This is a genomic window from Fusibacter paucivorans (assembly GCF_018390735.1).
Lineage (GTDB): Bacteria > Bacillota > Clostridia > Peptostreptococcales > Acidaminobacteraceae > Fusibacter > Fusibacter paucivorans.
Genome location: NZ_JAHBCL010000024.1, coordinates 1 through 57,671, shown reverse-complemented (window position 1 = coordinate 57,671; position 57,671 = coordinate 1). Strand labels below are relative to the sequence as shown.

The window sequence follows — 57,671 nt, the reverse complement described above, 5'->3', positions numbered from 1 at the left end:
TAAATGGATTTTTTCTTCTTTCGTAACCAATGGTTGTACTGGCACCATGGCCAGGATATACCACTGTTTCATCATCAAGTTTCATCAGTTTTGTTTGGATGGCATTAATTAGCGCTTTATAATCACCACCAGGGAAATCCGTTCTGCCAATTGAACCGTAAAATAAGGTATCACCACTGATCAGCAATTTTTCCGCGGGAATATGCAGGCAAATACCACCACGTGTATGCCCTGGTGTATGCAAGATATCAATGCTGATTTTACCAATAGTGAGTTTGTCGCCTTCGCCTATTGTACGATCTGCTGCAAAAGCAACTTTAGGGCCATTCATCGCCGCCGTTAAATTAATGGCAGCATCTTTGAGCATCACTTCATCTTCGTGGTGAATGAGCACTTTAGCACCCGTTAATTTCTTGAGTTTCTCAACACCGCCAATATGATCGCCGTGACCGTGTGTCAATACAATCATCTGACAGGTAATGCCTTCATCCATAAGCTTTTTATAAATTCGCTCTGCTTCGCCGCCCGGATCAACGACCATTGCCGGTTTGTCCGGTTCATTCTCGTCCGCTAATATAAAACAATTCGCACCATATGCCCCTACGACTATTCTTTCTAAGATCATCTTCAATCACTCCTCATTTCTTCAAAACACCTTTCGCGAAACGCATTAGAACAGAGCCACCTCAGTTATTTCTCCTTCGCAAAAGCGTTCATTATAGCACTAAAACTGCTTATGACTGTCAACTAAAATTGTAATCGGCCCATCATTTTGAATATCGACATGCATATATGTTTGAAAGACGCCAGTCTCCACTTTGACGCCCAGCATTCTTGCTTTTTCGACAAATTGCTCGTAAAGATCATTAGCCGCTTCAGGTCTAGCCGCTTTCGTAAAGCTCGGTCGTCTGCCCTTTCTGCAATCACCTAAAAGCGTGAACTGTGAGATGCAGAGCATCTCGCCCTGAATATCCATCAATGACTGATTGAGTTTATCCGCCTCATCTTCAAAGATGCGGAGATTGCATATTTTTTCAACCATGTATGTGACGTCTTTTTCTGTGTCGCCATCTTCGACACCAAGTAATACATTAATGCCCTTGCCGATCGCGCCAACGACTTCGTCATCGACGACGACAGATGATGCCTTTACGCGTTGCACAACCGCTCGCATATAATCCTCCTGCCTTTATGCCGTCACGCGCTTAACTTCAATGACATCTTCGATGCCTTTGATTTTGCGAATCAGACGGTTCAGCTCTTCTATATCAGAAATTTCAATCGATAAGTTGATAATGGCAATACCCTTTTTATCAATTTTCGCATTGAGGCCCGTCACCATCATATTCAAATCGCTGACGATAATCGTGATTTCCGATAGCAGCCCCTTACGATCTGATGCAATGACCTGTACATTCGTCATGTACGAACTCGCCTTATCCGATACCCATTCTACTTCTATAAAACGATTTTTCGCCTCTTCGGTTTTTTCAAAGTTTGGGCAGTCGGCCCGGTGAATGGTAACACCTCTCCCTCGCGTAATATAGCCGATAATTTTATCGCCGGGCACTGGGCTGCAGCATTTTGCAAAACGCACCAGAATATCATCAATGCCCTTTACGACAATCCCCGTGTCACTGCGCTTATTCGTCTGTTTTTTCTGCGTGTGCGGTGGTTCTTCTATTTTTTCTTCAAGTTTTTGCTTGGCATGCTCTTCCTTTTGCTCTTTGAGGTATTTCTCTTTAACTTTTGGTACCACTTGATTGGATAAAATGCCGCCATAGCCGAGTGCATTGTATAAATCATCAAGCGATTTCATACTGAGGCGTCTCAATATCTCATTCAGGTAATCTTCATGGAGAACCTGCTTAACGGGAATCCCTTGTTTGCGAAGTTCACTTTGCAGAATCTCGATGCCCTTTTCGATATTTTCCTCACGGCGTTCTTTCTTAAACCATTGTTTGATCCGCTGTTTTGCCTGTGTTGACTTAACAAATTTCAACCAGTCTCGTGAAGGACCATTGGCATTTTTTGCGGTTAGAATTTCAACGCGCTGGCCATTTTGGAGCTGATAGTTAATGGGCACGATACGCCCGTTGACTTTTGCACCCACACATTTATTGCCAACTTCGGAATGTATCTTGTATGCAAAATCGACAGGCGTGGATCCTACCGGCAAATCAATCACTTGCCCATTTGGCGTAAAAACGAAGACTTCAGTATTGAACAAATCAAATTTCAAAGATTTCATAAATTCATTTGGATCCTTGAGATCACTCTGCCATTCCATCATTTGCCGGAACCACGAAATCTTTTTCTCCATTTCTGCATTGGTAGCTTTAGAACCCTCTTTATACTTCCAGTGTGCTGCGATACCGATTTCGGCAATGCGATGCATATCTTTCGTCCTAATTTGAATTTCAAAGAGTTCACCATTGCCCATAACGGTTGTATGAAGCGATTGATATAAATTCGGCTTCGGCATGGCAATATAATCTTTAAATCTACCTGGAATAGGCTTCCAAAGTGTATGCACAGCCCCTAACGCGCTGTAGCAGTCCTTAATATCATCACAGATAATACGGATCGCCGTCAGATCATATATTTCATCAAATTCTTTATGCTGAAATTTCATTTTTTTATAAATACTATAAAAGTTTTTCGGTCTGCCATATATTTCAAAATTCATATGGAGATCGTCAAGTGCATTTTCGATTTGCTGAATATAATGATTAATAATAGATTCTCGCTCCGTACGTTTTCGATCCACTTTTCTGACCAAATCGCGATATCCTTCCGGATCGAGATATTTAAGACTCATATCTTCCAATTCCCATTTTATCTTAAAAATCCCGAGACGATGGGCAATCGGCGCATAGATTTCAATGGTTTCTTCAGCTTTTTCACGCTGTTTCTCCGGCGGCATGTTATCGAGTGTGCGGATGTTGTGAAGTCGGTCTGCCAATTTAATGAGAATCACCCGTATATCACTGGACATAGCTAGAAACATCTTGCGCAGGTTTTCCACTTGCCGCTCTTGTTTTGTTTCGTAATTGATGACCGCAAGCTTTGTGACGCCATCAACAAGCAGTGCAACTTCACTGCCAAACTTTTTTCGCACATCGTCAAGGGTTACAGTCGTATCCTCCACGGTATCGTGGAGCAGTGAAGCGATGATCGTATCTTCATCCATTTCAAGTTCAGCCAAAATGAGTGAGACATTTTTCGGATGCGAAAAAAATGGCGTGACGCCATCCTTTCTATATTGCCCTTCATGTGCTTTTTCACCAAAGTTGTAAGCCTGCGCCAATCGGTCAAGATCAACATATGGTGCAATTTTACTGACCTTCGCTAAATAACTCTCTAAGTTCATAGAACACCCTGCTTAAGCTTTCCTCTCTGTCCATACGACAAAAGCGCCTTACGCGCTTTTATCAATCTATAAAATCTATATATATTTCATTTTAGCGAGTCTGACTGTGTTTTACAAGCCTTTTTTAATCGTTATAGTGTACCAGCGACTTAACGTTATAGCCATCTAAAAGCGCTCTGCCGCCAAGAAAATCAAGTTCGATAAGAAATGCGAGTCCTGCGACCTCGCCGCCTAACTTCTCAATCAGTTCACAGACGGCTTTGGAAGTACCGCCTGTTGCCAGCAAGTCGTCAACAACCAATACTTTCATGCCTTCTTGAATGGCATCCGCATGAATTTCAAGTGTATCTGTCCCGTATTCGAGTTCATAGGCGTGTTGAATCGTATCATATGGGAGTTTGCCTGGTTTTCGAATGGGAACAAATCCCGTCTTCGTTAAAATGCTCAAGGGAGCACCTGTTAGAAATCCCCTTGCCTCCGGACCTACGACAACATCAAATTCGAGCGTTTCTACCATTGCTGCCATTTCTTTAATCGCCGCCGCATAAGCCTCACCATCTTGAAGCAGTGTTGTGATATCTTTAAAACTGATTCCCTTAACTGGGAAATCTTCAACCACGCGAATTTTTGATTTAAAATCCATTTTATTAGCCTCCGTCATATTCAATATCGTGATAAATCGCGCCACTCATCCATCAAATGGCGGTACAGCGGGATTTGTTCGATATCCACCTTCTGTTCCGGCCGCGGCATCTTATGAAACTTCATAAGTGCGCCTTGACGTTCAACGTTAAAAAGCGCCATTTCTTCAAGCAATTTCAACCCAAGCAAGCATTTAGTCAAATGCATGTTGACGTGCGCCGCAAGCTTCTCAACGGCTATTTCCTCAATAGATCCAATACGTTTATAAATCAGGGCAACATCATCACGATCTGGTATCAGTGCCGCCAGCGTCTGAGCTCTTAAAGCATCCTCCAACACGTATCCCGTCATCAAAGCCGATGTTGCTTCGGAAAGCGGCATAAAGACGACATCGACATAACCTTCACGCTGTTCCAATGCGTTCAGCATATTAAAATGTACCGTATAGTTATATCGGTTTTCAGAAAAGACATAATCTTTAAATCGAATAAGACCTTCCTGATTGTAAATCAACAGCGGCAACGCTTGCCCTGACGAAAATATTATATCAAAATCCTGTATTTTTGTAAATTTGCCGTTAATGGCAATATTTTTTTCTGAAGTTAAATAAGCGGCCTCAGCCTCACTGATTTTTTGAAGCAAATAAGCCGACAGCGGCATTCTGTTTTTCACCATATCCCGTATCATAAATTGAATGGTTTCAACACCCATAAAGCTGTTCTTTTCCAAATAAAGCAACATGTGCACACGATCATTCTTGCGAAAGTAAGCCGTGAGATCACCTTGATTGAAAGCCAGTGCATCGTAAATGCGAATACCGTCATTGACAATGAGTTTTAAATGATTCTGCTGTTTACCAATTCTCGTAAAATCGTCAATAATGAGATTTTTAAATGCAAACTGCGGTCTCGGGTTGCCAACGCCGAAAGGTTTTAGTTGATCAATTTCGTCAAGCAGCTTGTGTGTAACCATTTTAGGCGTCAATTCACCGTTAACGGTTTTTTTTAGTTTTAGCAAGTAGTTTGGCATTGACGTTGCCCCATATGCCATAAGCTCAGTTTTCAGCTTTGGCACATCTTCTGCCTTCAGCGTCAACCCCGCTGCCTGTTCATGTCCGCCAAATTTTAAAAATAAATGTTTAAACTGACTAAGCACTTCAAAAATACTGATGCCTTCAATACTCCTAGCAGAACCTTTTGCAAGATCATCTTCCAAATTGAGAATAACGGTAGGACGACTATATTTTTCCGAGAGTTTAGAGGCAACGATACCGATAATCCCCGTATGCCAATTACGCCCCACGACGATGAGCACGCGCTCACGATCCAAGTCGATGTTCTTTAAGATGTAAGTTTCAGCATCTTCGACGATTTCGCGTTCACGCGCTTGTCGCTCTGCATTTAAAGCACTTAGCTCTTTCGCAATTTTAATTGCTTTGCCAAAATGAGGCGTCGTCAATAGTTCAACGGCAATCTTAGGATTGCCAATACGACCGGATGCATTGATCCGCGGTGCAATAACGAACCCAATATGACCGGCGTTCACTTCTTTCTTCTCTAAGTTTGCCTCTTTAATCAACGCTTTTATGCCCGCATTTTCCGAACGCTCCATTTGCGCGAGGCCAAGCTTTGCAAAAATACGATTTTCATCTGCCAGCGGTACAATATCAGCAATGGTTCCAAGCGCTAAAATATCAATGACTTTTGGATAAAATACTTCAAAATCATCTCCAGCCAACGCTTGTACCAACTTAAAAGCAACACCGCAGCCGGCAAGCATTTTAAACGGATAACCTTCTCGCTTCGGATTGACGACAGCAATGGCACTTGGCAGTGTTTCCTGGCATTCATGATGATCTGTTATGACGAGGTCAAGGCCAATTTCACGTGCATACTCTGCTTCTGAAACCGCAGTAATCCCGCAGTCAACCGTAATCACCAGCGTTCCCCCCGCCGCTTTAATCGAATCGAGGCCAGTAACACTAATACCATAACCTTCATCCTGACGATCTGGAATATAGTATTGCACTTTGATACCAAGCGACCTGAAATAGTGTATCAGAATCGAAATGCTGGTAATGCCGTCCACATCGTAATCACCATACAGCCAAATCTGCTCTTTTCCAGCAACGGCTTTTCGGATACGCGTTACAGCTTGGTCCATATCTGTCAATAAAAAAGGATCATGCAGTGCATCAAGCGAAGGCGAAAAAAAACGGATAGCTTCTTCACGTGTTTTAAGCCCTCGATCTAATAACATTTTTGTAATCAAGGGCTCTGTTTGGAAAATAGTACTATATTTTATTATCGTTTCTTCAGAAACCGCCACGGGCTCCCAAATGCTATTTTGAAAAATCATTTACACTCCATTTTGTGAATTCTTTTCCTGCATTGCCTTCAGCGCTGTTTCACGTTCTTGAAGGGCATCTTCTTTTTCTTTGATGACTTCATCCTTTGATTTGATAACTTCATCCTTTTTCAGACTTTCCAGTTCTTTGTCTTTAAGCTGACCTTCAAGTCCTGTGATGCGCTTGTTAAGCTCTTTGATGGTTTTTTTCGTCTTTAACTTCTTAATACTGTCAAACAAAATAACCATTAGCGCGCCAATCAGTGCAGAAATAATAATTACCAGTGCCAATGATACCTCAATTTGCGTAAATACAAAGCTTACAGTTACCACCGTCGCATTAAACAGTGCAAATAGTGCGATAACAATGGCAAAAATCAAGAATAAAATAATATTCGCTTGCATATGAGCCTCCTCACATTCATTTCTGACAGTTAAATTTTCCCCGTTCATTTCAGAAATCCAAATCAGTCTGTTATGTAATCTCATCGAAATAGTTATTAGCACTTATTTAAAAAGCCATGATCACCCCACATAGGCGATCATGGCTCCATTCAACTAGTTAGTCGCGTATGATCCCTTTCTCGCCTTACGGCTGCGAATAAGTGCCCAAACTGGACTTGCAATAAAGATTGATGAATACGTACCAACGGCAACTCCGGCCATTAACGGCAATGCAAACTCTTTGATTGAGTCAACGCCCAGCACCAATAGTGAGCCAATAACGAGCATTGTCGTGAGTGACGTATTGATGGATCGCGTCAGTGTTTGTCCAATAGACATGTCTGCAATCTCGCCATACTTTTTATTCTTTTCACGTTTTACGTTTTCGCGCAGTCGATCGAATACGACGATGGTATCATTGATGGAGTAACCAACAATGGTTAGGACTGCAGCAATAAATGATGAATTAACTGTAATGCTAAAGATAGCATAAACCGATATCAGTATGAGAACATCATGAAGCAACGCGACAATAGCTGCCAAGCCAAAGACCAGCTCAAATCTGAAAGTGATATAGATGAGCATTAACACGGCAGCGCCGAGGATCGCCATAATCGCTCTGTTTCTGATCTCAGTGCCAATTGCAGGACCGAATTGTTCTGTACTTCTCAGTGCCCCGTCTTCAAGGCCATATTGTGTCTTAATGGTATTAAAGATGGCCATACGGTCTTCATTGTTTATGGAAAGTTTTGTTTTGATGATCACTTCTGTTTTATCTGCACCTGCATGGACTATTTCCGGCGATAGGTTGTACGGTGCTAAAACCTCTTGGAGTTCTGCTACCGATACTGTCTGTCCTAAATCTACCTGCATCATGGTCCCGCCAGTAAAGTCAATCCCGAAATTTAATCCGCGTACCAGCATCATGATTAAACCGATGAGGATGATTGCGCCGGATATTGAAAACCACAGTTTTGAATGTTTGATGATTGTCACATTTTTCATACCGCTTACCCCCTTGATCCATAGAGCTTTTTACGATCTGTAAAGCCCAACGAGAGCTTTAACAGCGTTTTTGTCAAGACGACAGCCGTAAACATACTGGCAATAATACCAATCATCAAGGTAACGGCAAACCCTTTTATTGGACCTTCTCCAAAAGCAAAGAGTACAATAGCGGCAATAAACGTCGTGACATTTGAATCGACAATGGTGCGCATCGCGCGATGAAAACCGCTGTCAATAGATGCTCTAAGCGATTTGCCGACTTTCATTTCTTCCTTGAGCCTTTCGAATATAATGACATTGGCATCAACGGCCATCCCCAGTGAAAGGACGATACCAGCAACACCTGGCAGTGTCAGCGTCGCGCCAAAACCGATCATTGCATAAAGAATAATAAGTGCGTAAGTTAATAAAGCAACAGATGCAATAAAACCAGGAATTTTATAATAAATTAGCATGAACAGAACGACGAGGCATAACCCTACAATCGCAGCACGTACAGATGAATTCAATGAATCAAGGCCAAGTGTTGGGCCGATAACAGATGTTTGAACTTCGGAAAGTGGTACAGGCAGTGCACCGCCCCTAATGAGCGTTGCCAAATTGTTTGCGCGTTCAACATCAAAACTTCCTGTAATAATCGCCTCATCTTGTGAAATAACTTTGCTGACATATGGCGCTGAAATAACGGTATCATCCAAGAAAATAGCAATTTGCCCTTTATTTGAAGCATTGTCAATCGCTTTTACCGTGCCGGCTGTAAATTTATCCGTACCTTCTGATGTGAACTTTAAGCCGACTGACGGCGATCCTGTTTCATCAGTTGTCACAAATGCGTCTTTAATCTCTTCACCTGTCAAAACGGTTTCCGTTTCGAGCATTGATTTGGGCATGCCTTCATAAGCCGGCAAATCACCCGTCACAAGTGCAAACTCCAGTTGTGCCGTCTCACCTATCACGCTAATCGCATCTTGCGCATTTTCGACGCCCGGAAGTTCTATTCGAATGCGGTTACTCCCCTGAATGGTAATCACAGGTTCTGTCAGTCCCAATTCATTAACACGTTTACTGATAACGCTTTTTGTCTGTTCCATAATTTTTGACAAGTCGTCACCCGATGCATCGGTTTCTGCTTGGTACACGACGACAACGCCGCCTTTAATGTCAAGTCCAAGATTCATCGAATCGGAAACAGGTGCAACAGTAAAGCTTCCAACGTTCACACCATATGCGGCCAAATAAGTCAACCCTGCTATCAACGCTACGATGAGTATGAACAGGATTGTGTTCTTTTTGTTCATGTAATTTCCTCCCTACCAGCGATTAGTATTTCTTTGACAGCGCCACATAATCTTCTGACGATGCCTTGATACCTTCTATTTCTTCATCTGTCAATGATCTGACAACTTTTGCGGGCATACCGATGACAAGTGATTTTGAAGGAATGCGTTTGCCAGAAGCAATTAGTGCGCCTGCCCCAATGATGACATCGTCTTCAATGACGGCATTGTCCATGATAATGGCGCCCATACCAATTAATACACGGTTTCCAACTGTACAGCCATGAACAATCGCACGATGCCCAATCGTGACATCATCGCCAATCGTACATGGACAGCCATGATTACAATGAATCGTAACTAAATCTTGGATATTCGTCCGCTTTCCAATTGCAATCGGTGCATCATCGCCTCTAACGACAGTATTATACCAAAAATTCGAATCAACAGCTACAGAAACGTCACCAATTATATCTGCAGTCTCCGCAACAAAGCAGTTTTTATCAATTTTCGGGAATTTTCCGTCAAAACCTCTTATCATAAGACCCTCCTTCAATTAAGTAGACATATCGACAATTTCTGAAACAGTTTCCGCATTTTCAGCTTCATGCAACTTGCTGTAGACATAAATGGAGCATTCAATGCGTTTTTTCTCAAGTTCGCACCCTAAATCATAAGGCACGTAGATATCGTGATTAAAGTTATAGGCATTTGCGTGGCAGCCACCGCTGCAATAAAACTTTGCCCAGCAGTCGCGACATTTTTTCTTATTGTAAACATGAGCATTTTTAAACTCATTACTGAGGCCAAAGTCAATGACGCCCGCCATGACATTGCCCATTAAAAAGTGTTCATTGCCCACAAACTGATGGCATGGATAGATATCCCCTTCTGGTGTTACGGCGATATACTCCGAACCCGCGCCACAGCCTGTAAGGCGTTTAATCACACATGGTCCTTGCGAAAGATCAATGGCAAAGTGAAAAAAGCCAAAAGGTTTTCCGGCAGCATCTCGCTCAATCAACGCCTCAGCAATTTCATCATACTGTGCAAAGAGCATCGGCAAATCTTCATCTCGCAGTGCATATGGAATGTCAGGTGATGTCACCACCGGTTCTACGGAAGTACTCTTAAAACCAAGATCAGCTAGATGAAGGACATCTTTTGCAAAATCCAGATTTTCTCTTGTATAAGTCCCTCTGACATAATAGGCTTTATCACCGCGCTTGTCCACGATTGACTTAAACTTCGGTACAATAACATCGTAGGACCCGCCGCCGGAAATCGTATAGCGCATTTTGTCATTAACGGCTTTGCGCCCGTCAATACTGAGCACGACATTGTCCATATTGGCATTAATATAGTCCGCGATTTCATCATTTAGCAAAACGCCATTTGTGGTAATGGTAAATCGAAAGTGCTTTTTATTCGCTGCTTCCAACGATCGCCCATAGTCGACGAGCTTTTTAACAACTTCAAAATTCATCAGCGGCTCACCGCCAAAGAAGTCAACTTCCAAATTACGACGATTTCCAGAATAGGCAACCAGTAAATCAAGCGCCTTCTTGCCGACTTCAAACGACATCAAACCGCGATCCCCTTCAAAATCACCCTGTGAGGCAAAACAGTAGGCACACCTTAAATTGCAGTCGTGTGCAACATGCAGACAAAGTGCCTTGATAACAGGGCTTCTATTCTGAAATTCAATGCTGTTGATATATTGATCATCCGTGAGCAGCATCTCGGCATCGATAAGCTGATCAATATCTGCCATCGCTTCACGGAGCTGATCTTCCGGGTACTTTTCAACTAATGCTTTGATGGCACTGATTGGACACAGTTTAGGGTAGTAGTCCAATAGATCATAAACGATTTCATCGATGACATGTACCGCACCGCTATTGACATCCAATACAAAATACAGGTCGCCCTGTTTAAATTTGTGTATCATTTATTCCTCCAGTGGGCACTGACGAACGCTCTGATGCGTCGTACGCATAATTATTCGCCAGTGTCACATTTAGCTTTGGGCATTAAGAAAAGCAGCTTCAAGCTGCTTTCATAACTGAAGCTCTTATTTATTTTCACATGCTTGGTTGCCAACCGTACAAGACGTTTTACAAGCCGACTGACAAGATGTTTGACATTCGCCGCATCCACCGTGTGCTGCACTGCTCTTTAACGTACCGCTGTTAAGCGTTTTGATATGCTTCATTTTCAAATCCCCCTTCATAAAGAAAGTTCAATTTTTTTAAAAAATACAAGCCATTATACCATATATCCGCAAAATAGAAAAGCTATTTCGCCAAGAACAAGCAAAGTCCATTTTTATGCTTCGTCAGAATCATCGGCCTCAACGGTTTCAATCTGTTCTGGTTCAGCAGGCATTGGTGCTTCTGACGGAACGTCTACAGAAGAAATTGCCCATTTTTTAAATGACAGTTTCGTTCTCGCAGCACCTATCTCCAATACGACATCATCGTCTTTGACACTGATGATCTTACCAACGATACCACCGATGGTTACGACGATATCACCCTGTCTTAAATTAGCCCTCAAATCGGTTAGCTGCTTATTCTTCTTATTTTGTGGTCTGATAATAAGGAAATACATCAATCCAAAGAAAAATGCCATATACAGCACTAAACTTAAAGTACTTTGCATGTTGTTCACTCCTTTGATCTTTTTTTGCATCGCTTTTTAATATCTAATTTTTATTATAACAGAAACACCCGGTATTGAAAATCACTTTTATTGGACGGTCAAATAGACTAATTGCTATAAGTCCGTCGGCGTCTCGCCGTAGTACTTCTCAAAAAAAGATGCTCTAAAATCTAATAGACGGTCTTCTGTAATCGCTTTCCGCACCTGCTTCATCAAATTGATTAAAAAGTGAAGATTATGGTATGACATCAGTCGCGACGACAAAATTTCGTTTGCTTTATACAAATGTCTCAAATAGGCTTTTGTATAATTTCTGCAAGTATAGCAGTCACATTCCGGGTCTAACGGCGAGAAATCTTCTGTATATTTCGCGTGTTTGATAACGACTTTTCCCTTTGATGTCATCGCCGTACCATTTCTCGCTGTTCGCGTCGGCAAAACACAGTCAAACATATCAATACCGCGAAGTGCACCTTCAATCAAAGCATCCGGACTGCCAACACCCATTAAATATCTCGGTTTGTCTGCTGGTAAAAGCGGTACAGTATAATCGAGGACTTCATACATCATCGGCTTTGGTTCGCCGACACTTAAACCGCCAATGGCGTACCCCGGGAAATCAAGTGCAACGAGTTCAGCTGCGCTCTGACGTCTCAAATCTTCATACATGCCACCTTGGACAATGCCGAATAAGGCTTGTTTTTCAGTATTCTGATGTGCGTTCTTGCATCGCTCTGCCCAGCGCGTCGTCCGCTCCAGTGAGCGTTTTACATAATCATGCTCTGACGGGTAAGGCGCACACTCATCAAATGCCATAATGATATCTGCACCAAGCGCGTTCTCTATTGCCATTACGCGTTCAGGACTTAAAAAGTGACGGCTGCCATCGAGATGTGACTGAAAAGTAACGCCTTCTTCTGTAATTTTACGAAGATCGCCAAGGCTAAAAACTTGAAATCCCCCGCTATCCGTCAAAATCGGACGGTCCCAATTCATAAAACTGTGCAAACCACCTGCTTTTTGAACCAGTTCATGCCCCGGACGCAAATAGAGGTGATACGTATTGGACAAGATGATTTGCGCTTCCATTTCCTTGAGTTCTTCCGGTGTCATTGCTTTTACTGTCGCCTGCGTGCCAACCGGCATAAAAATCGGCGTCTCAATAATGCCGTGAGGCGTGTGCAGTCTACCGAGTCTGGCACCGGACTGCTTGCAGGTTTTTATCAGTTCATACTTAATTGCCATAGAAACTCCCTTCATTATATAATCAGCATGGCATCGCCAAAACTAAAGAAACGGTATGCTTCTTGAACAGCTTCTTCATAGGCTTTTAATATCAATTCTTTTGAAGACAATGCACTGACGAGCATGATCAGCGTCGATTCCGGCAGATGAAAATTGGTGACGAGGCCATCGACGATTTTAAACTGATATCCGGGATAAATAAATATATCCGTCCATCCGCTTTGTGCCGAGACGGAACCGTCCTCTCCCGCAATGGTTTCCAGCGTTCGCGTTGAGGTTGTCCCCACTGTGATGATCCGGCCGCCCTTTGCACGTGCAGTATTGATGATTGTGGCATTTTCAGCACTTAATTCATAGTATTCAGAATGCATTTTATGATCATTCACATCATCGACTTTAACCGGCCGAAAGGTTCCAAGACCAACATGAAGCGTCAAGTAGGCAATCTGAACACCTTTTTCCCTCAACACTGTCAGCAGCTCTTTTGTAAAATGGAGACCCGCTGTCGGCGCCGCTGCTGAGCCATCATATTTAGCATAAACAGTATTATAACGGGTTTTATCTTCAAGCTTTTCGTGAATATACGGCGGCAGCGGCATTGTGCCCAGCTTATCCAGCACTGCTTCGAAGACACCTTCATAGTCAAACTTTACAATTCTGGCACCACCTTCGCCAATTGCCGTTACTTCACATCTCATTTCACCTTCGCCAAATGTGAAAACCGAACCGACCTTCGCCTTTTTACCTGGTTTCACCAGTGTTTCCCATGTGTGATCATCCAGTCTCTTTAAGAGGAGGAACTCCACGACCGCACCTGTTTCCTTTTGACCAAAAATCCGCGCGGGAATGACTTTTGTATTGTTCAGCACTAAACAGTCACCTGCACGGAGATATGACACGACATCCTTAAATGTCTTATGTGAAAAATTGCCCTCTGTGCGATTCACAACCATGAGCCTTGAATTGCTTCGATCCTCGAGCGGTGTCTGTGCAATCAGTGCCTCCGGTAAATTAAATTTAAAATCACTTGTTTTCATTTTTATATCCTGCCACTTCTATTTCAATATTATGAACATTTTATCCATCGTGTTTTCACGATCATTGCACAATATAAACGACTCGTTCCAGTATCGTTATTCTAACATATTCTGCTATTATGATCGTTTCGCTTTCTTTCATCATAATGATTTTTCACGGTACTTTACCAATTGACGACTCTATTGATTTTATAGAACTCTTTGTACTTTTGCAATAGAAAAAGTGCACAAAATCATGTGCACTTCAAAGTCAAGTACGGTCCCTAATCGATTTGATCCAGTATCGTCCCCGTGTAGTAAAAGGTCAATATCTTATCAAATGTCATACCGGACTCCGCCATCACCTTAGCACCCCATTGGCTCATACCAAGTCCATGGCCGTAACCCTTGCCATAGAGCGTCAATCCGTCTGTGTTGCGCTGTGAAGTCTTTTGTGCCGAAGCAATCGTCGAAATACCGCTGCTTTGCTGTGCATAAGCACTGTCATCAACTTTTGAGAGGCCGGCCGAGGTCATTGCATAGAAGCTGTCCTCTGAAATATTCTCAATGCGGGATGACGTTTTCATGGCAATCCCCACAGCTGTCTCCTCAAGCGAAAAATACATGCTCTTTACCGTTGTATAACCAAAAATTTTACGCATATTTTCTTTTAGCAGAACCGCGTTGTCTTTTGAACCCATAAAGGTTATTTTAAGCACTCTGCCGTGATCTGAAACTTCTTCAACACGAACGCCTTGATAGGTCCCAATATTGTATCCAGCTGATTTGAGCCCGCTTTCAATCGTATCGGCATCAAGTGTCACCGTCCAAGTCGCATTAGGCTGTCCTAAAGAGTACGGATCTTTTTTCCCTTTAATGTAAGGCAAATCACCAGACCATATATTGCTAATGTCTTCCGTTTCACCACCACTGTTGGCATGATAATAACAGGAGGCTATCTCCTCTTGATATTTGAGCACAATATTTGACGTTGCATCAACAGCCTTAGTCGCCTCTTCATTCTCCGCAAAATAGCCGCCGTAAACCTGACAGTCCGTTGTTGTACAAACATCAAACCCATCAGCCATATGCGACCCCATATTGATCAGCGTAAAATTTCTTGCGGCAACTGCTTGGGCTTTTAGCGCTTCCAGCGGCCAGCCCTCAGACATTTCTTTTGGCACAACACCATATAGATAATCATCTAACGGTAAGTGGTTGATAACCGCATAATCACTGGTTTTAGTCCGTTTTGCCATGATCGCATGACGATAGACAATATCATCATATTCAATGAGTGGTGCGGCAAAGACAAAATCCTGAAGTGATGTGTTAAAACTCACAAGCGGCATATTGTCCCCACAAACCACCATTTGATAACGGCTTTGTTTCATGACACTCAGCATGTCATTTGGATAATCATCAGTCAATTTATTTAAAGCGGTAATCGCCGCATTCTCATTGACATAACACCCATATGCAATATACCACTGACCGTCATAAACCATCATGATCTCCGGCGCTGATGCCTTCTTTGCTAAAAAGTCATCAAATACAGCGCTCAAATTTGACTCGCTTTGACCGATTCGGACAGTATAAGCACCTTTTACGTTGCCGCCTGCATAATAAGTGGCATTGGTGGTTACCAGCTTTTCATTTTCATAATAGCCGGCCTTATACACTTTTAAGCTTTTATAATTGCTGAGATCGACTAGGGTTGTAATACGATCGCCCTCAGCACTGCCAAAAACAAAGCCTGTATCACTGCTGATCCCAAAAGGATATTGACTGTTGACACCATAAAAGAGACCGACATCAATCATGGTTTCATCTGCATACGCCACATTGCTTGCCGCTGTCATCAAGCACACAAGTATAAGCAATCGCTTTAAAAATCGAAACATGAAACCTCCTATAAATCTTCTATGGAAAGACTTAACTGCTCACTTTCTAAAATGAGCTGATAGCCTAAATGCTGTCTTGCTCGATTGGTAACAACCCTGCCCCTTGGCGTTCGATTGATAAAGCCAATCTGCATCAGGTAGGGTTCATAAACATCTTCGATGGTTGTTGCCTCTTCACCGGTTGCAGCAGCTAACGTCTCAAGTCCGACAGGGCCGCCGTCAAAGTTCGTAATCATATGATCAATAATACGCCTGTCAACAGCATCTAAACCCAATGCATCAACTTCAAGAAGATCCAGCGCCGACTTGGCAATCGCCAGTGTAATAACCCCTTCTCCACGCACTTGTGCATAATCGCGTACTCGTTTCAGTAATCGATTGACAATCCTCGGCGTCCCTCTGCTTCGCATTGCCATTTCAACTGCGGCAGCATCATCAATTTCTATCGCCAAAACAGACGCCGATCGCTTAATAATTTCAGCTAAATCCTCAGAATCGTATAATTCCAGTTTGCAGATAACGCCAAACCGATCTCGTAACGGTGACGTCAGCTGTCCGGCACGTGTCGTTGCTCCAATCAGCGTAAACTTCGGAAGATCCAGTCGAACCGACCGCGCACCCGGCCCCTTGCCAATGACAATATCAATGGCAAAATCCTCCATCGCTGGGTATAAAACTTCTTCAACATGTCGACTCAATCGATGGATTTCATCAATAAAAAGTACGTCGTTCGGTTTCATACTGGTAAGGATCGCCGCCAGATCACCAGGGCGTTCAATCGCCGGACCGGACGTTACTTTAATATCCACGTTCATCTCGTTGGCAATAATACATGAAAGTGTTGTCTTTCCCAATCCAGGCGGCCCGTACAGCAAAACGTGATCAAGCGATTCAGCACGCAATTTTGCTGCTTCCATAAAGATTGTAAGCTTTTCTTTTGTTTTGGCTTGGCCAATATAATCAGCCATTCGACTTGGTCGAATGGACATTTCCTGACGGTCTTCCTCCATTAAGTTCGGCGTAATAAATCGATCCATTTCTGCTCCTTTTTCTGCTGCCTTACCCCTTTACAGGAATCGTTACATCCCCATCATTTTCTTTAGCGCCTCTTTGATCACGCCTTCTGCCGTCATCGATGTCATATCGATTCCCCGAAGCATGTGTTCCGCATCATGCTTCGCATAGCCTAGAGAAATAAGTGCTTCAAGTGCATCGGTATAAACATTTGATATTGCAGGGTCTGTCACATCGGCATCCATCTCCGTCACCGTTTCGCTGCCAAAATGACCGACTTTATCTTTCAGTTCCAAGATAAGGCGTTCTGCTGTTTTTTTGCCGACACCCGGGGCTGCTGTAATGCCTTTGACATCACCTTTCATAATCATAAGCGCCAGCTGACGGTAATCCTGATGCGACAGCATGCCGATGGCAACTTTGGTGCCAATGCCGCTGACTGACGTCAGCTTCTGAAACATTGCTCGTTCATCTTTTGAAGCAAAACCAACAAGCAGCATGGCATCTTCCCGTACAATCAACTGCGTATAACAAATGATCTCCCCATCCATCATCATCAGTTCATTTTGAGACTGCTTTGATGTTAATATTTGATAGCCGACACCACGGTTATCCACAACGATGTGATCGATATCAACGTGAACAAGTTCTCCTTTAATATAATCTATCATTAAAGCTCCTTATACTGTTTCTGTAAACTTGATTTTCCAGTGTGTTACTTGAGGAAGTTGAATCATGATCACCAATCCCAAGATGATTACACCACTGTAATTTTATGAAATCCCAGTTTTTCCGCATAGGCTTTCAAGTCTTGCATTTCATTATCTGTTGGCGGCACAAGTGCTTTTGCCCGATCGGTCACACCATGTGCACGGTATTTAATCAGTTTAAGGGGAATATGCAATAAGTGCTGATCTGCCAGCCACGCAATTGATTCGCGGGTATCGGCAAAACCTGGGACGACGACCATTCGTACCTCATAAAGTTTTCCGCACTGTGCTAAGGCCAATATATTGGCGAGTACACGCGCATTGCCGGCATCTGTCAGTACCTTGTGCAAATGACCCGAAAAGGATTTGAGATCAATCATAAAGCCGTCTGCATAGGCAGCCAGTGATGTGAGTACATCTTCAGATGCCGAGCCATTGCTGTCAATGAGAATGTGAACGCCTCTCTCTTTGAGTGCGCGACAGCAAGCTAGTAAAAATGCTGACTGAAGCGTACATTCACCGCCTGAAAACGTAACACCTGAAAGATAATCAATATAGCGTTCAACCGTATTGACCACAGCCGAAACATCCATTTCAAAAGCACTGTTTTCCCAATCGCGCGGTATCGTTTCCGGATTATGACAATAACGGCAATTAAAATTGCATCCCTGCAAAAAAATGACGAGCCGATTGCCGGGGCCATCTACCGCAGAGTGTGTAATAATATTTCTGACATAACCAATCATAGCGTCTCCTGCAAACATTCGTTCTGCTATTCATTATAGCATAAATTCGCTTATGTAACGTTAATTTCATATAATTGTCACCTTTATCAAATTGCATGGATCAGATGACTTTGATATACTTTATCTGTTGAATCTCGCGTAGATCATTCGATGCAGATTCCAGTCAATGAAAAACAGCAGCCTCAATTTATTACAGCGAAAGTAGAGTCCTATTATGATGTCTAAAAATGCAAGCTATCTTTTAACACTTTTTCTCGCAATGATCCTACTCTGGTTTGGCAATCAGTACGCAACAAAAAACCTCACTGCTTTTGAAGGGCAAAATGACACAGAAGTTGAGCAGGCTCGCGTCACTGAAATACTGGATCATCAGACAGAAACCGTTGCCATCAGCGAAACAGAGAACTATACGAATGAAACCATCATTTTCAAAGCAGAAATCCTGCGCGGCGACAATAAGGGAACCGTTGTCACCGGTTATCAGAATTTAAACACCTTTATTCTGATGCAATTAAGACCGGTAGACACTGGCGACAAGGTTATTCTATACCATTATCCCGATGAAACTGTAGGTGCTGAATGGTCGTTGGGAGAATATCAGCGAACCGATGCCCTCATCTATATTGCTTTCGTTTTTGCGGCCTTGTTGATTCTCTTTGGCCGACGTCAGGGTATCAATACTCTCGTTTCACTTTCTTTAACCGTCTTGGCGATCTTCTTTGTCTTTATTCCCGCCATACTATCCGGATTCAATATATATTTTTGGACCATTGTCATCTGTATTTTTGTAACGCTGACGACACTGCTTATCATCAATGGCTATCACTCGAAGAGTTACTGCGCGATCATCGGCTGCTTTAGCGGCGTTCTCGTTTCAGCCGGATTGACACTTTTTTTGAACAGCACTTTAAAACTAACCGGTTTTATTGACGAAGATTCCGCATACCTCATGTTTGTCAATCCAGACAATCCAATTGATCTAAAGGGAATCATCTATGCTGCAATTCTCATTGGTGCTCTAGGTGCCATTATGGATGTCGCCATGTCGATTGCGTCATCACTGTATGAGCTCAAACAATCTTCACCGAACTTATCCAGAAGCGCTTTATTTCGCTCAGGACTCAATATTGGTAAGGACATTATGGGAACGATGTCAAACACACTGATTTTGGCTTATATTGGCAGTTCACTTTCCTTCGTTTTATTAATGGTTTCCTATAATCCCTCTGTCATTGACGTCTTAAATCGCGAAGTCATCGTCACAGAAATCTTACAAGCACTAATCGGAAGTCTCGGCATTCTATTCACCATGCCATTAACGGCTTTTATCGCCGCGCTGCTTTATTCGAAAAACAACGAAGCTTAAAAGACAAAATGGCAATCGGCACACTAGCCTTTGACGCTCTTACAGTATTCAACTATAAACCCCCGTTATGACCGTATCAGTATTATTGCAACTGTCATGACGGGGGTTCGCTATGCACTCAAGTCTTCTTTTATAAACCTGTTACTTTTCGCTCTAAAACACGTCCATTGTCAACAGCGCCTTTTCCCAATACAACTGTATCGCGAAGTACTTGCTCACCTTTCGACAATTTTTCTATTTCTGATTTTTTCACAAGATATCCCGTAATGCGAATCACATCTGCATCCTCGCCATAGAATGACACATAGCGCATGCCGCGTTTGAAAGCGCCTTTAATAATGTCGAGTACATATTGCGGATTGCGTTCAACTGTTTCATCAAATGCAAAAATATCACCGACACCTGATGGAAAATACTTGTGGAATTGCTCAATTTGCGCCAAGTGGCTGTAAATATCCGGTTCTTCACCAATCGGAATACGAACACCGGGCGAAATCCCCAAATCAGTGTCAATCCCCACTTGCGCGTGCAGCATGCAGTGACCATCCGGCCACAGGCGCTCATGCGTATAAGACTTAACCAATGTCTCTAACTGATCCATGATCTCAACGCCCATTTGATTTGCCATTGCGTCATGACCATAACGGCATCCTGAAGGCTGAAAATGATTGACTGTTTCCGCTAAACCGACAAGACCAAACATCGCCGCAAAACGATTGCGGTCTAAAAGTCCCTCTTCGACTAAAAAGCTGTGGTCAAAAAAAGCTACTTCTCGGTCGATAAAATCGACGCGTGCATGAATGTAGCCGATCATCTCTTTGACGACATCCGGCAGCATCACCTTCAAAAAGTGCTGATAATCATCTGTTTTCTCTGCGAGCCTAGACAAGACGAGGCGTGTCAGTGTAAAAGCACCGCCGCCTTTTGAAAGGCCGTTATAACAGCTGGCAATGCCGTAGCGATCGCCCAATTCTTCTGTAAACATCATATGATTGGCAAAGCTCGGCTTCGCCGTTATAAAGCTTGTCTCAATGGCATCAATCGCAAATTCATCCGGCGTTTCTGCGCTATATTTGAGGGTAATATTCGGGATTGAATCTTGCAGTTCTCTTTCTGCTTTTAAAATCAAGCGTCCTGCTACTGTTGCTTCCGGCCCTATATTCGCATGACAAAAGGAATCTGTAATGGTGCGATCAATATATTTTAAAAAGCGCTTAATAGCGCGGTAAGCGACTGCTTCATCTTCAATATACGGTTCCAAAAGTTTATCCAGTTCACCGATAAAGACGGGAAATGTCGTAATGGAAGGTACATGCCGATATAAGATGATCAAGTTATTGAGAGCATCTTCAAGATCTTCGGCAGGTTTTAAATTTAAAAAGGCACTGCCCTCAGCCATAAAACGCTCATAATCCGGCAGTATATAACGCGGTCTGTAAGGCGCGTTGCCTTCAAACAAATCGCAAATGACGCCCGCTTCTCGATATGCTTTCAGTGCATCTGTCTGCGGTAAAACATCTAAACAGTTTTCTGCATGTTTTGCCAAGGTGTTAACTTTCATTTCATAAGTGAGCACCGGGTCAACAATGGTTTCAAGTATTTCTTTTTTCATGTTATCGCATCCTATCTATTGTTCTATATCCGAATGATTTTCATTTCCTCTACCCTTATTATAACGCCAATTAGTAAGAATAACCATTCTAATAAGATAACATATTCGTAAAAAACGCAGTCATACCATCCATTGGACAGAATCCTGCGTTTTAATAAAAACCATATTGTCATTGTCGCGTTTTATCAGATTAGTAACGCTCATCATCATCGTCATCGTACACTTCTTCGAAATCAACAGAATCGGGGTCGTATTCCGGCAGGACGATGGCCAGAACGATGTAAATCACAATTGGCGATCCAACACCAAAGAAGGCTGTTAACACAAAGATAAGCCGTATGATGGTGACATCAATATTAAAATAATCTGCTAATCCGGCGCAAACACCAGAAACTCTACCTTCCGATCTAATTTTACAAAGTTTATTCTTCGCCATGTTTACCTCCAAGTAACTGAGCGAATTGCATCATTCAAATTTTTATTCGTTCACGACAACCGTTACGGTATTCATTATACGAAAATACAGCATTTTGTCGTGAAAGACTAACGAATGGTAATGATACAATTTCCTGAACTGTTCTCTATAGTGTAAGTTTATAGCATCAATAAGCGGAATTCAAGGTTTCTAGTGTATTCTAATGGCTTTCTAACGTAATACTAATCTATTGGTTTTAGCGAAATAACTGCTGCACAATCTGTGCCGTTTCCCGAGCATCTTTTGCATAATGATCTGCGCGAATCATTTGAGCATATTCCGGATTGAGCACGGCGCCGCCAACGATGAAGATCGTTTCCGGCCGTTCCTTTTTGATTAATGCAATGGTCTTCTCCATTGAAGTCACCGTTGAGGTCATCAAGGCACTCAGTCCAACGACCTGAATATCGTACTGCACGCATGCTTCGAGAATAGTCTCCGGCGGCACATCCTTGCCCAAATCAACAACTTCAAAACCATAATTCTGAAGGATGACTTTCACAATGTTTTTGCCAATATCGTGAACATCGTGATGAACCGTTGCCAAAACGAGTTTGCCTTTCGAGATAGAAGCACCTTCAACGGCACTGAGCGCCGCTTTAAGCCTTTCAAAAGCCTGTTGAACCGTTTCGGCTGACTGAATGAGCTGCGGCAAAAAGATCGTTCCATTTTCAAATCGGCTGCCAACATCATTCAGCGCCGGAATAATAATTTCATCGACAATTGCCATTGGCGGCATTGTTTTAAGCAGGCCTTCAACCGTCTCACTCGCCTGCCCTTTGAGCCCTTTCAGGATGATATCATACAGTCCGCCAGTTGATCCATCGCCAGCATCAGCTCCTGACACCGCTTCCTTGCGGATCGTTTCAACACGCTTTGTAATATGACCGTATGTTTGAATATAATCTTTCGACTGTTCATCCCATCCATTTAAAACGTTAAAGGCATCGCGTGCTGACATCATTTCCTGATGGCCGGGGTTGATAATGGCAGCATCCAAGCCCGCTGTCATCGCCATAATATAGAAGGTTTGATTCAATAACTGTCGATATGGCAATCCAAACGATACGTTGCTGACTCCCAGTACCGTCGGCACCCCTAAACGCGACTTAACAAGTTGAATGGCTTTGATGGTTTCGATAACATCCGACTGCTGTGCAGATGCCGTCAACGCCAGACAGTCAATGATAATATTGCGTTTGGGAATCCCTAAAGCAACCGCTTCTCGAACAATTTTTTCAGCAATGGCAAAACGCGCCTCCGCAGCAGATGGGATTCCATTATCATCAAGTGTCAGACCCAAAACACATGCACCATAGCGCTTGACAATCGGCAATATCGTATCAAGCGATTCACGCTTGCCGCTGACAGAATTGATCATCGGTTTACCGTTATAGTACTTGGCAGCTGCCTCTAAACAGTTGAGATCGGATGAATCAATTTGAATTGGGATATCGGCGATCCCTTGAATTTCACGAATGAGCACGGGCATCAGTGCGGCTTCATCAATTTCCGGCAAACCGATATTGAGGTCCAGCACCGCTGCGCCCTGTTCGATCTGTGAAATGGCTTCCTTTAATATATAATCTTTATCCAGCTGCCGCAACGCTTCCTTTAGCCGTTTTTTTCCCGTCGGATTGAGGCGCTCACCAATGACGACAGGTGCACAGCCACCAATGGTAACCGTCTTGGCATAAGATGCAATTCTAAAGCGCTCAGGCGCCGGTTTTCGATCTGGCGACGGCATTAATATCACAATTTCTTTTAATGCTGCTATATACTGCTCATCGGTTCCGCAGCAACCGCCGATATGCGTGACGCCAAGTGCCCTAATTTTCGTCATAATTTCTTTAAACGCCAATGGCTTTGTATCGTAAACGGTGATGTTGTCAATCGTCTTCGGCAAACCGGCATTCGGCTGAATGAGAATCGGACACGATGTTTCACCAATGAGCTTCTCAACGAGCGGCAGCATTTCCTTCGGTCCGAAGGAACAGTTTAATCCAAGTGCATCAACCCCTAAATCTTCGAGGATCGTCGCCATACTTTCAATATCTGTTCCCATAAACGTTCGACCACCCGTTTCAAAAGACATGGTACAAATAACGGGAATATCACCACTGGCCTTTGATGCCAAAACAGCTGCCTTGGCTTCATAAATATCGGTTTGCGTTTCAATTAATATCAAATCGCAGCCTGCTCTAATGCCTATTTCAGCTTGTCTGCGATAGCTCTCATAAGCATCGTCAAACGATAAGGTTCCCATTGGTGCCAACAACTGCCCAATCGGACCTAGATCCAATGCGATATATTTTGGTGAGGCATCACCTGTTTCCCTTTGATATGCATCAATTGCCGCCTTGGCATTTGCAACTGCCGCTTCAATGGCAGGTGCAATATCGCCGGGGTATTTAAGCGGACTTGCGCCGAATGTATTGGTGGTAAGCACATCACAACCCGCTTTTAAATATTTAAGGTGTATGGACTGTATTAACGCCGGCTGTGAAATATTCAATGTCTCTGGATGTTCACCAGCAGCCATACCGCTTTTCTGAAGATAAGTCCCCATAGCACCATCAAAGATCAGCGTGCCATTTTTAATCCGTTGTTTTAACACGTTACATACCCTCCGTTCTATAGATGCAATGCTGCAGTGTGCAACTTGCGCATTTATGCTGGCAGCCTATTGACTGCGGCGTATCAACTGGTTGATCGGCGATCATAAAAACAACCGATTTTTGCGGCAGCATAAGATCGCCTTCTGATAAGTGAATCCCCGTTCGCTTTGAAATGTCAAACCGTTCAAAGAGCTGACGCTGAGTTGTTAGACTTAGGTCACCATAGCCGGGACTAAATCTGCTGGTAAATCCCTTTACTTCTGTGTGCGCATCTTTGATCGACCGTTCTAAGATATCACAATACGATTCAATCAGTGCCGAACCACAGGCATCCATAACCACAGCTCGGGTTGGATTTACAGCAAAATAGTATTTTATTTTGCGTTCGATAAGGTGCCCAAGCGTTGCTGCTACAATCCAAAGGCGTTTACCGCCCTTGATGTGATCCGCAAAATTTTCTGATGTCAGCTGGAGTTCACTGCTTATGAGCTTGACTTGATTTGCATCAATACTGATGGCATCTTCAATCATCAGCTGATTAGGTAATATCAAGGTTCCCGTTTCTTCCAGTACTGCTTCCACATAGGTTTGCCAAGAATCGTCAACTTTACGCTTGGCACTCAGGTATCGATAAATTTCATTCCGGTCAACACCGTTTAAAATGGTTTGTTCAAGTGTCATCTTCTTTCACTTTCTATGATGCATTATCCTGCACATATTTCAGGACCTGACATCGCATTTATTTTTTATTGGATTGGCGCTCCATTCAAATCGATTGATCAAATGTATCCATCACGACTACAAGCACGAATTGTCACTTTCTATTTTACACGATTTTTGTCACGATGAGCGCAGTGCTTTGAGAACATTAGAAACATTATCCACAAGTTGCTTTGCTACCTCAGGTTTATTCATCACATAGAGGTGAATGCCGTCAACGCCCGTTGACAGAAGATCAACCAACTGCTCTGATGCATAAATAATGCCGGCATCGTGAAGCGCTTGTGGGTTAAATTCATATTTTGACATAATGCGCTTAAATTTATCAGGCAGACTTGCGCCACTCAGTGCCACCATGCGCTCGATCTGGTTTTTGTTCAACACTGGCATAATACCTGCAGTTATTGGAATATCAATATCGAGCGCTCTGACTTCTCGCCTGAAATCATAAAATTTTTCATTGTCGAAAAACAGCTGGGTAACCAGAAAATCTGCTCCCTGTGCCGTTTTCTGTTTTAAATTGATCAGATCCACCGTTCTGCTCTTCGCTTCAATGTGTCCTTCAGGGTAGCATGCGGCGCCAACGGTAAAATTTCTCGTTTCTTTGATGTACTGGATCAGATCGCCTGCATATTGAAATGCACGGTTATTCGTTGCCATTCCCTCCGGTAAGTCACCTCTTAAAGCCAAAATATTTTCGATCTCCGCCGCTTCAAATTTATCAAAAATTCGATCCACATCGTCCTTACTGGATGAAACGCAAGTTAAGTGGGCAAGAGATTCAATTTGATACTGCTTTCGAATAAACGCCGCAATATCCAGCGTTGTATTGCTGCGTTCAGATCCCGCTGCACCATAGGTAACACTAATGTAATCAGGATCTAGCATCGCCAGTGCGTCAATGGTTTTATAAACGCTGTTGAGATCGCCGTCACGCTTTGGCGGAAAGATTTCAAATGAAAGAACCGGTTTCTTCTTGTTAAAAATAGTTTTAATATCCATTTTTGCCTCCTTCGAGTTATCGAATTATACTATTTAGCATGATTTATAAACGTGAGCGCATTGCATCATCGCCTTACTTACATGCTTTTTGATCAATTTTCATAAAATAAAAATCGCTCCACCTATTGCATGAAACGATCTCTCTCAAAATCTTATCTTTCATTTCATAGGAAATGCAGGAATTAGCACCACACATCAAATGAGATGTAGGTTGCCGGGCTTCATAGAGCCAGTCTCTCAGCCACTCTTAATAAGTCGTTATATAATTGTCTGCGATTAATAATCGCCTTGATTTAATGATTATTATAAGTCAAATTCATTATGAATTGCAAGTACTGCTTTTGAATAGTCCGATTGGTTGATGACGCAGGTAATATTAATGTCAGATGTTGAAATCAAATCAATCTCAATATCGTTGTTTGCCAAGCATTCAAAAACCCTTGCGGCAACGCCCGGCGTACTCTTCATTCCCACACCGATGACACATACTTTTGCAACGCCGAGTTCTCCTGTCACTGATTCTGCGCCGATCGCTTCGGCCAATGTCTTTGTCAGCGCCAGCGCGCGATCGAAGTCTTCTTCCGTCACAGTGAAGGATATCGTCACATCGTCTTTCGTTAAATAGTTTTGCGTGATGACGTCGACGTTAATATGCTGTTCAGCAATTTCATGAAAGAGATATGCGACATTTTTTGAAGTATGTTTTAAATTGGCAATGGTAATTTTAGCATTGTTTGTGGTGTGTGCAACACCTCTGACAAATACTTTTTCCATGGATGTATCCTCCCCTACGACATAAGTCCCCATCGTGTCTGTAAACGATGATCTCAAGTGTATCGGCAAATTGTTCTTCGCTGCGAGTTCGACACTTCGAAGGTGCAGCACTTTTGCTCCGGCACCGGCCATCTCGAGCATTTCATCAAAAGAAATGCTGTCAATTTTTCGTGCATTTGGGACAATGCGCGGATCGGCTGTATAAATGCCATCGACATCTGTATAGATTTCCACTTCTTCCGCCTCAAGTGCCACGCCGAGTGCAACAGCTGAGGTATCTGAACCGCCTCGTCCAAGTGTCGTAATTTCAAGATCCTTTGTGACACCTTGAAAACCTGCGATCACAACCACTTTATCGCGTTCAAGTTCTGCTAATATTTTCGACGTATTAATGGCTTCAATTTTAGCCTTGTTATGAACACCATCCGTTAAAATGCCTACTTGAGCACTTGTAAAGGAAATGGCTTCTTCTCCCATGCTTTGAATGGCCATTGCCAAAAGTGATATCGATATCTGTTCACCCGTTGAGAGAATCATATCGAGCTCTCTTCCCGTCGGCTTCTCCGTTACCTGTTTTGCCCGCCTGATGAGGTCATCCGTCATCCCTGCTGGTGCAGAAACGACGACGACAACTTTCTTGCCGGCGCTTTTGGCACGTAGAACTTTTTGCGCCACGTTTTTGATACAGTCAGCATCCGCCATTGACGTCCCGCCGTATTTTTGAACTATAATTGCCATGTGTTCGCCGCCTTTCTATCAAATTAACGCTTCAAACGTCTTTATCAGTTATTGAATCTATAAAATGATTTTGTTAGCCAATGTCCATTAAAAAAGCCGCTTCAATGAAAGCGACCGGATCCGTTTATCTCTCATTTCATCGAAATGTAGGAATTGGCACCACGCAAATGCAGGTTGCCGGGCGTCATAGAGCCTATTCTCTCAGCCACTCTTGATAACAGTATGCATTTGTAAAGTCTAAGACTTAATTGCTAATAGTGATATTAGCACAAAGCGCTCAAAGATGCAACTGTTTTTTCCCTTTACGCACTTTTAACAGAACATTTACCCCCTGCTGATAGCCTAAAACTGCCCCCTTGCTGTAGGCTAATGCCATGATGAAGATTTTCTGGGAGGATTCAATGAGTATTCGCAAAAAAATATTAACACTCGTATTGCTGCAATTCGTCACCATTTTAACAATTGCCGGTGTTTCACTGTATGGGCTAAATGAAATTTACGGCAACCAATCATCGATTACAGCAATGTACCAAGATTTAAATGATATTAATCAGCTGTTTTCAAATTTATCGGAGTATCGCATTCAAGAGTTCAGTTATAACCTGCTTTCCGATCCACTTGAAAAACTCAGTGCCTATGATTTTTCTACTTCAACGCTTAATCGCATTCAGCAGTACATTCAAAAAATAGAAAAGTACCCTGAAATTGTTCAAATGGATGAATGGCAAAAATTTCTTGAAGACTGGGAAGCTTACGAAGCCATCAGCGAAACGATTTTCAAACCCGATGTCATCTCCGACACCACGCTGATGTCCACTAGCCGTACAACGTATGACCATATGAAAAATGATATCGAAGCTGTTCGAGATAAATTGTCTACATCTGTTAAATCAGCCAATGCAGACAGCAGCAATCATTATCAGGCAACTATTCGCATCACCGTTTCAGTCATCGCCGCTGCCATGATCGTCCTACTGCTCCTTTCTATAAGATTAATGGCCCGACTCAATTATGCTTTCCGCAACTTACAACGTGAACTCGACTCGCTCAATTCTTCTGAGGGTGATTTAACCAGTCGAATCAAGGTTGTCTCAAAAGACGAGCTCGGAAAGATATCCACTGCATTTAACGCCTTTATCAAACATGTTCACAACATCATCATTCGCGTGCAAAACACTTCAGAAAGCGTTCTGTCTTTTACGCAGTCCCTTCGCGATGAGCAAACTTATATTGCTGAAGAACTCGACAAAATAAATTTGTCAACGCATACACTCAGTGAAAACATGGACAATTCCAACGCATCAATCCAAGAAATTTCCAGTGTCACGGAAGAAATATACGCTCATATTGAAAACACATTTGAACAAGTTGAGCAGTCGAAGAACATTATTCAAACCGTTCAGCAAAGTGCAGATCAATTACAGTCAGAAGTATTGGATTCTCATCATCAATCCAAACTCGAATCCGACGCCATACAGGAACGGCTCAATAATGCCATTGAAAGTTCAAAGAGCGTTGCCGCCATCGGTCAGCTCTCTGAAAGCATTTTTTTACTGACCAAACAAACCAATTTACTTGCGCTGAATGCCTCTATTGAAGCGGCTCGCGCCGGTGTTCACGGCAAGGGCTTTTCCGTCGTTGCAGAAGAAATCAAAAAACTGGCGCAGGACTCTCAATCCGCGGTCATGGAAATTCAAGATATTTCAAAAAACGTTCTGGAAGCCGTAAATGTTCTGCAAAATGAATCAACGGCATTCAGCACCTTTTCAACGCATCAAATGCAAATGTCCCTTGAACAAACAGAAGCCATTCTTAAGGATTACACTGAAAATGCCAGTCATCTGGGTTTCTTAATCGGTGATATTCATGAAAACTTTACCGAAGTTGAAATCGCCATGCGACAGGTGAACGATACGGTTAATCACATTACGGCCGATGTCGAAAAGAATACACTCAATTTATATGAAATCACCACAAGCATTGAAAAAATTAACGAGACGAGTCAATCACTCCAAACACATAATCAAACACTCGTCACAGCAACCGAATCGCTATCTGGTGAAATATCTAGATTCAGATTATAAAGCGGAGGTTGGATAGCACAATGTAAGGTGCTGTCCCCAAATCCTCACCCATATTTCACAGCATTAAGCTGCCCATTCGACAATAACAATCCGAAAAACCGTATGAAAAAGCGACGTTCCAAGTATTAATCTTCTTGGAATGTCGCCTTTTTCATACATGCTTTTGATTTGGATCAACAGCGTATTAATATCTAAATTTTATTTTGTCATAGTCATTCTCGTGACGAATGCCATACTCGTTCTTTAAGTACATTCGCCATTCTGTGTTGTCTTTTTGACTATACGTCAAGTAGTAATCTTCTATTTTAAATTTTTTTAATACAAACATATTCATAACGTGTCCTCCTGCTGCGCGCTAAGCGCTCCGCAGCTTATGTTTCTTCTTTTCGTTAAGCAGTGCCTCGCCATACTGATTGGTATAAAGATTATAATAGGCACCACGTTTCTGCATCAATGCCGCATGATTTCCAGCTTCGACAATACGGCCTTTGTCAATGACAAGAATACGGTCCGCCTGTCGAATCGTTGAAAGTCGATGTGCAATAATAAAACTCGTCCTGTTCTCAAGGACTTTTTCAACCGCCTCTTGAATTTTTACTTCCGTTTCCGTGTCAATGGAAGAAGTTGCTTCATCCAAGAAGAATATTTTAGGATCTGCCAAAATCGCTCTGGCAAATGAAATAAGCTGTTTCTCACCTGTAGAAAGTCTGGCCCCGCCTTCACCTACTTGTGAATGGTAACCATGCTCCATTTTAATGATAAATTCGTGGGCATTGACCATTTTGGCCGCTGCCATAACCTCTTCTTCCGATGCGTCCAGACGCCCGTAACGAATGTTGGCCATCACTGTTCCGCTAAAGAGATGCGGTGTCTGAAGCACATAGCCAATATTGGCATGCAGCCAGCTCTGTGAACGTTTACGATAGTCGACGCCGTCAATTTTGATGACACCGGATGTCGGTTCATAGAATCGGCATGCCAGATTCACAATCGTGCTCTTGCCGGAACCCGTTTCACCTACGAGTGCAATAGTCTCACCCTGCTTAACTTCCAAATTGAAATCCTCTAAAATACTTTCGCCGGGTTTGTAATTAAACCCAACATTTTCAAATACCATGTCACCATGAAGCGTTTCCCACGCCTCTCGCTTTTGATGGTAATGATCACCGTATTTTTGAATGACCTCCGGACGGTCACTTACCATTTCAGGTTCGTGGATCAACTGCATGACACGTTCTGCCGCGGCCTGCGCACTAATCATTTCGGTATAAATTCTCGCCAGTTCCAAAACCGGATCAAAGAATTGCCGCGCGTATGTAACGAAGAGCACCAGTGTTCCATAAGTAATGCCCCCGTTTAATACTTCGCTGCTGCCGAAATAGAGTGTCAGTACAGTGCCAATGGCAGAGATAAAGAGCGCTGCCGGCAAGTACCCCGATGAAAACGTCGCTGCACGGACGGATTCCATGCGCATCTCACTGGTAACCGTTTCAAATTCACGACAATTCAGTGATTCTCTCACCAATGTTTTTGTCGTCTTAGCGCCTGCAATACCATCATTAAAGAGTCCTGTTATTTTGGAATTAATTCGTCTTACATGCCGATATGCAATGAGCATCTTCTTTTCAAAAGCAACACTCACAAGCGCGAGCAATGGAATGGTTACCAATGTTACTAACGCCAGTTTTACATTGACAATCAGCATAACGATGGCAATGCCGACCATCATAGTCAATCCCCAGATGAGATCGACAAGTCCCCAAGCCACTGTTTCAGAAATCTTGGCGGCATCCGACGTCGTTCTCGAAATCATCCACCCCACAGCATTCTGATCGTAATAACTAAAGGAGAGCTTTTGAAGCTTTTCAAAACTGTCCTTTCGCATTTTATAGACCATTCCCATTTCAATCTTTCCGGCATGCCGAATGAAGAAATAGACGATTGCCGTTAATAAAACGGCTAAAACTGCGTAGACGATCCCTACAATGGTTAATCCCTCTGACCAATTTTTTAAAATGATATGGTCGATGGTGTATTGTGTCACAAGTGGAAATATAATATCCATTGCCGCAAGTGCTACCATGAAGCACGCCAATATCACAAAGTCGCGCTTCATTGATTTAAAGTATTGAAACAGTGTCTTCCAGATGGTCTTATCATATTTAAGCTGTGTCGTCTCTTGCTTTACCATGGTCAACACCTCCTTGTTTAATCAAATTTAGTTGCTGTGTTAAGCTCGAAAGTCTTCTTAAGCAATCTCTTTGCCTTAAAAAATCACTTTGTGCCTTTTCATGAAACTTTTTTATCTTTTTAAAAATCTGCAGCGGATCTACGCTGCTGTTGTGCTCTTATATCTATGCGATGGCACGCTGACGTTCCCAAATATGCTTGTACATGCCCTCTTCCGCAATTAGAGTCTCATGCGTTCCCATTTGCAGAATTTCACCTTCGTCCAACACGATGATTACATCGGCTTTTGCCAATGTCGTCAAACGATGGCTGATCATGATTGTCGTTGCTTCTGACTCTCTGGCAGCCAGTGCTTCTCTAATTTTTTGATCCGTTTCCGTATCAACCGCACTGAGCGAATCGTCAAAGACCAATATAGGTTTCGTTTCATCAATAATCGTTCTGGAGATGGCAATACGCTGTTTTTGCCCTCCGGAAAGCGAAACGCCCTTTTCGCCGATAATGGTTTCATAACCATCTTTAAATCCCTCAATGCTCTCATGAATCGCCGCACGTTCTGCCGCATGTCGTATGGCGTCAAATGAATAAGATGGATCGGTGATACCGATGTTCTCTTTAACATTTTTTGCATATAGGTACGGCTCTTGAATAATAAGGCCTATGTGTTTTCTAATCCAATGTCTATCAATTCTCGAAAGTGGTGTCTCATCAATATAGATCTCGCCGCTGTAATCATAAAGTTTTTGCAGCAGCTGCACCAACGTCGACTTGCCAGATCCTGTTGCGCCCAGAATGCCAAGCGTTTGTCCCGCTTTGACTTCAAAGTTTAAGCCCTTGAGAACATCTTTACCGTTTTCGTAAGCAAATGAAACATTTTCAAAACGAATCCCACCTTTTATAGCCGGTTTTAAGGCATCTGTTTCTTCAGTCTCAACCGGCTGACTGAGTACTTCGTCAATACGCTTTGCCGCAACCGTCATTTTGCCCAATTCACTGAGCAGCCTGCCAGATTGTTTCACCGGTAAAAGCAGCATTGATTCGTAGGTAATAAATGCGATGAGTGTTCCGAGTGTCACTTCATCTCTCATGACCATTTGTGAACCGACAATTAAGACAATACCGCTCTGGATCAATGCCATAATTTCTGAAGATGACCAAAAGACGCCCAAGAGTTCGATGAGTTTAAAAGTCGTATCGCGGTATTCACTGTTAACCGTTTCAAATTTATCAATTTCATAACGTTCCCGCCCAAAAGCGCGTACAACGCGGACCCCTGACAGATTTTCCTGCAAGACAGTCGTCAGTCTGCCTTCAGCTTCGTCTGATTTCGTAAAGTTCTGCTGAACTTTAATAAAAAAGATATATGAAAACAGAAAGAGAACCGGTACCAAAACCACTGCGTAAAGGGTTAGTTTAGCGCTTAGCGAAAACATAACCGCAACGGAGAGCACCACCATAAAAACGATTCTGCCGAGATCGGCAACCTGTACACCTAAAAAACGTCTAACCGTCTCTACATCAGAAGTACAGCGCTGTATGAGATCGCCGGTTTCCCGCCCCGTATGGTATGAAAACGGCATGTACTGAATGTGTTCATAAAGCGCATCTCGCATACGTTTTGCGATTGCCTCTGCGGCAACATTTGAAAAATAACCTTTTATAAAGAGAAAGATGCCGCGAATTAAGTTCGTTATGATAAATGCCAGTACGACGCCTGTTATCGTTGCACCAAACCATTGCTGAAAAAATGCTAGATTGCCTGGATCTTCATGCCCAATAACTGTATCGACGGCATATTTTATTATAATCGGTGTTGCCAATTGCATAAGTGTTGCGATAACAATGGCCAAAATTGCTGTAATGAACATGAATTTATACCCATCCATGAATTTAATGATGTTTTTCAAGCCTGTCACCTCCTGTATATTTACCCGTTAGCACTCCAAGCCGCTGTTGATGCTGTTGGCGATAGATTTAATTCACTCAAGCAGCCGTAATCCTTCAATGTCACTGATGGCTTTAACCGTCAGTTTTAAAAGTATTGCTCCAGCGCATCAAGTGCCTATTGTTCATTTTCAATGCTAAATTTCGTTGAATAAATCTTGTTTATGACTAACACGTCCAGCTTTTGAAGGTGATCAATCCACAATTGCTTTGTGTGCAAATCATTATGTTTTCATAAAAAAAGAGACCCCTTCACCCGTGGCCTCTCTATGCCGATTTGAGTCGACATCAAATTTAAGGTATAAAAAAACCACAGGTGATCAACCTGTGGTTAAACATTTGTTGTTAATCAATGCCTATACCCGCAGGTTATAAATGTTCCAAGATTAAGTTGGCGTGGTTGACGCATTTTGGACGCACTGATTGCGTAAATGTCATGATCCACAGATGTATTACATTGTGTAAAAGCAAAGTTTAACTTAATCATCTTTATAACCTCCTTCGTTTTGTAACGCGATATCTCACGTTCACATAAATTCTATCCGATTTTGCAAATGTGCGCAACCATTATTTTTGGTTGTAACAGACTTGTAACATTTTAAAATTCTTTTTGTCCATTAAAGCTTGCAGACTTTTTTATTATAAAACTGCTTAAGTAATTGGCAATCCTGCTCTGGTAGGGGAACGGGGCCGCCGACCATATGCGCCAGTAAAACAGAATGTGCAGATTTTTCGCAAATCTCAGCAACGGTAATGGCGCGTTTTAAGTTTTCACCAACGGTTAATAAACCATTGTTCGCGAGTAATACGGCCAGTTTATCGGCAAGTGCCGCACAGACAACAGGACCGATTTGATTTGAATTCGGCAACACGTAATCTGAAACATTCACACAGCCTCCGACACTCTCGATCATATCTTCCCAAGCACCCGGAATTGGCTTTCTCGCTAGTGCCAAAGCTGTGCAGTACGTAGGATGCGTATGGATAATCGCATTGATATCATCTCGCTCTTTATAAATACTCAAATGCATCTGCAAGGCTTTTGAAGGTTCAAACTCACCGTCGATCCGGTTGCCTTCCATATCAATAATCGCCACCATTTCCGGTGTCATCTTGTCAAATGCAATACCCGTTGGCGTAATGGCAATCAGTTCCTCACCCGGAATGCGCACACTAATATTGCTGCCAGTGCCGACGACGTAATCAAGTGACAAAATCGTCATTCCCGCATCCGTTATGTCTTTGCGTGCAATTTGATGTTTAACAGACATAATATACCCCCTCATTATATTATGACCATTATAACACAAACGCGAAGGAAGCTATATCAATTGTAATAGCTTTTGACCAATTTCCTGTACCGGCAGCTGATAGTCAACAGCACCAATTTCAAAGGCAACCTTTGGCATACCATAGACAACGGATGATTTTTCATCTTGTCCCAGTGTCACGGCACCGCGCTGTTTCATGTTAAGAAGCCCGTATGCACCGTCCTGTCCCATACCGGTTAATATAATGCCAACAGCACTTTTCCCGTAGAGTGCGGCAACACTGTCGAAGAGTACATCGCATGACGGGCAGTGCCCATTGCGCTTATCCCCGTTAAATACCCTGAGCATCGACTTATTTTGTTGTCTTTGGATACTCATCTGTAAACCGCCAGGTGCGATATAGACTGCACCCGCTTTAAGCTCTTCAGCATTCTCTGCTTCTTTGATAACGGGCTTACAGAGCCCATTCAGACGCTGTGCATACATTTTTGTAAAAACCGCCGGCATGTGCTGAACCACGACAATTGGCGGTAAATCACCCGGAAGTCTTTGCAGTACTTCGTAAAGCGCCTCTGTGCCACCTGTTGAGGCGCCAATGGCAATGATCTTAACATTTGTCCCAGATGCGCGACCATTGGTCTGAGCCTTTCGATTAATCCGCTTCAAACTGCTGACATTGGCAATTGAAGCGATTTTGATTTTAATCACCAGCTCTTTCACCATGTCGTCCATCGTCACATTACTATTCGGTTTATTAACAAATTCGACCGCACCATATCGCAAGGCATCAAAGACCATATTGTCAAGAGATGACATAACGACTACGGGAATTGGATACTGCGGCAGCAATCGTTTTAAAAATTCAATCCCGTCCATACGCGGCATCTGAACGTCTAATACCATAACATCTGGTTCGTGCTTTAAAAGTTTGTCTCTGGCATCATATGGATCAACCGCAGTATCAACTATTTCAACGCCCTCATCCTCGTTCAGCATTTTTTTGAGCGTCTCTCTAAACATCATCGAATCGTCGACGATTAACACCCTTACTTTGCGCTTCGGCATAGTCCTACTCCTTCATGTAAATGGATGGCCCAACGAACTTAAAGCCAATGCTGCCATTTTCAATCGTCTCAGAATGCCCGATAAACAAGTAGCCACCATGGTTTAAGCTGTTGTAGAATTTTGTCAAAACGGCTTCTTTCGACGCTTTGTCAAAATAGATAAGAACGTTTCGGCAAAAAATAATGTGGAATGTCTTCTTGAATTGAAAAGGATGCGTTAAATTAAATTTTCGAAAGACCACTTCTTTGCGCAATGCTGGCTTGAGTTGATAGAGGTCTCCCATAATTTCAAAATATCGATTTCGATAAATCGGATTGATGTTATTTAATGATTCCTTTGGATAGAGACCGGCGTTGGCTTTTTCTAATACTTTTGACGAAATGTCCGTTGCCAGTATCGTCGTATCCCAAAGGTGTTTTTTATCACCTAGCATATCGTCAATAATCATCGCCAGTGTAAAGGCTTCTTCGCCGCTTGAACACCCCGCTGACCAAATTCTAAGGTCCCGACTGTGGGACTCCTGCCGGAACAATGCCGGCAGGAGTGTTTCTCTTAAAAAATCAAAATGTTTTTCTTCTCTAAAAAAATAGGTGTGATTGGTCGTAAGGCGATTGATGAATTCACTCATTTCCGACCCGTGCATATCCTTTTTCAAAGACTCAAAGTACGGCATAAAACTTTCATAACCCTTTGCCTGAACAATGTTGGTAAAGCGGTTTTCAATGAGTGATCGCTTGGCGTCCGTTAAATAAATGCCAAATTGATTGTATGCCATTTGCTGTACGTATTTAAACTCTTCATGTGTAATTTTCATAAGCCCTCTGCTGCATTAATACTTGCCAAATTCCGTATCATCTAATTGAATGTGTTTTGGCGATTCTGCCGACGTTTTTTCTTCACGTTTTTCAGCTTTTGGCTGAACGACATGACGGGTTTTCGTCGTGAGCTCAAATTTAGAAATCATATCTTTCAATAGTTCAGCCTGAGCTGACATTTCTTCACTGGCTGCCGCAGTTTCTTCCGCCGTTGCCGTATTATTCTGCGTAACATCAGAAATTTGATTAACGCCTTCATTGATTTGTGAGATAGCAATCGCCTGTTCATTGGAAGCATTGGAAATCGTTGATACTAACGTGGCTACTTCTGATACGCCCTCGACGATCTCACTGAGTGAACTTGCCGTCACATTCGCTATTTCAGTACCGCTTTCAACTTTGTTGATAGAGTTTTCAATTAATCCCGTTGTTTCTTTTGCTGCATTGGCACTTCGTGCAGCCAAGTTTCGAACTTCTTCGGCGACGACGGCAAAACCTTTGCCATGCTCTCCGGCCCGCGCTGCTTCAACTGCGGCATTAAGTGCTAATATATTGGTTTGGAAAGCAATTTCATCTATTACCTTGATAATCTTCGAAATATTTTTCGACGATTCGTTAATTTCACGCATTGCATCGACCATGCCTTGCATTTGCTCGTTGCCTGAAATAGCACCCTCTTTTGCCTTAACGGTTAATGCATTTGCCTTATTGGCATTAAGCGCATTTTCCTTCGTTTGCTCTGCCACTTGCGTCATGGCAGAAGTAATTTCTTCAATGGAGCTCGCTTGTTCTGTTGAACCTTGAGACAACGCCTGAGACGATGCGCTAACTTGACCTGCACCTGAGCTGACCTGTTCAGCAGATACATTGATGTCGCCAAGAATTTTATTGAGCGAATCTAAAATGTTGACAAATGCTTCTTGGATCGCAATGAAATCCCCTTCAAATTTACGCGTTACACGCACTGTAAAATCACCTTCACTCATACGCCCAAGCACCATGGCAATTTCATCAATGTAACCAACCAATGAGGTAATCGTTTGATTAAGGGCTTGTTTGATGGCATTGTGATCGCCTTTGTATTCACCTGTCATCTTCACTTTCAGATTACCGGCTGCCATTTCCTTCAGCACTGCGGAAGCTTCCATAACCGGTTTTGTCGTTGCATCAAGGGTTTCATTAATCCCTTTAATGATGCGGCCGTATTGCCCCATATGTTTGCTCGCATCGGCCCTATAGGCTAAATCGCCAGACTGTGCAGCGTCAATGAGCTCGTTGGTATCTGCCACCAAACCGTCAATACCGTCGATACAGCGGTTGATACTCACTTTGATCTCATTGAAATCACCATAGTATTCTGCATCAATTTTTTCTGGTACAACACCATTCCCGAGCATTGTAACATATTCATTTGTCAAGTTAATTGGATTGACAAATGCATCGATCAGTCGATTAATACCTACGATCAGATCATTCCAGACACCATTTAAAACGCCTTCTTTGCCGCGCTCTGATAAATCGCCCTGCATGACCGCCTTTGTCAGTTTATCCGTTTCTTGAAGTAAGAGATTCAAACTCTGAACAGCTTCTTTCAACTTCATATTCAGTATATCTTTATCAGATTTAACAACAACATCAATGTTGCGATGTCCTTCTGCAATTTTTGCAGCGACATCTGCTTGCTGTTTGATGCTGTCAATCATCTTGTTAAATGCATCTGTCATGATGCCAATTTCATCTTTGCCCTTCGATTCGAGTACCACATCGATATCCCCGGTTGCCAATGTCTCCGCTGCACCGGTGAGTTTTTTAATAGATTTCGTCAGTCCTCTCACAATGTAGGCATTGATGACAATCCCAATAAGCAGTGCAATAATAAAGCCGTAAATCAAAACATTAGTCGTATTGTTGACACCGGAAACCGTTTCTTCAGCGGCAACCATAATGCTGTTCATATTAGTGCTCGAAAGCGTATTGGCAACTGCCTGAAGCGAATCGCCACTCTGTTTTCGAACATCGCCAAGTGCACTCAAATCTGTATACAATCCGGCGAGCTCAACCAGTGTATCAGCGTAATCCTCAGCATTTTGATGAATAATATTAAGCTGATCCATATTGTATTGCTGTTTTGTCACGGCAAAGAGTTCATCCAGTGTGATGTGAATAAAATCAAACTGCTTTGATGCCGCAATCAGTGCCGATGCATCATTCGCTGCGATAGCCGTGCGCGCATTGACGCGGATATCATTGACACTATTGATAATGTCCGTCATCTTGACGATCTTTTGCTCTCTGTCGAGCAAAAGTTCATCACTGTCATTGCTCTCAATTTGGTCTCGCAGTTTTTTCACTTGATCTTCATAATAGTTTGTCGATTCTTCAACAAATTGGTCTGTAATATCGTCTAGCGCTTTAACGCCTGCTGACATCGCCATCATTGCATCATATGTACCATGAATTGCTTCAAAGTATGTTGCATGTGCTTTCGCAGCACTATTATAGCTTTCCTGCAATGCAGTGTCTTCCGGGAACCGCGCAGCAAACTGCTTTAAATCGTCCAAGTTATCGGCGGCCGCTTCCATATTTAAGACGCCTTCATCATAATAACTCATTTCGCCGGACAATCCATAGGCGCGCATATTATACATAACATCAGATACATGATCTTTAAAATCAAACACGATTTTCAAGTTTTCAACATATTTATCTTGTAATAAATCTGCTTGCATCTTTTCCAGCTGCAAGTTATAGATGGTATAGCCAATTACCAATGAAATGATAACCACCATTAAGCCGATGCCGAACAACAATTTCGTCCCAATTTTTCGGTTTTTAAGCATGGTTCGCTCCCTTCTTAATCAAAAAGTATCCGCTCAATATCTAAGAGCGTTATGATTTGATCATTATATTTCGTAATCCCCATGATGAATTTACTCTTTTGATCGTTTGAATCGGTCTTTGTCAATAGTGATATTGGTATTGACAGGACCTCTACAACCCGGTCTACAATAAGACCTACAATATTTTCTTCATACCGAATGACGATAATACAGGTTCGATCGTCATATTCAATTTCATTTTTAACAAAGCGTCTGCGAATATCAATCACCGGGACAATCTGCCCTCTTAAATTAATGATTCCCATCACATAATGATCTTGATTAGGTACTTCTGTAATTTCCTGAATGCGATTGATATCATTGACGTGTTCAATATCAATGCCGTATATTTCATTATCAATGCTGATGGTCAAGAATTTCTTCAACTCTTGCGAGGTTAGGGCTACTGCTTCTTCCGCTATATTTTCATGATTCATATGGCCTCCTAACTTACCAGCTGATCGGGGTCGAGTATGATGCTGATTCGTCCGTCACCCAGCAGTGCAAATCCGGTCAAGCCTTCTACATGCTTTAGATAGTGCGGTGGACTCTTCACCACAAGTTGCTGTTCACCAAGAATAGCATCTGCGAAAAAGACGCGCGTTCGTCCATTCTCCTCTATCATCATCAAAATACCATCACTTAACGCTTTTACTTCTGTTTCCAAATTATACCGCTTGTGAAGTCTTATAATTGGATAAGCTTGCCCTCTGACGATCACCATCTCATGGCCATCTGGGTCTGTTGTGATGTCGCGTTCATTTGCAATAAATGACGATCTAATTGAGACAATGGGTACACTGAAGATCGTTTTTCCCACTTGCATCATCATACTGTTGATAATGGCAAGTGTTAGCGGAATTTTTATAGCAAATTCACTGCCCATGCCGAGCTCTGATGAAATAATAACGCTTCCGCCGATCTTTTTGATATTCTTGGCGACGACATCCAGTCCGACGCCGCGTCCGGAAAACTCTGTCACCTGCTCTTTCGTCGAAAAACCTGGGGCAAAAAGCATCTCGTAGACTTCCCTATCCGAATAGTCTTCTCGGGATTTTGTCAATATCCCACGATCTTCACACTTGTCTAGAATTTTTTCACGATCCAGTCCACGTCCATCATCTTTGACGATAATCCAGACGTCACCTCCCGAATGTTTGGCTTCAAGTGTAATCGTTCCCTTTTCGTTTTTACCCGCATCCACGCGCTCTTCGATCGTTTCAATCCCGTGATCTACTGAATTCCGAATGATGTGCATTAAAGGGTCATTGATGTTTTCAATAACGTTCTTGTCAACTTCCGTCTGTTCACCAATGATGACGAGTTCCACGTCCTTTCCGATCTTTTTCTTCATGTCTCGGACGATTCGATTCATCTTCTGGAATGTTAGTGCCAACGGCACCATACGCATGCTCATAACGGTATCCTGTAGGTCATTCATGATGATTCTGAATTGCCTAGCCGCTTTTTCAAAACTTTCGAGCTGAAGCTTTTGAATTTCAGGATTTTGCGTCACCATCGCCTCTGAGACGACGAGTTCGCCGACGAGATCCATCAATTTGTCAACGCGATGAACATCAACACTAATCATCGCAGCTTTAGTCTGTGCCGGTACACTGACTTCTTTCGTCGATGTATCTGTTTTTGATTTAGGGTTTAACGCCTTTTTAATGTGTTCAATCGCAGCATCTTCCGATTTTGGCATTGTTTCTGTTGTTTCAAATGCCGGCGGTATCATTTCATCTTCAGCTGCTTCTAGTTCTTCCTCAGCTGATTTTTCTACCTTTGGTTCACTGATAAAAGTATTGACATTATCTATTTGGTACGCTTCAAGATAGTCTATGTATTGCTGCTCATCAATTGGATTTAATATGTAATGGTCTAAAAAGCTAATGGCATCAAACAGTGCTGTAACTTCTGTTTCATTTAGTTTCGTTTTAAAGATAATGTGAAATCCCTTTTCAAGTATCACTGTGCCGGCATCCGGGTCATTGGTAACATCTTTAGGATAATGATGGTATTCGATCCACTTTTCCTTCACCGTGTGGATAAAAGTAAAAGCTCGAATGTTCTCCATGCCGCTGCCGGCCTCGTAGTGGACACTTGCCTTATAGCACTGAATATCTGTTTCTGCTGAAACACTATTTTCAGCTTTGGCCTCCGTTTTTGTAGGAGATAGATAATAGCGCTGGTCATTGGTGTCGACAGTATCCTCTAACTTAATGTCCGGCTGATCGTTCATGAATGTTAATGAATTCATATAGGCGACAATCGTCTGTTTCAGTTCATCGGAGTTCCCATTTGGGGTTATACCTCGTTCTAACTTTTGAATTTCAGCTTTGACGAAATCAATCATTTCCAGCGTCAGATCTGTAATCTTTCCGACATCGTAAACAACACTTTCATCCTTTCTGAGCAAGTCGAACAAATCCTCCAGCCGATGCGCAACAACGGCGATATTCTCATAGAGCATCATCATCGAATTCCCCTTGATGGTATGCATAATTCTGAATATCTCGTCAATGGCAAATGCCAAACTGGCTGTTTCCTCCGTTTCCATCACCAATTGTTCCAGCCGATCAATGAGTTGCACCGTCTCGTAGATATACATTTCAATCATCGGTTCGTTTGTATTGAAATCACTCATTTACCTACCTCCCTTTGCTATAGGTATTCAATAGATTAATACCAACTTCCCAAAGTTCTAAACACGTATTCCTATTGTAAACCGAATGAATCACCGCTTCACAGTTTAACAGTACATGTATTGGAACCGTATTTGTAAGGTATCAAAAGAAAAAGAGCTACTTATTCGAGTAGCTCTTTAGACCTATCTTCACTTATGAAATTGATAATCAAGATTCAGTAAATGGCCATTTTCACGCAGCCATTTGCGGTGTATCCGCCAATCGGGTATCGTCTTTTCTACTGTTTTCCAGAACTCAGGTGAATGGTTTAGATGAAGCAAATGACAAATCTCATGAACAACAATGTAGTCAATAATTGTATCAGATGCCCCTGCTAACTGAAGATTAAAGTTAAGATTGCCCAGACTGGAACAGCTCCCCCAACGCGATCGGATGTTCTTAATGCGAATCGTGCCGTACGAAACATTGTAATAATTACTGTACACCATAACGCGTTCGTGTATTTTCGCTGTTAACGCTAATCGCAGCAATTTTAAAACCTCTTGTTTGACAGCCTCTGAATCGTGCCAGTCCACTTTGAGACAAATTGTCTTATCCTGTATTTGAACGTGGCTTTTCGACGTGGCTGGCACCACTGTATAGATATCATCGAAAAATAAAACCGGTGTACCGAGACCATAGATTTTGGGGAAGACACCCGGTCTCAACTGCCTTCTTTTTCGCTTGCCTTTGCCTTTCATGCTGTCTGTTCCTCACGCAACGTTCCATGAGAACGCGCTTCAATGATTGTTCCAATTTGCTGTTTTATTGCCGCCATATTGGCAACAGTGTCTTTCGATTCCATCTCATAACGCGGATGGATGGTAATTGTAACTGTCGCAGGGTTAATTTTCAGACTGCCCTTCTGCATAATGCCAATTGAGCCGTCTATGGTTATCGGTACAATAGCTGCACCTGATTTCGTCGCAAGTTTCAACCCACCGGGTTTAAAATCCTGTATTTTGCCGTCAGCACTGCGCGTTCCTTCAGGAAAAAGCACAATATGATAGCCTTTTTTTAGGCGCACTGCACCTTCATTTATGGCACGGACTTGCTTTCGAATATCGCTTCGATCGATAAATGTACATTGAAGCGCCTTCATCCAGCCATTGACAAATGGCATTTTTTCAAGTTCCAATTTTGCCACAAACCCTACGGGTACCGGCAGCGAAGCAATCATCAACGGTATGTCAAAATTTGACTGATGATTGGCAATAAAAAGGATTGGACCGTCTTTGGGCAGATGATCTAATCCTTTCACTTCAATTTGCGTCCCTGCAAGTTTTAATAATTTTTCTGACCAATGCCTCGCCTTGCGTTCGGCTGCGATCAGCCTCGCCTCATCATTCGGCATGTCCTTTAATTTAAGATAGGACGGCACATAGCTGATGAGACTGGCCCAAAAGTATACAAACCAGATGATTGTTCTCAGCATTACTTATCTCCAACTTCATTTGTCAGTATCGGCAGCATGACCACGAATTCACTGCCAACCCCTTTTTTGGACTGAACTTCCAGTTTCCCATTGTGTTTATTCACAACGATATCATATGAAATACTCAGACCCAAGCCAGTCCCTTGACCGACTGGTTTCGTGGTGAAAAACGGTTCAAAAATACGATTGAGATGCGCAGTATCAATACCGGTACCATTATCGCTGACGTGAATTTCACAATAGAGTTCCGTCATGATCACTTCAATGTTAATTTCGCCAAGCTGCTGATATTCTCTTGCTTTAATTGCTTGAGCAGCATTGACCAGCACATTGACGAGTACTTGCTCTATCTGTCCCTTATTGCAATAAATGAGAGGCCCTTCCTGAACATATTTATTAATTGTGGCAACATATTTAATCTCATTATTGACAATGAGCATGGTCTCTTCGACTACTTCATCAATATTGACAAATTCATAGACTTCATCTTCCGAAACACGTGCGAAATTTCGCATACTCTGAACGATTTTGGCAACGCGGTTTAACCCCTTGTCACTATCGCTAAAGATATCGGGAAGGTCGGCGAGTACAAAATCGACATCTTGCGACTGCCACATCGTCTTAATGCGGTTAAACTGCATTTCATCCTTGCATTGTTCATCAATTAGTGCTTTTATGCCTTCCAGTATCGGTGTTAAATCTGTAAAATAATTTTTCAGCATTTCAAAATTGCTCATGACAAATGCCAAAGGATTATTGATTTCATGCGCAATCCCAGCCGCCAATTCACCAATTGCCACCAGTTTCTCTTTTTGAAGCAGATAATATTGTGCTTCTTTCAGTGATTGATTCACTTCTTTCAGCGCCTGATTCTGCTCTGCAATGACTTTTAAATTTGCAATGCGCTCGTTATCGCTGTGAATTTCACGAATAATTGAATTGATCCGCGATGTAAACTCAACATCTTCAAATGGCTTTTTAATATAGTCACTGGCACCGAGTTCAAAGCAAGTGCGAATGGTATTGAGGTTGTTGATATTGGTTAGCATGACGATTTTCGGCAAGTGATCCGGCGGTGTTTCCCGCAGCTTCTGTAATATTTCAACACCGGATATCCCCGGCATAATAATGTCGAGCAATATCAAGTCATAGGCAGCACCATAAATGCGTTTTAGTGCCTCTTCGCCATTGCTGCATAGATCAATATCGCATTCAATTTGATGCGACAAAATCGTATCTCTTGCAAAAACCTGGTTGATCTTGCTGTCATCAACAATTAATAATTTTATCATATCGCCACACCTCATTTTCATCATCGTAACATTTTTATAACCGCGTTACAACTACTCTAAACGCTTTTTAAACCGAATTGAGGCTATTGTGAGTAAAAGAATACTCATTATGGTTAGCGCTAGTGTTTGCTGCCAAATGATTTCGAAGCCAACACCTTTAATAATAATGCCGCGAAGAATATCGAGAAAATAGGTCAGTGGAATGGCGTAGCCAATATAGTAAATGAATGTCGGCATAGCATCTCTCGGAAAAACAAAGCCACTGAGCAGTACACTTGGCAGAATAATGAGAAAAGACATCTGCATCGCCTGAAGCTGATTTTTCGAAACAGTTGAAATCAGCATGCCAATTGCCAGTGCACTAAAAATAAAAGCATTTCCTAAAATCAGCAATAGAGCCATGCTGCCTCTAAACGGGACATTAAACCACACCATACCAAAGAAAATGGTAATGAGAAAGTCGATATTACCAATGACGACATAGGGAATCATTTTCCCAATGATGAGTTCATACGATTTAATCGGCGATACCATCAGTTGTTCAATGGTACCGCGTTCACGCTCTCTAACAAGCGAAAATGCTGTCAACATTACGGTAATGTTTTGCATAATGAGCCCCATGAGTCCCGGTATGGTAAATTGCCTGCTTTCCATGGATGGATTATACCAGACCGTTGTCCTAAAGTTTCCCTGTAGTGTCATCCCCTTTTGCGACTGAGCAATCAAACTGCCGCTCTGCAGAGCTGTTCTCGCTACAGTGGGATCTGATCCATCGACGAAAAAGGCTATTTCACTTTCAATAGGATCACTCCCATATCCCTTTGGAATGACAATTGCCGTTTTAATTTCCCCGCTGTCAAGCGCTGTATCAATTGCTTTTATATCATGATAATAGCTGTATAGTTCAAAATAATTCGAAGTTGTAAACGTTCGAACGAGTTCGCGGCTCTCATAAGTGTGATCGTTGTCCAGCACACCCATGTAGATGTGATCCACTTCTGTATTTACGGCATAGCCAAACATCAGCATAAAGAACACCGGCATCATAATCAGCATTACCATACTGGCGCGATCACGCCGAATGTGGAGCGCTTCTTTAATGACAATATGTTTAAAGCGCTGCATCTTCACCCTCCTTAATAAATGAGAGCTTGTCAAAACGCGTTTTGACGCTCATCTGTGTTTCCTGCTCGACGAGTTTAATAAAAACATCTTCTAAATTCTTCAGCTGCATTTCTTTAATCAATGTTTCCGGTTCGCCTTCCAACAATTTTCTGCCGTCAAAAACAAAACCAACGCGATCACAGCTCTGCGCTTCATCCATGTAATGAGTCGTCACCAGTATCGTAATCCCCTGTGCCGATAATTCATAGAGCATCTCCCAGAAAAGTCTTCTCGAAACGGGGTCAACACCTGCTGTCGGCTCATCCAAGATCAATAACTTTGGCTTATGAATAATCGCACATCCCAGTGCCAGTCTCTGCTTCCACCCGCCGGAAAGATGACCTGTCATCTGATTGGCGCGTCCTTCCAGCCCTGCCATCTGAATGATTTGCTCCATTCGCTCTTTCGCTTGTTTTTTGGTCAGACCATAGATATTTGAGAAAAAACGAATATTTTCCAATACAGTTAAGTCTTCATACAAACTAAACTTTTGCGACATGTACCCAATATGCTGTTTGATTTTCTCGCCTTCTCTTTGAAGATCATAGCCCAGTACATGCCCTTCACCAGCACTTGGCGGCAAGACACCGCAAATCATTTTAATCGTTGTACTTTTACCTGCGCCATTTGGCCCGAGGAGTCCATAAATTTCACCTGGCTGAATGGCTAAATTCATTTCTTTAACCGCAGTAAACTGATGAAATTTTTTAGATATTTTTTTTAAGTCTACAGCATTCATAGCAACTCCTTATTGTTCAGGATATTCAACATCTATCATCATCCCCGGCAAAAAACCTGCATCTTCCGGCAGATGCGCCTTGACTTCATAGACGAGCTGCTGTCTGTCTTCTTTAACCGTAACATTTTTGGGGGTAAACTGTGCTTCATCGGCAATTTGATAGATGATACCTTCGCTTGGCGTCGTGATGCCATCCTGATAGACATTGACAACTGAGCCTTCTTCGATTTTTGAGAGCAAGTCATTGCCGACGTAAAAAATAACATACGGCTTCGTCAAATCAGAGATCTTGCCAATTGGCGAACCTTGAACACAGAACTCAGACTGATTGATTGTAAGTGCTGTCAATGTTCCTGAAACAGGCGCGACTATCGTCGTGTCATCAATCTGCTGCTGTATGGTCGCCTGCTCGTTTTCGAGTCCCTTTATCTCAAGTGCAATTTGATCAAGCTTACGCGTATCAACACCTTCTGAAAGTGTTTCGTAACTTAAAGCTAGTTGATTGTACTGTGCCAGCAGCGTATTGACGCTGTTCTCTGCATTGTCAACATTTAATGATGCCTGTTTTAATTGCTCTTTCGAAATAGCACCTGCATCAAAAAGTACATTGGCTTGATCGTAATCCTCTTGAGCCTTTCTCTGTGAAGTTCTGGCAAAAGACAACTGACTGCTTGCACCATCAAGTGCTTCTCGAGCAGAAGCCAAATCCCGATCGTCAATTTCATCTTCCATAAGCGCCATACTTATTTTTCTTGCTTGAATTTGATACGCGAGTGCTTCTTCCGATAGTTTTAAGGTTGCTGGATCAATTTCTCCGATAACATCACCAGATTGAACAAAATCGCCTTCCACTGCATTTAATGCTATCAGTTGACCTGAGATCAGCGGTGTTATTTTTGTCGTATCCACTTCGACAAAGCCAGTGTATCGAAAAGCTTCTTTACTTGTACAGGCTGAATTCGTCAGCATCACTGCACAGAGCAGCAGTCCTATGAGTAGTTGTCGCTTCATTTTATCACCCCATGTTTTAAGATATCTTTGATCGTTTCGTACTCTCCTCTGAGCGCATCCATTTCAATTGGCTGCTCCATAATAACGCGCTGAAAGATTGGCGCCATCATATTGACGACAATGGTTCTGAACAGTATGCGCGGCGATTCGACTTCTCTGACATTGCCAAGTGAAGCCTGGTATTGATAATACGCTTCAAATGCCTCACACATGGGATTAAAGATTTCTGCTACAATCGTATCGCGAAATGCCTGATGATACTGCGCTTCGTTCACCATGACGGCAATTAGCGGATACTGCTTTTGAATAAATTTCAAACGGTCTTCAATAACAAAATCAATCACTTGATCGACAGGCACATCGCGCTTTGTTTCGAGCAGTTCCTTAATGGGTGTTAAGGCAACTGCACGGCCAAAGAGTTTGACAGCATGGACTGCAATGCCATCCAAAATACCTTTTTTACTTTTAAAATATTTAAAAACTGTGGCTTCACTTACACCTGCCCGTTCAGCAATTTCCTGTGTTTTGGCGGCATTATAGCCTTTCTCGGCAATGACGTCTACCGCAGATTCCAAAATCTGCTGGGTTGTTATTTCACGCTTCTTCATATCATCCTCCAAAAGTGAGTGAGCACTCACTTACTTTGATAGTATGGCACACTCCAAATATAAAATCAAGCCCCATTGGCATTTAATCCAATAATTTTGACCAAAAAAACGCCGCCCATATCCCATCATGTGATAGGGGCAGCAGTTAATCCAGCTATTTGTTCAATTAAAAAAATCATCAGATCCTTTGAATTCGTATTTTTACTTTTAAATTTGTAGTTTAAAGCTACAATTCTTGTCCTGAACATTCAAGGTCAAAGTTCAAATGGTATAGTTCCATTTTTTTATAGAGCGATGTGCGATGAATGCCAAGTGCTTTTGCAGCAGCTGATTTGTTGTTGCCATACTTTTTCATAACCCTTACAATTGCTTCGCGTTCAGCTTTGATGACTGCATATTTCAGCGAATCGTATTCTTCAATATCCCCTCTAAAACAGTCAACTTTTTCCAAAAGATAATCCGGCAGATAATTGGGGGTAATTTCTTCGCCCTGCGATAAATTCACAGCGCGTTCAATTACATTTCGAAGTTCACGTACATTCCCCGGCCAATCGTGCTGTTTTAAAATATGAAGTGTTCCAGGTGCAACGAGACAGCGCTTGCCGATTAAAAGATCATTTGACATATTTTGTAGAATATTTGCTGCAAGCAAGGGAATATCTTCAATACGATCTCGAAGGGGTGGGATCTTCAATTTAATCACATTTAAACGGTAATAGAGATCTTGGCGAAATTTTCCCTGTTTAACCTGTTGATCAAGTTCTTCATTGGTTGCCACGATAATACGCGCATCAAGTTCTATACGACTCGTGCTGCCGACGCGTTCAAATTCCCTAGTTTCCAACACACGCAGTAGCTTTGCCTGCATTTCAATTGGCATAGAGCCGATTTCATCCAGCAATAAGCACCCGCCATTTGCCAGTTCGAATTTACCTAGTTTGCCATGTTTCCTCGCACCTGTAAAAGCGCCTTCTTCATAGCCGAAGAGTTCGGCTTCCAGTAAATCTCGTGGAATCGCTGCACAGTTAATGCTGACGAAAGGACCGTATCGTCGATTACTCTCATTGTGTATCGAATGGGCAAAAAATTCTTTGCCCGTGCCGCTCTCCCCCTGAATGAGAATAGTAGAACTGCTTCTAGAAGCTTTTTTAGCAACATCAATCAATGACATCATTGCAGCATCCTTTGTGATAATATCTTTGAAACAGTATTTTGCCTGAAAAAAATGGCTGATTTCGCGTTTGTATTTATTGACTGTGTTTTCAAGTGCATCAATCTTTCCAACGACAATTCTCATTTCATCTGCGTTTTTAAAGAATGTGGTTCCAACGGCACCAATCAGTTTCCCATTTTTAAAAATGGGGATCCGAGATGTTAATAAATATCGTCCATTCACTTTTTGAAGCTGAAAAATTTCCTTCTTTCCTGTTTTCACCACGATGTGCATTCGGGTATTTTCAATGACATCCTGTGCATATTTCCCTAAGACATCCTCTTCGCGATACCCTAGGAGTTCTTCATAATCCCATTTGATAATTCTACCTTCGCGATCGACAATTACCATACCATGATAGGCATGCCCATAAACATCACCAAGAATTTCTAAGATATCCTGATGATCATTTGAGAATTCATCTGATATCGTTTTAACAGAGACATTTCTAAAAATCAGCGCTTGGGTCAACATATCAGAATCTGCTTCAATTAAGAAGTGTTTAAACTGTATCTGTCGGTTGCCGAGTTTAAACTCTCTCTCGTCAAATGTGCTGTAATCAATAAGGTCCGCCATTCCGAGCAGCATAAACAATTGAAAAACACTTTTACCAACCACCTCTTCTTTGTTTCTTTGTGCGATTTCTTCAAATGCACGGTTACAGTAGATTACAACCCCCGATTTTTCAATAACAATCCCATCAAACATATGATCCGTTAATTGTTCAAGATACTCTAAATAGTCTTGTCCAGCTATGTCTGCAAAATCATTTACATATACATCCAAATGAAAATACCCCCTTATCGACATCTGCCTCACTTTAACGATTAAACTGACGACTCAAATAAACTGATGACTCAAAGCTTGTATTCTATGTGTGATGCAATATATCCTTCACCAAGCAATAATAATTTTTTGTCACAATTTGATGTTCCATTATGTATGATGGGACGACGACAACCGCCGTCCCAAATTTAAAATCAGTAAGCCGCTACACAAGGATTAAAAAGCCCAGTACAGTGATAATGCCAACGACAAACAGGTCTATGATACAATACCCCATAATATCTCTTGCCCCAAGACCCGCTATCGCAAGTGATGGCAGTGCCCAGAATGGCTGTATTAAGTTTGTCCAAGCATCGCCCCAGGCAATGGCCATCCCTGTAATCGCTGGATCGACGCCAAGACTCGCACTGGCCGGCATCATAATTGGCGCTTGTACTGCCCACTGTCCTCCACCTGACGGTACAAAGAAATTAACAATACCGGCAGAAAGGTAAGTGTATAATGGAAATGTCTTTGGTGTCGAGATGGCGACAAATGCATTTGACATGATGATGGCGACTGAGACTCCCTCTGCATTTTTCCCAATCATCATCCCCATGATCCCTGCATAGAATGGAAATTGCAGGATAACGCCGCCAACGCCCCGTGCTGCACGGCTGATGGAATCAAGGAAATCTTTTGGATTGCCATGAAGCAGTATTGCTGAGAATAAGAAGATAAAGTTGACAATATTTAAGTTAAGATCAAAACCCTTCGCTGTAAAATGCCATATAATATAGGCAAGGCCGCCTGCACCGATAATCATTGAAAGCACCATACTGGATTCCATGCGTTCAGCCGGTGTCATTTCACTTTTATCTTTTCGAATGACAACATCATCTTCTAACAAACGCGGATCAACTTCAACTGTATGCTCTGGATCTGGGTGCATTGCACGATTAACCAATGGAATAATAATGAGAATCGCCAATTGAATAATGAGATTCCAATGAGAAAATATCGTTTGAGATGTAGGAATGGCAGCTGTTAGAGCACCCGCAGTTTCGGCCTCTAAGCCGCCGGAAGCCATTTTTAGCGGAATCGAACCAGAAATACCACCATGCCAGTTTGCAATACTCGCATAGCCCGTAGCAATTAAAAGGCGATAGTCGACGCCTTTAACACGTTTGGCCAGTCTCTTTGCAAAGAGTGGGCCAACGACGAGTCCAAATCCCCAGTTAATAAACATTGCGATAAGTGATACCACAGAAACCATATAAATGGCGCCTTTTGGCGACTTTGGAATACCTGCAAGCTTATCCAAAAAGCGTTTAACCACTTTCGTATCTGCAAGTACAAAGCCCGTCACGACGACGAGTGCCATTTGCATTGAAAATGAAAGAAGCGACCAGAAACCATTGCCCCAGTGCTGAACCATTGCCATTGGCGTTTGACCTGTCATAAATATGCCAAGAAAAAATACAATAATACTTAAGATAACCGCAAATAAAAAGGCATCCGGCAAATACTTTTGCACTAAGGCAATACAACCATTTGTTAATTTCTTAAACATAGAACCCCCTTGTTATTATGACGGATCGGCACTTTAGAGAATCGGTGCCGACCCAAAATCACCGCCCACTAGCGGTGTTATACCCGCATCATTATTTTAAAGCATCTGATATAATGAGCTCTGCTTCTGTCACGGCAATAACATCCTCTACTGTTGTTTCCGGCCCCAACTCCGTCAACACCAAGCCATCAGCTGTCACTTCAATGACCGCCATTTCCGTGATAATCATATCCACCTCACTTGCAGCAGTAAGCGGCAAGGTACATTTTTTCAAGATTTTCGGTTTCCCCTTTGCGCTGTGCTCCATAGCGACAATGACCTTTTTGGCGCCGACGACAAGATCCATTGCACCACCCATTCCCGGTACCATTTTCCCCGGAATCATCCAGTTGGCTAGATTACCTTGCTCATCAACTTGAAGTGCACCTAAAACCGTTTTATCCACATGACCGCCTCTTATAATTGAGAACGAAAGTGAACTGTCAAAGAATGCTCCCCCTGGCAATATCGTCACAGGAAGTCCTCCTGCATTGACAATATCAGCATTTTCTTCGCCTTTTTCTGCGGCTGGTCCCAAACCTACAAATCCATTTTCAGATTGAAAGATTATTTGCATCTCTGCATCAACGTAGTTGGCAACGAATGTTGGCAACCCAATGCCTAAATTAACAACATCGCCCTTATTGAGTTCTTTTGCGACACGTTTTGCAATGGTTTCAATAATTTGTGCTTTCTCCATCCTAACGGCCTCCCTTGACAATAAAATTTACAAAGATGCCTGGTGTCATCACATCATTTGGGTTGATTTCACCAATTTCAACGATTTCGTCAACTTCTGCAATGACGAGTTCAGCTGCCGTTGCCATGACGGGATTAAAGTTCCGCGTTGCGCCATTGTAATACAAATTGCCCGCCTTATCGGCTTTGGATGCCTTTAATAGTGCAATATCGGCTTTCAACGGCATTTCAAGCAGATAATCTTGCCCATTGATATCGAGCTTTCGCTTGCCTTCTTCGACCGGTGTTTTCAAACCTGCTTTTGTCAATACGCCGCCAAGTCCTGCGCCGCCTGCTCGAATGCGTTCTGCTAGAGTCCCCTGTGGAACGAGCTCTATTTCAAGTTCGCCTGCATTCATTTGACGCCCTGTTTCGGGATTCGTGCCAATATGTGTCACAATTGCCTTTTTAATTTGTTTATTGACGACCAATTTGCCTATCCCAAGATCAGGGGTTACGGTATCATTTGAAATAATCGTCAAATCCTTTACATTGTTTTCAATCAGCGCTTCAATGATACTGTTCGGTCCACCGACACCGATAAAACCACCGATCATGACAGATGCACCATCACTCACCATTTCTGCCGCTTCCTGCAATCCTATGATTTCAACCATTTTTTCCTCCGTTATTTAGTGCTGCCTGCGTATTAAAGGTTTTCCAACATCAGTGACATGCCTTGCCCGCCGCCGATGCATAGTGTGACAAGCCCAGTTTCTGCGCCACGCTGTTTCATGGCATATAAGAGTTTGGTAATGAGAATTGCACCTGTGGCACCTGTTGGATGTCCAATGGCGATCGCACCGCCGTTGACATTAACGCGTGACAAATCAAATGGCAATTCTTTTAGAACAGCTAAACTCTGCGCCGCAAATGCTTCATTTAACTCTATGAGGTCAAAATCACTCAACTTCGTTCCCGTCAGTTTCATTAGTTTATGTGTTGCAGGTACCGGTCCGATGCCCATAATATCCGGGTCACAGCCAGCCGATGCCCATCCGCGTACACGTGCTAGCGGCTTTATGCCAAGTGCTTTCGCTTTTTCGGCGCTCATTAGTACAACAGCCGCACCAGCATCGTTAATCGTTGAAGAATTGCCTGCTGTCACTGTGCCGCCTTTTAAAAAGGCCGGTCTGAGTCGCTGCAAATCCGTCAAGGTCGTATTGCCTTTAATCCCCTCATCTTTGCTAATGGTTTGTACACCTTTGCGCGTGGTTATTTCGACTGGTACGATTTCTTTGTCAAACAGTCCCTCTGCTTGTGCTCGCGCCGCTTTCTGCTGGCTCTGCAAAGCAAAGGCATCTTGCGCTTCTCTCGATATACTGTATTTTTCTGCAAGGCGTTCTGCGGTCATTCCCATACCAAAGAGCAGGTCTTGCAGCAAATCATTACACGTCTGTTCGCCCATTCTGAATCCTTTGCGAGCATTCTTCAAAATATATGGAATTGCAGACATATTTTCCATACCGCCAGCCAACATGACATCATGCTCACCGACTTTTATCAAGGCAGATGCCAATGTTACGCTCTTAACACTTGAAGCACAGTTTTTATTGACAGTAAATGCAGGAATTTCTATTGGAATCCCAGCTTCAAGCGCCGCTTCTCTAGCAGGATTTCCCTTTGGCTCTGTTCCCATGATATGGCCGACGACGACTTCGTCCAAATCTCCGGCTGCTATACCACTCCTAATAAGCGCTTCTCTCATCGCAATGGCACCCAGCGTCTGAGGTTTTACACCTGACAGCGATCCCAAGAAACTTCCAATTGGCGTTCTTGCCGCACCAACGATTACGACTTCTCGATTCATAGTTGTCCCTCCTTAACGACATTGATTATCTGTACACTTTTATAAATATGCAAAGAGGATGCCAAAACTTTAACAATGTCATCGAGGGCGCTACCCGTTGCAATAACAGGTTTTTCGTATTTTGTCAATCGTCTTCCAAATAAACGGTGTCGTTTCAGCACTACACTTTTTATGGCTGCATTGACACTTGTCAATCAAAAGACCACGAATCGCAGAGATCATAAGCATTAAAAAAGTGTCGCGTAATCGCGACACCTAAATATTGATTGTACATTTGGGACTACACTTTTTCTTATATTGCACTTCTCGTAGATGCTTTCACATTTTATTTTTCGATTTTTTTCTTTAATATCCTTTCCGGCTTCCTTTTACAGTCTTTTTTTGTGCAAGTTGCCCTAATGACATAAAAAAACACCCAATCATTGAAATTGAGTGCTTTAAGACCTGCTATAACTGCTTCTTGACAGCCGTTAATCTGATCGCATTTAAAACTACAGCATTTCATATCCCATTTTGGCAATCAGTGTGAAAGAGACGATGACGAAAATTGGCTTGATAAACTTTGACCCTCGCGTGACTGCTAGATGTGTCCCGACACGTGCACCAAACATCATGGCAATTGCCATGGGAATACCATATTTGAATGCAACTTGTCTGTTCATGAGGAAGAGTAATATCGCTGCCAGATTACTTGCCAAATTCAGCACTTTTGCATTGGCTGCCGCTTTCTTAAAATCAAAGCCAAAGAGATGAATAAGGGTAAAGATTAAAAACGACCCCGTTCCCGGTCCGAAAAAGCCGTCATAAAACCCAATGAGCCCGGCAAATCCCCGACCTTTCCAAAGCTGTTTATTGGAGGGTTCAACATAGTAGTCTTCTAGCCCTAAGTTTTTATTCATCAACGTATATATCCCGATAATGGCAACCAGAAAAATAATGAGCACTTTTAAAAAATCCGGATTTACGCTCAAAACAGCATTGACGCCAATCACAGAACCTATAAAGGAAAAAGGCAGCAGCGTCATTAAAATTTTCTTATTAAGGTTTCCAGACTTAAAGTAATGATAAGCACTATTTAGTGCACCAGTGCTCGATGCTAATTTATTCGTGCCAAGTGCCAAATGCGTCGGAATCCCAGTCGCAATAAGCGCCGGCAAGCTTATTAGGCCGCCGCCTCCAACCATCGAATCGACAAGTGCTGCAAAAAAACCAGCGATACAAATAATGACAATCACATGTTCCTCCCGTTATAATCGACTGATATACTTCCAGTTATTGAGTCGCTCTGATTGCAGCTGCAATACAAACGACTGAAAAAAATGTTGGTGGTGTTCAATTGCTTTAGAAAAACTTTGAAAATATTCAATAAGGGATGACTGATCCAAAATGACACCACTGCCCACATTGCCAATCAAGTCATATGCCATCATGCCATAGCGCATGACAAAAAGACAATAGGCGTCAAAAATATCATCCACTTCTGTAAATGGAAACAAGTTCCGAAAGCTAAGATTGACAAAATAATTTTCAAACACATAGACATGATGGTTAAAATAGTCACTAAATAATTTTTCAGCAGATTTCAATGCATCTTTTGATGCATGTTCATAAAAATCCCTTGCATGAAAATGCCACTTGCGGTAGCGCTTACTAACGATCTGCTTGTCGACATCCAGATTTTGAAATGCCATGCGGACAAAATCCGATTTCCAAAGTTCGCTAAAAACTGTCTTTGACGGCATGATCATCTTTTTTCGTCGAGGATCTTTACGCGCTTGCCAAAGATAGTCTCCCAGTACAAACAGCCGTTCAGCGAAGGACAGATCGCGATCGCTTAAAATGTCATTCGACACTTCACGAATCAACTTAAGATCCGCTACAGGTGTTCCAGCATATTTAGGCGCTCTTTGAAAGACATCATAGGTGATAATGGGCAAGCGCATTGCGGCAACACCTTCTTCGAAGACAATACCGTCTTCTAAAAAAAGATATTTTCTTAAGGCTTCAGGACAAGATGCTGATAATGACATTTCGATCCGCCCATTAACCTGATTGATGATTCTTGGATATAAACTGCAAACATTGGACAAATAGCTTTCACCATATGCAGCCTGTATACGGCATAGCCTATGATCATCTAAGAACGCACAATTTTGCTGCTTTGTCAGCCTTACCGTCGCATAATTGATCTCCGGCGCATCGCACTGTTCATTTCGCCGAACCGTTTGCTGAATAATAGGCGTCAATTCAGGGTGTCGGATCTTCTGATACTTTCTATACGTTCGATCATCTAGATCAACGAACCATCCCATGCAGCAATTGTCTTCACATTCACCTGCAATGCAGGTAAAGTCAGTATAGTAGCTGGGACGAATGTATTTCAGTTTTCTCATTTTCACCTCTTTACATGATCAATAGGGGCACACCTTTTAAAAACTAGAGTTTATCTCGGTTTCTGTTTCTATTGAGCTTTTCTATTATACTATAAATTCTTCGATTTGTTTTGACTTTATTGTGGTATGATACTATTATTCAGACCAGCTAATAAAAGTCAACAACCAATTTTAAATTTTTTGAATAATGCTTGTCCTGAAAAGAAGGTACAGCAAAGCTAGCCATTTTGAAATACGAACAATAGCTTTCTGAAGTGACATG

48 protein-coding genes and 2 riboswitches (1 of these 50 running past the window's edge) are annotated in these 57,671 nt (G+C 42.5%); of the genes, 2 read left to right on the top strand and 46 right to left on the bottom strand.

What is annotated here, in order from left to right; translation table 11 throughout:
- From KHM83_RS13715 to KHM83_RS13635, 18 genes are all read right to left on the bottom strand, one after another.
- A protein-coding gene (locus KHM83_RS13715) for an MBL fold metallo-hydrolase (RefSeq protein WP_213237595.1) crosses the window boundary here: on the bottom strand, positions 1–625 show its 5' portion. The gene continues 11 nt to the left of window position 1, outside the view; the window shows 625 of its 636 coding nt (coding positions 1–625); it begins with the start codon at positions 623–625; the stop codon falls past the left edge of the window.
- Between the two features lie 99 nt (positions 626–724).
- A complete protein-coding gene (gene dtd, locus KHM83_RS13710) occupies positions 725–1,174 on the bottom strand; it encodes a D-aminoacyl-tRNA deacylase (RefSeq protein WP_213237594.1) in 450 nt (149 codons plus the stop codon).
- A 15-nt stretch (positions 1,175–1,189) separates the two neighbouring features.
- A complete protein-coding gene (locus KHM83_RS13705; protein WP_213237593.1) occupies positions 1,190–3,373 on the bottom strand; it encodes a RelA/SpoT family protein in 2,184 nt (727 codons plus the stop codon).
- A gap of 124 nt (positions 3,374–3,497) precedes the next feature.
- A complete protein-coding gene (locus tag KHM83_RS13700) occupies positions 3,498–4,016 on the bottom strand; it encodes an adenine phosphoribosyltransferase (protein ID WP_213237592.1) in 519 nt (172 codons plus the stop codon).
- 20 nt (positions 4,017–4,036) lie between these two features.
- Positions 4,037–6,373 carry a single-stranded-DNA-specific exonuclease RecJ gene (gene recJ, locus KHM83_RS13695; protein WP_213237591.1) on the bottom strand — a complete coding sequence of 779 codons (2,337 nt, stop codon included), beginning with the start codon at positions 6,371–6,373 and terminating at the stop codon, positions 4,037–4,039.
- Positions 6,374–6,766: a LapA family protein gene (locus KHM83_RS13690; protein WP_213237590.1), complete on the bottom strand. Its 393-nt coding sequence runs from the start codon at positions 6,764–6,766 to the stop codon at positions 6,374–6,376. It lies immediately after the preceding gene.
- 153 nt (positions 6,767–6,919) lie between these two features.
- The gene (gene secF, locus KHM83_RS19760; RefSeq protein WP_246543107.1) at positions 6,920–7,810 is read right to left on the bottom strand and encodes a protein translocase subunit SecF; all 891 of its coding nucleotides are present in this window, start codon (positions 7,808–7,810) and stop codon (positions 6,920–6,922) included.
- Positions 7,811–7,815: 5 nt separating this feature from the next.
- Positions 7,816–9,111 carry a protein translocase subunit SecD gene (gene secD, locus KHM83_RS19755; RefSeq protein WP_246543106.1) on the bottom strand — a complete coding sequence of 432 codons (1,296 nt, stop codon included), beginning with the start codon at positions 9,109–9,111 and terminating at the stop codon, positions 7,816–7,818.
- A 22-nt stretch (positions 9,112–9,133) separates the two neighbouring features.
- A complete protein-coding gene (locus KHM83_RS13680; RefSeq protein ID WP_213237589.1) occupies positions 9,134–9,631 on the bottom strand; it encodes a gamma carbonic anhydrase family protein in 498 nt (165 codons plus the stop codon).
- A gap of 15 nt (positions 9,632–9,646) precedes the next feature.
- A complete protein-coding gene (gene scfB, locus KHM83_RS13675) occupies positions 9,647–11,041 on the bottom strand; it encodes a thioether cross-link-forming SCIFF peptide maturase (protein WP_213237588.1) in 1,395 nt (464 codons plus the stop codon).
- A gap of 123 nt (positions 11,042–11,164) precedes the next feature.
- The gene (gene scfA / locus KHM83_RS13670) at positions 11,165–11,305 is read right to left on the bottom strand and encodes a six-cysteine ranthipeptide SCIFF (RefSeq protein ID WP_213237587.1); all 141 of its coding nucleotides are present in this window, start codon (positions 11,303–11,305) and stop codon (positions 11,165–11,167) included.
- A 113-nt stretch (positions 11,306–11,418) separates the two neighbouring features.
- Complete coding sequence (yajC, locus tag KHM83_RS13665; RefSeq protein ID WP_213237586.1) at positions 11,419–11,754, bottom strand: preprotein translocase subunit YajC; 336 nt, start codon at positions 11,752–11,754, stop codon at positions 11,419–11,421.
- A gap of 114 nt (positions 11,755–11,868) precedes the next feature.
- Positions 11,869–12,999, bottom strand: a complete 1,131-nt coding sequence (gene tgt, locus KHM83_RS13660) for a tRNA guanosine(34) transglycosylase Tgt (protein WP_213237585.1) — start codon at positions 12,997–12,999, stop codon at positions 11,869–11,871.
- Positions 13,000–13,013: 14 nt separating this feature from the next.
- Positions 13,014–14,036, bottom strand: a complete 1,023-nt coding sequence (gene queA / locus KHM83_RS13655) for a tRNA preQ1(34) S-adenosylmethionine ribosyltransferase-isomerase QueA (protein ID WP_213237584.1) — start codon at positions 14,034–14,036, stop codon at positions 13,014–13,016.
- Positions 14,037–14,299: 263 nt separating this feature from the next.
- Positions 14,300–15,919 carry a SpoIID/LytB domain-containing protein gene (locus KHM83_RS13650; RefSeq protein WP_246543105.1) on the bottom strand — a complete coding sequence of 540 codons (1,620 nt, stop codon included), beginning with the start codon at positions 15,917–15,919 and terminating at the stop codon, positions 14,300–14,302.
- A gap of 8 nt (positions 15,920–15,927) precedes the next feature.
- Entirely contained in the window at positions 15,928–16,956 is a 1,029-nt protein-coding gene (gene ruvB / locus KHM83_RS13645; RefSeq protein ID WP_213237583.1) for a Holliday junction branch migration DNA helicase RuvB, read from the bottom strand.
- A gap of 42 nt (positions 16,957–16,998) precedes the next feature.
- Positions 16,999–17,604 (bottom strand): Holliday junction branch migration protein RuvA, encoded by a 606-nt coding sequence (gene ruvA, locus KHM83_RS13640; protein ID WP_213237582.1) that lies wholly within the window; start codon positions 17,602–17,604, stop codon positions 16,999–17,001.
- 86 nt (positions 17,605–17,690) lie between these two features.
- Positions 17,691–18,389, bottom strand: a complete 699-nt coding sequence (locus KHM83_RS13635) for a radical SAM protein (RefSeq protein WP_213237581.1) — start codon at positions 18,387–18,389, stop codon at positions 17,691–17,693.
- Between the two features lie 214 nt (positions 18,390–18,603).
- Here KHM83_RS13635 and KHM83_RS13630 point away from each other — a divergent pair, with 214 nt between their 5' ends.
- The gene (locus KHM83_RS13630; RefSeq protein ID WP_246543104.1) at positions 18,604–19,755 is read left to right on the top strand and encodes a YibE/F family protein; all 1,152 of its coding nucleotides are present in this window, start codon (positions 18,604–18,606) and stop codon (positions 19,753–19,755) included.
- Positions 19,756–19,885: 130 nt separating this feature from the next.
- Here KHM83_RS13630 and KHM83_RS13625 read toward each other — a convergent pair whose 3' ends face one another.
- From KHM83_RS13625 to KHM83_RS13600, 6 genes are all read right to left on the bottom strand, one after another.
- Positions 19,886–21,367, bottom strand: a complete 1,482-nt coding sequence (locus KHM83_RS13625) for a YjjI family glycine radical enzyme (RefSeq protein ID WP_213237580.1) — start codon at positions 21,365–21,367, stop codon at positions 19,886–19,888.
- Between the two features lie 190 nt (positions 21,368–21,557).
- On the bottom strand, positions 21,558–21,803 hold the full coding sequence (locus tag KHM83_RS13620; RefSeq protein ID WP_213237579.1) for a PspC domain-containing protein: 246 nt from the start codon (positions 21,801–21,803) through the stop codon (positions 21,558–21,560).
- Between the two features lie 235 nt (positions 21,804–22,038).
- Entirely contained in the window at positions 22,039–24,459 is a 2,421-nt protein-coding gene (locus KHM83_RS13615; protein WP_343213157.1) for a homocysteine S-methyltransferase family protein, read from the bottom strand.
- Position 24,460: 1 nt separating this feature from the next.
- Positions 24,461–25,141 (bottom strand): hypothetical protein, encoded by a 681-nt coding sequence (locus KHM83_RS13610; RefSeq protein WP_213237578.1) that lies wholly within the window; start codon positions 25,139–25,141, stop codon positions 24,461–24,463.
- 159 nt (positions 25,142–25,300) lie between these two features.
- Positions 25,301–26,182 (bottom strand): methylenetetrahydrofolate reductase [NAD(P)H], encoded by an 882-nt coding sequence (gene metF / locus KHM83_RS13605; RefSeq protein ID WP_213237577.1) that lies wholly within the window; start codon positions 26,180–26,182, stop codon positions 25,301–25,303.
- Positions 26,183–26,331: 149 nt separating this feature from the next.
- A riboswitch (SAM riboswitch) is annotated at positions 26,332–26,439 on the bottom strand.
- Between the two features lie 46 nt (positions 26,440–26,485).
- Positions 26,486–27,694, bottom strand: coding sequence for an aspartate kinase (locus tag KHM83_RS13600; protein WP_213237576.1), 1,209 nt, complete (start codon positions 27,692–27,694; stop codon positions 26,486–26,488).
- A 121-nt stretch (positions 27,695–27,815) separates the two neighbouring features.
- Positions 27,816–27,915, bottom strand: a riboswitch (SAM riboswitch).
- A gap of 180 nt (positions 27,916–28,095) precedes the next feature.
- On the opposite strand from KHM83_RS13600, the gene KHM83_RS13595 reads away from it, so the two are divergent.
- The gene (locus KHM83_RS13595; protein WP_213237575.1) at positions 28,096–29,778 is read left to right on the top strand and encodes a methyl-accepting chemotaxis protein; all 1,683 of its coding nucleotides are present in this window, start codon (positions 28,096–28,098) and stop codon (positions 29,776–29,778) included.
- Between the two features lie 355 nt (positions 29,779–30,133).
- Here KHM83_RS13595 and KHM83_RS13590 read toward each other — a convergent pair whose 3' ends face one another.
- The 22 genes from KHM83_RS13590 to fliB form a co-directional block, all read right to left on the bottom strand.
- A complete protein-coding gene (locus tag KHM83_RS13590) occupies positions 30,134–31,969 on the bottom strand; it encodes an ABC transporter ATP-binding protein (protein WP_213237574.1) in 1,836 nt (611 codons plus the stop codon).
- 163 nt (positions 31,970–32,132) lie between these two features.
- Positions 32,133–33,875, bottom strand: a complete 1,743-nt coding sequence (locus KHM83_RS13585) for an ABC transporter ATP-binding protein (protein ID WP_213237573.1) — start codon at positions 33,873–33,875, stop codon at positions 32,133–32,135.
- A 654-nt stretch (positions 33,876–34,529) separates the two neighbouring features.
- Positions 34,530–35,183 carry a class II aldolase/adducin family protein gene (locus KHM83_RS13580; protein WP_213237572.1) on the bottom strand — a complete coding sequence of 218 codons (654 nt, stop codon included), beginning with the start codon at positions 35,181–35,183 and terminating at the stop codon, positions 34,530–34,532.
- A gap of 51 nt (positions 35,184–35,234) precedes the next feature.
- On the bottom strand, positions 35,235–36,248 hold the full coding sequence (locus KHM83_RS13575) for a protein-glutamate methylesterase/protein-glutamine glutaminase (RefSeq protein ID WP_213237571.1): 1,014 nt from the start codon (positions 36,246–36,248) through the stop codon (positions 35,235–35,237).
- 4 nt (positions 36,249–36,252) lie between these two features.
- Complete coding sequence (locus KHM83_RS13570) at positions 36,253–37,062, bottom strand: CheR family methyltransferase (RefSeq protein ID WP_213237570.1); 810 nt, start codon at positions 37,060–37,062, stop codon at positions 36,253–36,255.
- A gap of 15 nt (positions 37,063–37,077) precedes the next feature.
- Positions 37,078–39,903 (bottom strand): methyl-accepting chemotaxis protein, encoded by a 2,826-nt coding sequence (locus KHM83_RS13565; RefSeq protein ID WP_213237569.1) that lies wholly within the window; start codon positions 39,901–39,903, stop codon positions 37,078–37,080.
- A 14-nt stretch (positions 39,904–39,917) separates the two neighbouring features.
- Complete coding sequence (locus KHM83_RS13560) at positions 39,918–40,379, bottom strand: chemotaxis protein CheW (protein ID WP_213237568.1); 462 nt, start codon at positions 40,377–40,379, stop codon at positions 39,918–39,920.
- Positions 40,380–40,387: 8 nt separating this feature from the next.
- Positions 40,388–42,589: a chemotaxis protein CheA gene (locus tag KHM83_RS13555; RefSeq protein WP_213237567.1), complete on the bottom strand. Its 2,202-nt coding sequence runs from the start codon at positions 42,587–42,589 to the stop codon at positions 40,388–40,390.
- Positions 42,590–42,778: 189 nt separating this feature from the next.
- A complete protein-coding gene (locus KHM83_RS13550) occupies positions 42,779–43,330 on the bottom strand; it encodes a M48 family metallopeptidase (RefSeq protein WP_213237566.1) in 552 nt (183 codons plus the stop codon).
- Positions 43,327–44,064, bottom strand: coding sequence for a lysophospholipid acyltransferase family protein (locus KHM83_RS13545; protein ID WP_213237565.1), 738 nt, complete (start codon positions 44,062–44,064; stop codon positions 43,327–43,329). Before KHM83_RS13545 ends, KHM83_RS13550 begins: the two co-directional genes overlap by 4 nt.
- Entirely contained in the window at positions 44,064–45,356 is a 1,293-nt protein-coding gene (locus tag KHM83_RS13540; protein WP_213237564.1) for a response regulator, read from the bottom strand. Before KHM83_RS13540 ends, KHM83_RS13545 begins: the two co-directional genes overlap by 1 nt.
- A gap of 51 nt (positions 45,357–45,407) precedes the next feature.
- A complete protein-coding gene (locus KHM83_RS13535) occupies positions 45,408–46,481 on the bottom strand; it encodes an ABC transporter permease (protein ID WP_246543103.1) in 1,074 nt (357 codons plus the stop codon).
- Entirely contained in the window at positions 46,468–47,259 is a 792-nt protein-coding gene (locus tag KHM83_RS13530) for an ABC transporter ATP-binding protein (protein WP_213237562.1), read from the bottom strand. Before KHM83_RS13530 ends, KHM83_RS13535 begins: the two co-directional genes overlap by 14 nt.
- A gap of 9 nt (positions 47,260–47,268) precedes the next feature.
- Complete coding sequence (locus KHM83_RS13525) at positions 47,269–48,270, bottom strand: HlyD family secretion protein (protein WP_213237561.1); 1,002 nt, start codon at positions 48,268–48,270, stop codon at positions 47,269–47,271.
- Positions 48,267–48,878 (bottom strand): TetR/AcrR family transcriptional regulator, encoded by a 612-nt coding sequence (locus tag KHM83_RS13520; RefSeq protein ID WP_213237560.1) that lies wholly within the window; start codon positions 48,876–48,878, stop codon positions 48,267–48,269. The genes KHM83_RS13525 and KHM83_RS13520 overlap by 4 nt, the downstream gene beginning before the upstream one ends.
- A 226-nt stretch (positions 48,879–49,104) precedes the next feature.
- A complete protein-coding gene (locus tag KHM83_RS13515) occupies positions 49,105–50,877 on the bottom strand; it encodes a sigma 54-interacting transcriptional regulator (RefSeq protein WP_213237559.1) in 1,773 nt (590 codons plus the stop codon).
- Between the two features lie 205 nt (positions 50,878–51,082).
- A complete protein-coding gene (locus tag KHM83_RS13510) occupies positions 51,083–52,429 on the bottom strand; it encodes a short-chain fatty acid transporter (RefSeq protein WP_213237558.1) in 1,347 nt (448 codons plus the stop codon).
- A gap of 91 nt (positions 52,430–52,520) precedes the next feature.
- Entirely contained in the window at positions 52,521–53,168 is a 648-nt protein-coding gene (locus tag KHM83_RS13505) for a 3-oxoacid CoA-transferase subunit B (protein ID WP_213237557.1), read from the bottom strand.
- A gap of 1 nt (position 53,169) precedes the next feature.
- Positions 53,170–53,823 carry a CoA transferase subunit A gene (locus KHM83_RS13500; RefSeq protein ID WP_213237556.1) on the bottom strand — a complete coding sequence of 218 codons (654 nt, stop codon included), beginning with the start codon at positions 53,821–53,823 and terminating at the stop codon, positions 53,170–53,172.
- A gap of 32 nt (positions 53,824–53,855) precedes the next feature.
- Entirely contained in the window at positions 53,856–55,016 is a 1,161-nt protein-coding gene (locus tag KHM83_RS13495; protein ID WP_213237555.1) for a thiolase family protein, read from the bottom strand.
- A 491-nt stretch (positions 55,017–55,507) separates the two neighbouring features.
- Positions 55,508–56,251, bottom strand: a complete 744-nt coding sequence (locus KHM83_RS13490; RefSeq protein WP_343213156.1) for a TSUP family transporter — start codon at positions 56,249–56,251, stop codon at positions 55,508–55,510.
- Positions 56,252–56,263: 12 nt separating this feature from the next.
- The gene (gene fliB, locus KHM83_RS13485; RefSeq protein ID WP_213237554.1) at positions 56,264–57,409 is read right to left on the bottom strand and encodes a flagellin lysine-N-methylase; all 1,146 of its coding nucleotides are present in this window, start codon (positions 57,407–57,409) and stop codon (positions 56,264–56,266) included.
- Positions 57,410–57,671 lie beyond the last annotated feature (262 nt).

Excerpts from the sequence above, each read along its gene's own strand:
- KHM83_RS13530 (WP_213237562.1), bottom strand. The coding sequence starts at position 47,259 with ATGAATGCTGTAGACTTAAAAAAAATATCTAAAAAATTTCATCAGTTT.
- KHM83_RS13690 (WP_213237590.1), bottom strand. The coding sequence starts at position 6,766 with ATGCAAGCGAATATTATTTTATTCTTGATTTTTGCCATTGTTATCGCA.
- queA (WP_213237584.1), bottom strand. The coding sequence starts at position 14,036 with ATGAAAACAAGTGATTTTAAATTTAATTTACCGGAGGCACTGATTGCA.
- KHM83_RS13545 (WP_213237565.1), bottom strand. The coding sequence starts at position 44,064 with ATGCTGAGAACAATCATCTGGTTTGTATACTTTTGGGCCAGTCTCATC.
- recJ (WP_213237591.1), bottom strand. The coding sequence starts at position 6,373 with ATGATTTTTCAAAATAGCATTTGGGAGCCCGTGGCGGTTTCTGAAGAA.
- tgt (WP_213237585.1), bottom strand. The coding sequence starts at position 12,999 with ATGGCAATTAAGTATGAACTGATAAAAACCTGCAAGCAGTCCGGTGCC.
- secF (WP_246543107.1), bottom strand. The coding sequence starts at position 7,810 with ATGAAAAATGTGACAATCATCAAACATTCAAAACTGTGGTTTTCAATA.
- KHM83_RS13575 (WP_213237571.1), bottom strand. The coding sequence starts at position 36,248 with ATGCCGAAGCGCAAAGTAAGGGTGTTAATCGTCGACGATTCGATGATG.
- KHM83_RS13570 (WP_213237570.1), bottom strand. The coding sequence starts at position 37,062 with ATGAAAATTACACATGAAGAGTTTAAATACGTACAGCAAATGGCATAC.
- KHM83_RS13550 (WP_213237566.1), bottom strand. The coding sequence starts at position 43,330 with ATGAAAGGCAAAGGCAAGCGAAAAAGAAGGCAGTTGAGACCGGGTGTC.
- KHM83_RS13505 (WP_213237557.1), bottom strand. The coding sequence starts at position 53,168 with ATGGAGAAAGCACAAATTATTGAAACCATTGCAAAACGTGTCGCAAAA.
- KHM83_RS13595 (WP_213237575.1), top strand. The coding sequence starts at position 28,096 with ATGAGTATTCGCAAAAAAATATTAACACTCGTATTGCTGCAATTCGTC.
- KHM83_RS13705 (WP_213237593.1), bottom strand. The coding sequence starts at position 3,373 with ATGAACTTAGAGAGTTATTTAGCGAAGGTCAGTAAAATTGCACCATAT.
- metF (WP_213237577.1), bottom strand. The coding sequence starts at position 26,182 with ATGGATATTAAAACTATTTTTAACAAGAAGAAACCGGTTCTTTCATTT.
- KHM83_RS13620 (WP_213237579.1), bottom strand. The coding sequence starts at position 21,803 with ATGGCGAAGAATAAACTTTGTAAAATTAGATCGGAAGGTAGAGTTTCT.
- KHM83_RS13680 (WP_213237589.1), bottom strand. The coding sequence starts at position 9,631 with ATGATAAGAGGTTTTGACGGAAAATTCCCGAAAATTGATAAAAACTGC.
- KHM83_RS13650 (WP_246543105.1), bottom strand. The coding sequence starts at position 15,919 with ATGTTTCGATTTTTAAAGCGATTGCTTATACTTGTGTGCTTGATGACA.
- ruvA (WP_213237582.1), bottom strand. The coding sequence starts at position 17,604 with ATGATAGATTATATTAAAGGAGAACTTGTTCACGTTGATATCGATCAC.
- scfA (WP_213237587.1), bottom strand. The coding sequence starts at position 11,305 with ATGAAGCATATCAAAACGCTTAACAGCGGTACGTTAAAGAGCAGTGCA.
- scfB (WP_213237588.1), bottom strand. The coding sequence starts at position 11,041 with ATGATACACAAATTTAAACAGGGCGACCTGTATTTTGTATTGGATGTC.
- KHM83_RS13700 (WP_213237592.1), bottom strand. The coding sequence starts at position 4,016 with ATGGATTTTAAATCAAAAATTCGCGTGGTTGAAGATTTCCCAGTTAAG.
- KHM83_RS13580 (WP_213237572.1), bottom strand. The coding sequence starts at position 35,183 with ATGTCTGTTAAACATCAAATTGCACGCAAAGACATAACGGATGCGGGA.
- KHM83_RS13565 (WP_213237569.1), bottom strand. The coding sequence starts at position 39,903 with ATGCTTAAAAACCGAAAAATTGGGACGAAATTGTTGTTCGGCATCGGC.
- KHM83_RS13555 (WP_213237567.1), bottom strand. The coding sequence starts at position 42,589 with ATGAGTGATTTCAATACAAACGAACCGATGATTGAAATGTATATCTAC.
- KHM83_RS13625 (WP_213237580.1), bottom strand. The coding sequence starts at position 21,367 with ATGAAAAAAGAAATACTTGAAACCATTGTTGACCCGGTGCTCACTTAT.
- KHM83_RS13510 (WP_213237558.1), bottom strand. The coding sequence starts at position 52,429 with ATGTTTAAGAAATTAACAAATGGTTGTATTGCCTTAGTGCAAAAGTAT.
- KHM83_RS13540 (WP_213237564.1), bottom strand. The coding sequence starts at position 45,356 with ATGATAAAATTATTAATTGTTGATGACAGCAAGATCAACCAGGTTTTT.
- yajC (WP_213237586.1), bottom strand. The coding sequence starts at position 11,754 with ATGCAAAGTACTTTAAGTTTAGTGCTGTATATGGCATTTTTCTTTGGA.
- secD (WP_246543106.1), bottom strand. The coding sequence starts at position 9,111 with ATGAACAAAAAGAACACAATCCTGTTCATACTCATCGTAGCGTTGATA.
- KHM83_RS13535 (WP_246543103.1), bottom strand. The coding sequence starts at position 46,481 with ATGCAGCGCTTTAAACATATTGTCATTAAAGAAGCGCTCCACATTCGG.
- KHM83_RS13525 (WP_213237561.1), bottom strand. The coding sequence starts at position 48,270 with ATGAAGCGACAACTACTCATAGGACTGCTGCTCTGTGCAGTGATGCTG.
- KHM83_RS13520 (WP_213237560.1), bottom strand. The coding sequence starts at position 48,878 with ATGAAGAAGCGTGAAATAACAACCCAGCAGATTTTGGAATCTGCGGTA.
- KHM83_RS13600 (WP_213237576.1), bottom strand. The coding sequence starts at position 27,694 with ATGGCAATTATAGTTCAAAAATACGGCGGGACGTCAATGGCGGATGCT.
- fliB (WP_213237554.1), bottom strand. The coding sequence starts at position 57,409 with ATGAGAAAACTGAAATACATTCGTCCCAGCTACTATACTGACTTTACC.
- KHM83_RS13560 (WP_213237568.1), bottom strand. The coding sequence starts at position 40,379 with ATGAATCATGAAAATATAGCGGAAGAAGCAGTAGCCCTAACCTCGCAA.
- KHM83_RS13610 (WP_213237578.1), bottom strand. The coding sequence starts at position 25,141 with ATGACACTTGAACAAACCATTTTAAACGGTGTTGACCGGAATGAAATT.
- ruvB (WP_213237583.1), bottom strand. The coding sequence starts at position 16,956 with ATGGATCGATTTATTACGCCGAACTTAATGGAGGAAGACCGTCAGGAA.
- KHM83_RS13590 (WP_213237574.1), bottom strand. The coding sequence starts at position 31,969 with ATGGTAAAGCAAGAGACGACACAGCTTAAATATGATAAGACCATCTGG.
- KHM83_RS13495 (WP_213237555.1), bottom strand. The coding sequence starts at position 55,016 with ATGAATCGAGAAGTCGTAATCGTTGGTGCGGCAAGAACGCCAATTGGA.
- KHM83_RS13630 (WP_246543104.1), top strand. The coding sequence starts at position 18,604 with ATGATGTCTAAAAATGCAAGCTATCTTTTAACACTTTTTCTCGCAATG.
- KHM83_RS13500 (WP_213237556.1), bottom strand. The coding sequence starts at position 53,823 with ATGGTTGAAATCATAGGATTGCAGGAAGCGGCAGAAATGGTGAGTGAT.
- KHM83_RS13635 (WP_213237581.1), bottom strand. The coding sequence starts at position 18,389 with ATGATTGGTTATGTCAGAAATATTATTACACACTCTGCGGTAGATGGC.
- dtd (WP_213237594.1), bottom strand. The coding sequence starts at position 1,174 with ATGCGAGCGGTTGTGCAACGCGTAAAGGCATCATCTGTCGTCGTCGAT.